Consider the following 57671-nt stretch of genomic DNA (forward strand, 5'->3'; position numbering starts at 1 on the left):
TGCGCGCCCTTTCCGTGTTGAGTGTGTGATCAGACACGCTCCCCATGCCTCTTGCTACTGGCAGGATTGCCAGCTATCGGCAGGATTATGCCAAACACCATCGGTCCATGTGTCGCAATTCTGGTCTATGACCGCCTGAGCCTGTTCGAGTTCAGTTGCGCGTTCGAAGTGTTCGGGCTGTCGCGCCCGGAGATGGGAGCAGACTGGTACCGCTGCATTCTTGTCGGGGCAGAAGCCGGGCCTTTACGGGCGACGCACGGGGTTACGGTAACACCGGAGAAAGACCTCTCCGGTCTTGATGACGCAGATATTATTGTCATTCCCGGCTGGCGGGGGGCGTCTGAAGAAGCGCCGGAAGAACTCCTTTCCGCGCTCCGTACGGCACATAAGGCGGGCAAGCGTCTTGTCTCGATCTGTGGCGCGGCGTTCGTTCTGGCGCAGGCAGGGCTTCTCGATGGGCGGCGCGCCACAACCCACTGGCATCATTCCGATATTCTGGCGGCCCGCTATCCGACGATCCATGTCGTGCCTGATGCACTCTATGTTGAAGATGGTTCTCTTCTCACATCGGCAGGAAGTGCCGCGGGGCTTGATCTCTGCATTCATGTTGTTCGGCAGGATTTTGGGGCCCGGGCCGCAAACATGGTTGCCCGGCGGCTGGTGGTTGCAGCGCATCGGGACGGTGGTCAGGCCCAGTTTATCGAGCGGGCCATTCCCCCTCCTTCGGGTGGGCGGCTTCCTGCGCTGCTTGATGCCATGCAGGGGCGGCTGGGTGAGCCGTGGGGCGCGCAGCGCATGGCGCGGGAAATGCGGGTCAGCCTGCGCAGCCTCCATCGCCATGTCCATGAGGCCACGGGCCTGAGTCCGGGTGTCTGGCTCATGCGGCAGCGCATTCTGCTGGCGCAGGAACTCCTGCAGGAAACGGATCTGTCTATCGAGGCGATAGCCCATGCCGCCGGGTTTGGGAGTGCGGCCAATTTCCGGCAGCATTTCCGGTCCGTTGTTGGTGTCGCCCCCACTGTTTTCCGGCGGACAGCCTGCCGCTGATGCCGCAGCTCAAAAAGGAGCCGCCCGGAAAAATCTGAATTTGATCGCAAGGTTCGGAGTGCCGGAGGCGTGGCGCACGGATACGATCAAAACAGATCATAACCCGTCCGGAGAGCATGATGCCATTCCATACCGCCAGCCCGGCTCCTGTCCGCCCCTTCTACGGCACGAGATATGTCGGGATGGGCGCCCGGACTGTCCGGCGCTATAGTGCCGACAGATGTCCCGGCCTTCCGGATCATGCCGCACAGCGCGGCAGCACAGGGGGCGAAGCTGGCCGGCTTTTGCAAGATATGCACCCGCCCGGACAGACCCAGCCCGTGCAGACATTGCCCCGGTCAAGTGATGCCAGAGGCGGGTATTATGCCACCTGTATTGTCCGGAAGCGGAGGAAGACGTCATGACACCGAAAAACGCTGCCTTACAAAAGGACTTTCACGCCGAAGCGTCTAATGCCACGGAGCATGACCCGCGGTGGGAGCGTATCCTCCGGCGTGACAGAACGGCAGATGGTCTGTTCTGGTATTCCGTTATCACCACAGGAATTTACTGTCGGCCGTCCTGCCCTTCACGCAGGCCGCATGCTGAGAACGCGTGCCTTCATGCCACCCTTGAAGAGGCACGGGCAACAGGCGCGCGCCCATGCCAGCGCTGTGACCCGGATGGAGCACATGCCGAGGCCAGTCATAACGGGCTGGTAGCGCGTGCGTGCCGATCCATTGAGGCCAGTGAAACATGTCCTACACTGGAGGTTCTGGCCAAAGAGGCGCAACTCAGCCCCACATATTTCCAGCGTGTTTTCAAGCGTATCGTCGGGCTTTCACCCCGCCAGTATGGCGAGGCCTGTCGTGCGGGGCGCGTGCGTGCCACCTTGCGCTCTTCTGCAACTGTGACGGAAGCCATCTATGCGGCGGGCTATGCGTCCAGCAGCCGTTTTTATGAACAGGCTGAGAGCCTGCTGGGCATGAAACCGCGTGCGCTGCACCGTGGTGCTCCGGCGGAACGCCTGCGTTTTGCCGTTGGGGAATGCTCTCTGGGGATGATCCTTGTCGCCTCGAGCGCGCGCGGGGTCGTGGCGATCCTTATGGGGGACGATGCGGATGCATTGGCCCGTGATCTGCAGGACCGCTTTCCCAACGCGGAGCTTGTGGGCGCGGACCCTGACTATGCGGAGCATGTCGCACAGGTCGTGGCGCTTGTCGAAACACCGGCTCTCGGGCTGGAACTGCCGCTTGATATCCGGGGGACAGCCTTCCAGCAGCGGGTATGGAATGCGCTCCGGGCGGTGCCTGTAGGCCAGAGGGTGACGTATACCGATATCGCCAAAGCAATCGGGCACCCGGAGTCCGTTCGGGCGGTTGCCAATGCCTGTGGGGCCAATGCTCTAGCGGTCGCAATTCCCTGCCATCGTGTTGTGCGCAGGGATGGTGCGTTGTCGGGCTATCGCTGGGGTGTTGAGCGCAAGACAGCATTGCTGGAACGGGAGAAAGGGTCATGAACCCGGAAACTCTTGCAGCACTGGACTGGCAGGATAACGCGCGCAGGCTGGATGAGGATGGCTGGGCCGTGATTCCCGGATTGCTGGATGAGGCGACGTGCCGGTCCCTCTCGGCGCTCTATGCGCAGGGCACCGGGTTTCGCAGCCGTGTCGTCATGGGGCGGCATGGGTTCGGGCGTGGAGAATACTGCTATTTTTCTTATCCACTTCCGCCTCTGGTCACGACTTTGCGTGAGAAAATTTATCCTTTTCTTGTCCCGACGGCGAACCGCTGGATGGAGCGTATGGGATTTCCGGTCCGTTTCCCTTCAGATCATCAAAGTTTTCTCGCCCGCTGCCATGCGGCGGGCCAGACGCGCCCCACACCGCTCCTACTGCGGTATGGGGCGGGTGATTATAACTGTCTGCATCAAGATCTTTACGGAGAGCATGTTTTTCCCATCCAGCTCGCCGTTCTGCTCTCCTGCCCGGAGAGGGATTTTACCGGGGGTGAGTTCGTGCTGACGGAACAGCGGCCCCGCATGCAATCCCGTGCGGATGTCGTGCCTCTCAGGATGGGAGATGCCGTGCTGTTTGCCGTCAGCCAGAGGCCGAAGGCTGGTGCGCGTGGAGACTATCGCGTGACACTGCGGCATGGTGTCAGCCGTGTCCGTAGCGGCCTTCGTCACACGCTGGGGCTTATTTTCCATGATGCAGCCTGACCTGTTCGGCACAGCGCGTCCTGATGTGCTCCTTTCCGCCGGAGCGCTCTTCCTTCCTGATTTTGCCAGGGCACAGGTGGGGAGGTTGCATGCTCATATCCAGAGCATTGCCGCCGGTTCGCCTTTTCGGCACATGCTCACTCCGGGCGGGCGGTGCATGTCCGTTGCCACGACCAGTTGCGGCAGCTTTGGCTGGACCAGCGGGCGCGGCGGATATCGTTACATGGCTTTCGATCCCGAGACCAGACAGGCGTGGCCACACATGCCCCCCATATTCCGCGAACTAGCGTATCAGGCCGCCGCCCGCGCAGGCTTTGCGGAGTTTCGCCCTGATACCTGCCTTGTCAACCGCTATGCACCGGGGGCGCGCTTGTCCCTGCATCAGGATCTGGATGAAGGGGATATGAACGCTCCGATTGTATCCGTCTCTCTGGGACTTCCGGCTGTCTTTCTCTGGGGAGGCGCGGAACGACGGGACCCCAGGCGGCGTATCACGCTGTGTGAAGGGGATGTGATGGTATGGGGAGGGGACTCACGCATGAATTTTCACGGGGTTGAACCTGTGCAGGCGGCTGCAGGCGCTGGTGAGCATGGCGCATGTCGCTACAATCTGACATTCCGCAAGGCCCGATGACCAATAACGGACACACGCGCTGCCTCTGGGCCAGAACGGATGCCCTGCTTCAGGCCTATCATGACACCGAATGGGGTGTGCCGGAGTATGAGTCCCGTGCTCTGTGGGAAAAGCTGATGCTTGATGGCTTTCAGGCTGGCCTGTCATGGCGGCTGATTCTGGCCAGGCGAGACGCTTTCCGGGCGGCCTTTGCCGGGTTCAGACCGGAAATCGTGGCCGGATATGGTGAGACCGAAATCAGCCAGCTACTAGGCAACCGGGAGATTATCCGCTCTCCCACCAAAGTCAGGGCGGTGATCCGCAATGCCCGCGCCTATCTGGCGATGCAGGACGCGGGCGAGGATTTTTCCGGTTTTGTGTGGGCCAGCGTGCAGGGGCAACCGGTGCCGGGGGATGGTTCGGGCACATCAACGCGTTCGGTGGTAGGGGATATGCTCTCCACCGCATTAAAGGCGCGGGGCTTCAGCTTTGTGGGGCCTGTGATTGTGCATGCATGGGCGCAGGCCTGCGGTCTTATCAATGATCATGAAACGAACTGTTTCTGCCGAAACAGGACGAGGAACGGACCGCTCGGCCAGTCTGAGGTCTCTCCTTATTCTGCGTAAGTTTTTGTTACGGCAGAAACAGGCAGAGGCGGCGCTTTCCCGTTCTTCCGGAAGTGCGCCCGTACGTCAGGATACGTCACGGGCAGTGCAGCTAAGCAGACTATCGAGTGCAATCAAAAAACAGAAAATTCTTTTTTTTGGAAAGAGTTTTCCGGTGGGCCTGTGCGCCTCTTTCCTCAGAAGGAAGTAAGGTCAGCCCCAAACATGAGCCCACACGGCTGATCTTCCTTTTTAGCGGCGGACACCTTCCATGCCACTGGTTACGTTGCTGGTGAATATGTCAGTCTTGCTGGGTGGCAGGAAGAGGGGCGGGCTATGTCGGGCATTGCAGATGATGGTGGTTTGAGATTTTTCTGGGGCAAGGCACGCCCTGTGCAACTGGCGCAAGACACCGGCTTTTTAATGCACCCGCTTATTGCCCACATGCTGGACGTGGCGGCGGTGGCAATCCTGTTGCCCGGCAGTGAGCGTCTGGGGCTGGATTATCGGCAACTGGGAATGCTGGTGGCGCTGCATGATATTGGCAAGCTGGTGCCGGGGTTTCAGGCCAAAGTTCCGGAATGCTGGCCGGAACAGGCGTTGGGGGCTTACCCGGAGAGAGCCACGTCATCACGCCATGATAGCGATGGTCTGGCTCTTCTGGACCATGTCTGTCAGGACGCACTGGCTCCCCTTTTTGGAGTGGATGCCGAAGGAAATTCCTGGCTGCCTGACGAAAAGAGCCGAGTAGGGCGCGCCATAGCCGGACACCATGGGGCACCGGTTTCCGCAATTGAAGACAGAGCGCGTAAAGCTGATATCAAGGTGATCGCGCCATATGCCCGTAAACTTGTCAGCCTTTTGTTTGATCTTTTCCGGCCGCCACCCATACCGCCTTATCTTGCGGCTGAGGCTCTGCTGCAACTGGAGTGGCGGCTTGCCGGGTTGACGGTACAGGCGGACTGGATCGGCTCCCGGCAGGAGTGGTTTCCATATGTCTCGCCGGATGATGTTGCAGATGCTTCCGGTTATTTCTGGAATCACGCGCTGCGGCATGCACAGGCGGCCATCGTGCGTGCAGGGCTTGCTCCTGTCAGCGCGTCACCCTTTCAGGGGATTGCGCATCTGTTCCCGCATATCAGGACGCCATCACCTGTTCAGGCTCTGATGGAAGTCGCGTCCCTACCGACCGGCCCGACGCTGGTTGTTATTGAGGACATGACGGGTTCAGGCAAGACGGAAGCGGCACTGGTGGCGGCGCATCGGTTGATGGCGGCGGGGCGGGCAAACGGCCTGTTTGTTGCGCTGCCAACCATGGCCACAGCCAATGCCATGTTTGATCGGCTGGCTATGGCGTACCGCAGCCTGTTCCAGCCTTCCTCTCACCCCTCTCTTGCGCTGGCGCACGGGCGTGCCTTGCTTGATGAGCGCTTTGTCTCGGTGCTGGCGCCTGAGGATGCTCTGGAGGGCGCAGCCTTGAAAACGGACCGTGCTGAGGCCGCCGAAGTGTGCTGTTCAGCGTGGCTGGGGAGTGAATCGCGCAGGGCACTGCTCGCGCAGGTGGGTGTCGGCACGATTGATCAGGCGTTGATGGCGGTCCTGCCGGTCCGGTTTGCCACCATGCGGCAGGCCGGGCTCGCCGGAAAGGTGCTGCTGGTGGATGAATGCCATGCTTATGATCCGTACATGCAGGAAGAAATGGCCGCCCTGCTGCGCTTTCATGCGGCCATGGGCGGTTCTGCCATTCTTCTTTCCGCAACGTTGACCCGTGCTGTACGCCAGAAGCTCGCAGCGGCTTTCAGAGAAGGCTTGCGTCAGGAAGACCCTGCGGAGCTGTCCAGCACGGCCTATCCGCTTGTGACCCTTGTGGGGCAGGTAGGGGCGGAAGAACTGCCCTGCGCTCCGCGGGCCGGGCTGGAACGGACCATTGCGGTAAGGCAGGTCTGTGACGAGGCGTCTGTTATGACGGAAATCGTGAGTGCGGCATGCAAGGGGGCTGCGGTCGCATGGGTGCGCAATACGGTGGATGATGTGATTGCCTCGGCAAAAGCCCTTAAGGAAAAAGGGATCGAGGCCATGGTCTTTCATGCCCGTTTTGCCATGGTGGATCGTCTGGCTATTGAGCGTTCGGTACTTGCCCGCTTCGGAAAGGACAGCACAGCGCCAGACCGGGCCGCAGTGCTGGTGGCCAGTCAGGTTATTGAACAGTCTCTGGATCTGGATTTTGATGTGCTCTGCACAGATCTCGCCCCCATGGATCTGATCATTCAGCGGGCTGGCAGGCTTCGTCGCCATAAGCGGGATGAGCGGCCTGTTGAGCGTGATGAAATCTGCCTTTTCTCACCTGATCCTGTTGAAGACCCAGATCCAAAATGGATCAGCCGGGTTCTGCCTGGCACCGCCGCTGTTTATCGTGATGCTGCCCTTTTATGGAGAACTGCAAGAGCCTTGAAGCGCGCAGGTGCCATACGAAGCCCTGACTCTGTGCGTACCTTAATTGAGGAAGCTGGTGAGACAATTGAGGAAGCTGGTGAGACGTCCGATGTGCCGGCTGGCCTGACGGGTGCCGCCAGGGATGTTGAAGGGAAAGGGCGTGCGGCCCGTGGTGCTGCTGCCCGAAATGTTCTGAATTACCTCACTGGATATGCTCCGGAGGGGGCTTTGTGGGAGCGCGACATACGAACACCCACACGGCTTGAAGAGCGCCCGTCTGTTACGGTGCGTCTCGGTGTCATGAGGGGCGGGGAGGTTGTGCCCTGGGCCGCGTTGAAGGACAGCACGCTTGCGGCACCACATGAGAAGAAGCGCGCCTGGGCACTTTCTGAGGTTTCCGTGGCGCGTCATACCCTTGCGGCGTGTCCTGTCTCGGAAGACCGGAAGGCTGCGGTCGCTGCGGCCCGGTCTGACTGGTCTCGCTGGGAGCGGGAGGCGGAAGACCTTTATCTGCTGTTGATTCTGGAAGAGGCAGGAGAGGGATGGGAAGGGGCGGGCTGTAGCGAGCAGGGGCGAGATATTGTGGTCAGATATGATCAGCAGTATGGTCTGCTCATCGTTCCCGCCTTGGCGGGATGAACCGTCTTGAGCCGTAGGCCGGTTTATGTTCCCTGCGTAAGCAGGGATTTAAAAAATAAGAAGTCTTGAGCCGTAGGCTTAATTAGGTTGATTCGGTTTGCGAATCGGTTTAAACAAAAACAGCCACCCCAAGCGAGCTTGAGGTGGCGGGAAGGAAAATTAAAGGGAGGAGCGTAACGTGCGATACACGTTTGCGAGAAGAGTATAAGGGGCAATTATGTCCCCTAAGACTAATAACCCTGCCTGTCAGATTGCAGCTGATAGGCAGGGCCATATTATATAATTATTTCAAATTAGGATGTCTAATTAAATGACGGCGTCTGAATTTTTCAATCTCATTACAGACGCATGGTTGCCAGTCCTCCATAAATCCGGCGCACGGAGCGTCATTCGCCCCGCCCAGATTGTAGAGGGATTGAAAGACGATCCGATTATCGGATTTTCCTGGCCGCGTGCGGACTTTCGGGTCGCCACCTTTGAATTTCTGATCGGCCTTGTGGCCACAGCGTGCCCGCCAACAGGCAACCGGGCGTGGTTGCAGGGGTGGAATACGCCGCCTTCTGTCGAAAAGCTGGATGAAGCCTTTGCGGCTGTTACCGATGCATTCTGGCTGGATGGCCCCGGCCCACGTTTTCTTCAGGATTTTGAAGATCTTCAGAGCGGACAGGAGCTTATCGAACGGCTGCTGATTGAGGCACCGGGGGAAAGCACTGTCAAACGCAATGCCGATCTTTTTGTCCATCGGGGGCAGGTGGAGCGTCTGGGGCGGGGTGCTGCGGCAATGGCGCTGTTCACCCTGCAATCTTGGGCGCCAAGTGGCGGCGCAGGGAATATGACAGGCCTGCGCGGTGGTGGTCCGCTGACTACTCTTGTGCTCCCCTCGGAAGAGGCCAGCGTGTGGGAGATTGTCTGGGCGAATGTTCCTGAAGGTCCCCCCGCAAAAGAGGGCGATATAAAAACAGTTTTCCCATGGATGGCCCCCACGGTGGTGTCGGGCAAAGAGGGAACGGATGTGCGGGCAACAGAGAACGCGCACCCGCTGCAATGCTGGTGGGGTATGCCAAGGCGCATCCGCCTCGATTTTGAGACTGTTGAAGAGGGTACCTGTGATCTGACAGGGCAACCGGATGACCGCTTGGTGTCGGGATGGCGCCAGCGGCCCTACGGCCCGAAATATGCCGACTGGATTGGCATGCCGTATGGAGCGGGCGGGACCATTCACCCCCTTACACCGCGCTACCGGCAAAAGGACGGAGCCGAATGGCTGGCCGTTCATCCGCAGCCGGGGGGGATTGGCTATCGGCACTGGACCGGCGTTGTGGTGGAAAGTGCTGATGGGAACAGGCTTCCGGCAAGCTGTGTTGTCAACTGGCGGGGGGCACGCGCGCTGAATACATGCCTTTCACAACAGCCCCGCCTGCTGGCGGCGGGATTTGATATGGATAACATGAAAGCCCGCGGCTTTGTGGAAAGCGAGATGCCGCTCCCCGGCGCTCAGAATGAGGAGCGCCAGAAGGATCTGAACGCATTGGCGTGCCTCTGCGTAAGCGTTGCAACGCAGATTGCTGATATCCTGCGCGGGAGTGTGCGTGAGGCCCTGTTTGGGAAAGGCACTGTTTCTGTCGATGTAACGCTGCTCTCCAACGTGCGTGAGCGCTTCTGGGCAGAAACAGAAGGGCCGTTTTTCACCCTGATGCAGAAAGCTTCGGGTGTTGAAGATGAAAGCAATGATGAGACATTCAAGGCATCATGGCTCCGCACCCTCGCACAGGCCGCAATGCGGGAGTTTGATAGCACTGTCATTCTGGAAGCCGATACGGGCATGACAGAAGCCAGGCGTTCCGCACTGGCGCGCAGGCGGCTGGGGGCTGCCGTATCAGGAGGGGGGAAAGAAGGAGAAAAGATTATGTCGAGTCTGGGTCTTTCTCAGCTTGTCAAAAAGAAATCACGCACAGCAGGGAAGGTGTCCTGATGTCTCTCAATGATAAGGAAAGCGTGCGCCAGATTGTGCTCTGGTGGCAGGGCTTGCAGCCTGACCCGGATAAAAAGCAACAGGGCAACCGTGGTGCACTGGCGCGCTTGCGGCGCTGTGCAAGCGTGACAGAAGCTCTGTTCGAACCGGAAACACAGGCGCTTGTACGGAACTGTGGTGGCAAGGGAGATTTCGAACTGTGCCGTCTGGCACTGGTGGCGGCTGTTCTGGCGCATGTGCGCAGGAACGCTCCGGGCCTGCCTGTGGCGCGGCAGATTGGCCCTGTTGATACGCATGATGATGCCGCAGCTCTGTGTAAACCTGTCCGGTTTCGCCGGGTGCTGGATGCCGAGACTTATGATGAGTGTCTGCGTGTTTTCCGGCGGCTTGTGGTTCTCGCCGGGAACGGTGTGGACATTGCCGATCTGGCGCGCGCGCTCCTGACGTGGCCGCGGGAAGAAGCCCGTGATGATGTGGTGAGGGATAAGATCCGGCGGCAGTGGGTTTACCATTACTGGAATGCAGGTTCTCCAGACACAGTTTCCGATACGACTGTTTGATTTAAAAGGAATATTGAAATGAGCCGTTTTCTTCAGCTTCATCTTTTGACGTTCTACCCGCCTTCCAACGTGAACCGTGATGACTCGGGTAACCCCAAAACCGCTACGGTAGGCGGCGTGACACGGCTGCGTATTTCCTCGCAGGCGCTCAAGCGGGCATGGCGTACCTCTGGTGTGTTTTCATCAGCTCTGGACGGCCATATGGGCCAGCGCACGACACGCCTGGGGGGCGAGGTTCTCGCGCATTTGCTTGAAAACAAGGTGGATGAGAAAAAAGCTGTTTCCATCGCACGCGAGATTGCAGGCGTTTATGGCAAGGTAAAGGGCGAGAAGGATGAGCATCCCACCCGCACCGAACAGCTTGTGTTTGTGTCCCCCTCTGAACGGGAGGCCGCCTTTGAGGTTGCTGATCGTCTGGCGGCAGGGGAAAAAATTGACCTGAAAAAAGAGCAGGATGCGCTGCTGCATCGTGCGGATTCTGCAGCAGATATTGCTCTGTTCGGCCGCATGCTGGCCAGTGCGCCCGCCTTCAACCGTGAAGCAGCGGTGCAGGTGGCCCATGCCATCACCACCCATCGGGTTACGGTTGAGGATGATTATTATACAGCCATTGATGATCTAAAGGATGACGCAGAGGATGCCGGTGCGGGCTTCCTTGGGGAGGCTGGTTTCGGATCAGGCGTATTTTACCTCTATCTCAGCATCAATCGTGACCTTCTGAAGAAAAACCTTGGTGGCGAGAGTGAAACCGGCGTGGCGGAAGCGGCTCTTGGCGCTCTGGCTGAAGCCGCGATGACAGTCTCCCCGTCCGGCAAGCAGAACAGTTACGCTGCTCTGGCTCGTGCGGGCTATGCGCTGGTGGAAAAGGGGAACGCCCAGCCCCGTACGCTGGCGGGTGCGTTCGCGCGGCCCGTGGGTGGGGCAGATCTGATGGCAGAGTCCATTAAAGCTCTTAAGGACTTCCGTGCAGAACTGACGCGTGTTTACGGAGCCGGTGCGGATGAGACATGTGAGCTGGCGCTGGGAGACAAGAAGAGTGCCACGCTGGCTGATATTGTCACCTTCTGCCGGACCTGAGCAGCATGGGGCATTTTCTGACATTTGCCATGGTCGCCCCTATGGCATCGTTCGGTACCCTCGCTGTTGGTGAGCGACGGGACGGAGCGGACCGGCCAGCACGCTCTGCCGTGCTGGGGCTGGTGGGGGCCTGTCTGGGCGTTGCGCGTGAAGATGAAGCAGACCAGAGCGCTCTGGCTGAGGGCTATGGCCTTGCGGTGCTGTGTCATGCGCACGGTCGTCTGCTGACGGATTATCATACGGCCCAGACAGCACCTTCGCGGCGGAACTGGCGCCCGGCAACGCGCGCGCAGGAACTGGCCGAGGCGCAGGGTGAACTGGCCACAATCCTTTCACGCCGGGATTACCGGACGGGAAGCTGGTATCTGGGGGCTTTGTGGATAAGGGGGGATGCACCGCGCTGGTCTCTTGAGGAGATACAGGGGGCGATGCGGGAGCCTGTTTTCACGCCATCGCTGGGGCGCAAATCCTGCCCTCTCGGGCTTCCGCTTGACCCGGATCTGGTGGAGGGAGAGAGCGCGACAGCCGTTCTTCTGGCGCGCCAGAAGAGTGGGCGGGAAGGCACTTTGCCTGCACGCTTCGGCCTGTTTCGGGATCAGTTAACAGGGCGGGACATGCGCACGGAGACGCTGGTTGTGCTGGATGCGGCAGATGTGGCCGAGCATGGCGCGGGGCATAGCGTTATGCGGCGTGAAATGCGGCGCGACCAGCCGCTTTCGCGCGCGCGGTGGCAATTCGGGCTGCGTGAGGAAGCCTTGCTTCTGTGCGCGAAAGGAGCGGAAGCATGAGTGCGGGTTTTCTGTCTCGTATAGCCCTGCGGCGTGATGCGTCCGTACAGGCCATTGCCCGGCTTCTGGTGCCGCAGGGGGAGGGGCTTCAATATGCTGCCGCGCATCATCTCCTCTGGTCCCTGTTTGGGGACGACCCTGACCGTGCACGTGATTTTCTGTGGCGGCAAACAGAGCCGGGGCATTTCATGGTGCTCTCTCACAGGGAACCTGCTGACAGCCACGGGCTGTTTGACATCGAAAGTCGGGAATTTGCACCGCGCCTGAAAGAGGGGAGCCGGCTACGCTTCCTTTTGCGCGCCAACGCGACGGTTGACCGGAAGACGCCGGGGCGTGTGCGCAGCCAACGGCATGATGTTGTGATGGATGCCTTGCACAAAATTCCATCGGATGATCGGGCTGCTGTGCGTGATGGGGTGGTGCTTACCGCCATGACAGCATGGCTGGAACGGCAGGGCCAACGCGCCGGTTTTGAACTGGACGCGGGGGCTCTGGGCATTGAGGGGTGTGACGTGTTGCGTATTCCGCGTGCGCGCGGGCAGGGGAAGGCAACCTTCGGTGTGGTGGATGCCACGGGTGTGCTGCGTGTGACAGATCCTGCCCTTTTTACGCCGGTTCTCATGCAGGGGTTTGGGCGCGCGCGTGCCTTTGGGTGTGGGTTGATGCTTATCCGTCCAGCCCACTGAAAGGATAAATCATGTCCCGCCCGATGCCGGGGCTGCCACCGCCCCGGCCTATACCGTTGAAAGAGCGTTCCTCAATTCTGTTCGTGGCAATGGGCCAGCTTGATGTGCTGGATGGTGCGTTTGTTCTGCTCGACCAGAACGGTGTGCGCACGCATATCCCTATAGGTGGGATTGCGTGCCTCATGCTGGAACCCGGTACACGCGTCAGCCACGCAGCGGCGGCCCTGGCCGCACGTGCTGGCACCTTGCTGATCTGGGTGGGGGAGGCGGGAGTGCGTCTGTACGCGTCGGGTCAACCGGGCGGCGCGCGGGCGGACAGGCTGCTTTTTCAGGCGCGGCTTGCGCTTGATGATACGGCGCGCCTGAATGTCGTGCGCAAGATGTATGCGCTGAGGTTTGGGGAAGATGCTCCGGAAAAGCGGTCTGTGGACCAGCTTCGCGGCATAGAAGGGGCACGTGTGCGCGAGACATATCGCCTGCTGGCCAGTTCTTACGGTACCGACTGGGATGGCCGCCGATACGATCCGCATGAATGGGATACAGCGAATGTGGTTAATCGCTGCCTTTCCGCCGCGACAGCGGCACTTTACGGCATCACGGAGGCCGCCATTCTGGCCGCGGGGTATGCACCGGCAATAGGTTTTCTGCACACCGGTAAACCGCAGAGTTTTGTTTACGATATTGCTGATATTGTAAAATTTGAAGGTGTGGTGCCTGAAGCATTTCGTGTGGCTGCGGCAGTGCAGAGGGACCGCCCGCTGGACGGCCAGAGGGTGACGGACCCGGTAGCGGCTGTGCGGCATCGGTGCCGGGACCAGTTCCGCAAGACAAATATTCTGGGGCGGCTCATTCCCATGATTGAGGAGGTCTTGGCGGCAGGCGGGTTAGAACCGCCCCCTGCGCAGAAAGAAGCAATGCCCATTGCGTTTGCAGATCCGAAAGGGCTGGGTGATGCTGGTCATCGTGGTTGAATGTGCTCCGCCGCGTTTGCGTGGGCGACTGGCCGTATGGCTGCTTGAGGTTCGTGCCGGGGTTTATATCGGCCAGTACGGGCGGCGTGTGCGTGAGATGATATGGGGGCAGGTTTGCGCGTATATTGAAGACGGCAATGCGGTTATTGCATGGGCAGCCCCCAATGATGCCGGGTTTGAATTTGATACCTGCGGGAAGAACCGCCGTGTTCCTGTGGATCTTGATGGCCTGCGCCTTGTAGCGTTCGGCCCTGAAGCGGCTCTCCCCACACAACCCGGCCCGGCGGCAATGACGCTTCCGCGCCGGCGCGGAAGAGGGTAAATAACACCTCTAGAGATTGGTAGATTCTTTGACAGTCAAATAATGATTTGAAATCAATGCGTTCCACGAAGAGCGTTCCCCGCACATGCGGGGATGAACCGGGAGAGGACGGCACAGAGGCCATTCAGAAGGCGCGTTCCCCGCACATGCGGGGATGAACCGCGCAGTTCTGCCGGGTGCGTCATTGCCCGGTGGCGTTCCCCGCACATGCGGGGATGAACCGGAGAGGGGGAGCAGTAGCGCCGCACCGCGAGCGCGTTCCCCGCACATGCGGGGATGAACCGGATATGGATACCGGCGGAAGGTTTTTGCAAAAGCGTTCCCCGCACATGCGGGGATGAACCGGGCAGGAGAGTGACGAGGAACTTGCTCTAACCGCGTTCCCCGCACATGCGGGGATGAACCGCAGTATCGCGGGCAACGGGCCGAAGTGCCGTTGCGTTCCCCGCACATGCGGGGATGAACCGAATCATGTCCTATGTAAACCCTGCCCTTGTCAGCGTTCCCCGCACATGCGGGGATGAACCGTCTGACAGCATTGGCTCTGATCTTGACCTTGGGCGTTCCCCGCACATGCGGGGATGAACCGTCCTCGGGATACTGGTCAGCCATTAGTAATCCGCGTTCCCCGCACATGCGGGGATGAACCGATGCACTCTTCGCCCATCTTGTCCGTGAGCGCGCGTTCCCCGCACATGCGGGGATGAACCGCCTTCTCTGCCTGATCGTGGAAAGGCGAATGAGCGTTCCCCGCACATGCGGGGATGAACCGGCCATTGACGCTCGGGTTCTGGCTGTCGAGCCGCGTTCCCCGCACATGCGGGGATGAACCGGCCGCGATCTGGCAGGGATTGGCTTTCGGCTGGCGTTCCCCGCACATGCGGGGATGAACCGACGCTGGCGACGTAATGGATTTTCTGGGGTATGCGTTCCCCGCACATGCGGGGATGAACCGTCGTCTCGGGCGCAGCAGATACTCGGCCCCGAGCGTTCCCCGCACATGCGGGGATGAACCGTCTCTCGGGCTTACCGACCAGAACGTAGGGGAGCGTTCCCCGCACATGCGGGGATGAACCGGACGAAACGCCATGAAATACGGATACGCCAGAGCGTTCCCCGCACATGCGGGGATGAACCGCCGCAGGCGCAGCAGGAGCGGGAGCCGCAGGCGCGTTCCCCGCACATGCGGGGATGAACCGATGGGCGCTGCGGGCGCGGCCACGAACATGATGCGTTCCCCGCACATGCGGGGATGAACCGGTCGTTATCTTTGGGCACCACCGCGAACCTATGCGTTCCCCGCACATGCGGGGATGAACCGCTGACCGTAAAAGCCTTTCTGCCCTCTGAACTGCGTTCCCCGCACATGCGGGGATGAACCGGACTAGCTATAGACCCGTTTATCGTCCAGATAGCGTTCCCCGCACATGCGGGGATGAACCGATTTGGTTTTCATCCGCACGGATCAGACCGCGGCGTTCCCCGCACATGCGGGGATGAACCGCCATTTGCTAAAGGGGCGCAAGTCTGTCCCGGGCGTTCCCCGCACATGCGGGGATGAACCGGCAGATAATCCTTATCTGCACGCCCGGCAGGAGCGTTCCCCGCACATGCGGGGATGAACCGTCATACGCTCACACAGGGCATTTCCACAACAAGCGTTCCCCGCACATGCGGGGATGAACCGCTACCCACCCCTTCACAGCCATCCAGATGTAAGCGTTCCCCGCACATGCGGGGATGAACCGGTAAATAATACCCGCCGTAACTTTCTAAAAGCGCGTTCCCCGCACATGCGGGGATGAACCGGAAACGCATAACGTCAGGGATAAACTGTGGGTGCGTTCCCCGCACATGCGGGGATGAACCGGTTGCCGCTAATGCTGCTGCCGGTCTGATTTCGCGTTCCCCGCACATGCGGGGATGAACCGGCTGAGGATCAGTTTGTGGTGCTGATCCCATAGCGTTCCCCGCACATGCGGGGATGAACCGTTGACAATTACGCCTGATTTAGCTGATTACATGCGTTCCCCGCACATGCGGGGATGAACCGGGCTTCATTTTACGCTGCTTGCGAACGGAATAGCGTTCCCCGCACATGCGGGGATGAACCGGTTGCTGTTAGCCGTAATGGCGCTTCATGCAAGCGTTCCCCGCACATGCGGGGATGAACCGGTGCGCTTTATATACAAGCTGCGCCGCTCCGAGCGTTCCCCGCACATGCGGGGATGAACCGGATACTGGGGATCGGGTCGTTTTCGTAAAAGAGCGTTCCCCGCACATGCGGGGATGAACCGTTCGTCTATTGTTGAACACTCTAGGTGTCGAAGCGTTCCCCGCACATGCGGGGATGAACCGAGGCTTGATTGCCTCTCTGAAAATAGATATACGCGTTCCCCGCACATGCGGGGATGAACCGGCAAACATTAGCGTTATTAGAATCCCATCTTAGCGTTCCCCGCACATGCGGGGATGAACCGGAACATGCTGTGGATATTGCAGATGGTAAATTGCGTTCCCCGCACATGCGGGGATGAACCGGTGTAGGTATCGGCGCGAAGTTCGTCCTCGCTGCGTTCCCCGCACATGCGGGGATGAACCGCAGGGAAACGCTTACTCGTTAATTCTGACTTAGCGTTCCCCGCACATGCGGGGATGAACCGTTAGACAATGGCGTCCCCGGTTCCGCTGGCGGGCGTTCCCCGCACATGCGGGGATGAACCGTTCTTGGCGCAGTTGCGTATGGGTTTTGGAGTGCGTTCCCCGCACATGCGGGGATGAACCGGTCACTAGACGGCGCACCAAAACGAGAGGGAGGCGTTCCCCGCACATGCGGGGATGAACCGGCATGAGAACGGGTTTCTTGCATCCTCTGGCGGCGTTCCCCGCACATGCGGGGATGAACCGCCGTTTCACCGTATCGGCTTTTTGTAATGCAAGCGTTCCCCGCACATGCGGGGATGAACCGCTGCTGAAACGGGCTGTTAATAAGCGGATGAGGCGTTCCCCGCACATGCGGGGATGAACCGCAGCGTTTGACAGCATCCTGACCAGTGCGCAGGCGTTCCCCGCACATGCGGGGATGAACCGCATCACTAGATTTCCAACCGGCGTCACAAATAGCGTTCCCCGCACATGCGGGGATGAACCGCCGTAGCTACGCGAGAAAACAGGTCTTGGTAAGCGTTCCCCGCACATGCGGGGATGAACCGACCTCGGACTGCTGTCTCCTTTGCGTGCTCCTGCGTTCCCCGCACATGCGGGGATGAACCGCCAAAATCCTTGGTAACATGGGTTAAAAATAAGCGTTCCCCGCACATGCGGGGATGAACCGGGTACAGTTCAGGGTTAGCGTATCGCCACCAAGCGTTCCCCGCACATGCGGGGATGAACCGCCAGCGCGATATGAATCCACGGCCACCCACAGGCGTTCCCCGCACATGCGGGGATGAACCGATATGGCAGGCATCCCACCAGAGGCCACGGAAGCGTTCCCCGCACATGCGGGGATGAACCGGCATAACGTCTCGCCATTCTCAAACCGCTTTAGCGTTCCCCGCACATGCGGGGATGAACCGCCGTCCGAATTTTCCCGGTGTTTGCAATTACCGCGTTCCCCGCACATGCGGGGATGAACCGCTAACAACATGATTGCTGAGTATTACGGAGAGGCGTTCCCCGCACATGCGGGGATGAACCGCTGCTTTACTAGGCGTTTACGGTGAACCATAAGCGTTCCCCGCACATGCGGGGATGAACCGCGGCTGGCGCAGATGCGGCCGGAGCTGGTGAAGCGTTCCCCGCACATGCGGGGATGAACCGGCTGAGCAGGTGCTTTCTGCTGCCCTTACTGCGCGTTCCCCGCACATGCGGGGATGAACCGCAAAAAACCGTTTTTCTTAAAAAAGTCCGGCGGCGTTCCCCGCACATGCGGGGATGAACCGGCGCATGTCCTTACGACCGTAATAGGAGCATGGCGTTCCCCGCACATGCGGGGATGAACCGAGAACGTCTATCATCTGATTGTTTCTTTCCCAGCGTTCCCCGCACATGCGGGGATGAACCGGAATACAGGACACCGTTACCGAGCCTAACCCAGCGTTCCCCGCACATGCGGGGATGAACCGATTTCCTGCTCGGTCTTGTCCATGCTGATTGCGCGTTCCCCGCACATGCGGGGATGAACCGCCCATGATGTAGGGCTAGGCGTTATGGCCTGGGCGTTCCCCGCACATGCGGGGATGAACCGGGGAACGGTTCCCTTCCCGGTGAGGTTCCGACGCGTTCCCCGCACATGCGGGGATGAACCGCACGTTCTATGGCTATTTCAGAGTTTCGCTATGCGTTCCCCGCACATGCGGGGATGAACCGGTGAGGAAAGACATGATTTTGCCCGCCTATCAGCGTTCCCCGCACATGCGGGGATGAACCGGCCGGAGCAATCTGGCAGGCGAGGGCAGGGGTGCGTTCCCCGCACATGCGGGGATGAACCGGCCGGATCAGGGGGAACCTGTGACGGTGCTGGGCGTTCCCCGCACATGCGGGGATGAACCGGTTGCGCGGGCGGTCTGCCAGTATCGCGGTGGGCGTTCCCCGCACATGCGGGGATGAACCGCCAAATAAGCGCGCTCATTTGTCAATCTTCGGGCGTTCCCCGCACATGCGGGGATGAACCGACGGCGACCGGCACCGTGACGGGCGAGACGGAGCGTTCCCCGCACATGCGGGGATGAACCGCAGCGTTGCTACTGAACCCGCCGGGACAGTTGGCGTTCCCCGCACATGCGGGGATGAACCCGCCCCTTCCAGCTCGTTCAGGCTTAACTGAAAGCGTTCCCCGCACATGCGGGGATGAACCGTCCGCAGTTTTAACGAGTGCCATTTCTTATTTGTGTTCCCCGCACATGCGGGGATGAACCGCTGCCCGGCGGCCTGACGCTCCGGCTGCCGGAGTGTTCCCCGCACATGCGGGGATGAACCGCAAACTCCCTCACGTCCTGCCCAATCTTCTCCGTGTTCCCCGCACATGCGGGGATGCACCGGTCGGGAGCCGGGTGGCCCCCTTGAATACAGGGCGTTCCCGCACACGCAGGGATGAACCGGGTCGGGAAACACATTGTCTTGCTGCAGTTGGTTCAGTTTGTGACCTGCGCCATTTGTGCATCCCAAGGCCCGTCTGCTCCTGCAATTACGGCAAGAGGGTGCCCCAAAAGGGAGGTGGCACAGGTGTCCACCTGCAGGAAGAACAGTTTTATACGCATGGAACCTATGATTTCGGGCCAACCCAGGGGTCGAGGGCATTGGCCTGCTGGCTCAATGTCGGGCTATGCAGGGCGGCTACCGTCCGGGCAAAACTTTCGCGGTGGCAGTCCGAGTGTTTGATCAGTTCCTGTGTCGGGATGGACAGGCCATTCATGTCCCCGCAGGCTTTCAGCGCAGCCCGGTCGATCCTCACCAGCAGGCGCCGCGCCCGGGCAGGGTCTGTCAGATCCTGATGAACATATGAGACAGGGACGGGCTCAGGGCTTTCTTCGGCTTCCTGTGCCAAGGCGGGGTGATGAATGGCCATGAGAGCCATCAGCCCCCCTACGAGAGCACAAATAAGCAGCAGGACTTCCGCCATTTCCCGGATCTGGCTGGACAGGCGGCCTTCATGCTGCAAAACCGCACTGTATTTGACGGGATGTGACATAAGACGATCCTTATTGTTATAGTACAATAGAGACGAATCGATTCGATTGTTATAAATTGACAGGTCCAATAAAGAGTTCAATCATTATATTGTCCTATTCCAATTGCACGCTCGGAGACGGTTATGTGGCAACCTGAACTGCACTCAAGCCCGTTGCCCATCTATGAGCGGCTTGTTCTGGCCATGGCGTCGGATATCCAGACCGGCGAACTCCCACCGGGAACAAAGCTGCCTCCTCAGCGTGATCTGGCCTTCAGGCTCGGGATCAGTGTGGGGAGCGTGACACGCGCCTATGCCGAGGCAGAGCGCCGAGGCCTGTTGCGTGCGCATGTCGGGCGCGGGTCTTTCGTGCGGGATGCGTTGCCAGCCATGCCGGATGTCATGGCACTCGAACAGGGAGCGCCGATGGTGCGCGCCAGAAGCGGGCCGATCGAGCCGCGGTTCGACTTGCGGTGCAACACGCCCCCCTCTGTGCCCTTGATGAACAATCTGAATACCGCATTGACCACATTGGTGGCGCGTGGGGTGCTGGAGCCAGCCGTGCACTACATTCAGGGGGCTGGGCTGCCGCATGTGCGGGCGGCAGGCGCGCAATGGCTTGCCCGCCATTACGGGCTGGAGTTTGACGTAGGCAACATCATCCAGTGCAACGGCGGCCAGCACGGCATTGCACTGGCGCTCTCGTCGTTCTGCGCGCCCGGCGATACCATCCTTTGTGAATCCTCCACCTTTTACGGTGCACGAATGGCAGCCGAGCATCTCGGCCTGAAGCTGCGTGGTTTGCCGATGGATGAAAACGGCGTGTTGCCAGAGGCTGTTGATCGCGCCGCCGCCGAGACCGGAAGCCGTCTGCTCTTCACCCTGCCAACGCTGCACAACCCCACGACACGAACAATGTCGGAGCAGCGCCGGCAGGAGATCGCGGCTGTTGCGCGGGCGCGTGACATGCTCATTCTGGAAGACGATGCCTATTATGCGTATTCCAGCCGCCCGCGGCAGATTGTGTCTTACGCCCCAGAGCGGACGCTTTATCTTGCCAGCCTTTCCAAGGGCATTTGCCCGGGGCTTCGTCTGGCGTTTCTGGCGCTTCCGCCGGACATGCCACAAGAGCGGCTGATGCGGGGCATTCGCGCACTGGGGTATTGTCCGCCTGCGCTGGGCGGGCTGGTGTTCAGCCAGTGGGTGGCGGATGGCCGGATTGATGACATTGGGCACGCTGTTCAAGCTGAATCCAAGGTGCGGTGGGATATGGCTCAGGCTGAGCTGGGGGACCTTATTGCCCCAGCCGGTGCCACGCATTCCCCCCATGCCTGGCTGCCCATGCCATCGGCGCTGGATGCTGAACGGGTGACGGCACGGCTGCTGCGCGTCGGGGTTGAAATCATGCCGCCAGATGCCTCCTCGGTGTCCATGCAGGCTGATACAGGCCTGAGGCTTTGCCTGGGAGGGCCGGAGGAGCGGGACGATCTTGCCCGGGCACTCGTGGCTATTCGGGATGTGATTATGGATCACGGGCGCGCGGACCGGGACGGACTTATCTGAAATACCGCCCGCATCGCCATGTGCTGGTGCGTGTTACTCCGGATAGGCGCGATACGGCACAACACCGCGCGCATCACTCCCCGTGTCCAGCAGTCTGCCTGAAAGAGGAAGGGAGCGGTGACTACAGTTATCACGGCTACAGGCCCGACACCCGGGACCAATCGGAATAACAAGACTATGGTCACTCAGGTTCAGGCCGTCAGCATAGACCGTCTGGGCCGCATCTTTGATGTGGCACCCCAGCACAATGGCGCTCTGGCGCGGTCTATCCGTATAAGTGCGGCCTTCATGTGAGACTGTGCGGGCAACATTCAGGTAAATCGTCTCATCTGTTGTTTGCGAAAGCTGCACCTGAACCTGCCCGGGCGTTGCAAATGCGCGGAAAATATTCCAGAGCGGGCAGGGGCCGCCAAAGCGCGCCTGTGAAAAACGGTTGGCGGAGAAACTTTTCAGAATATTTCCGGCAATATCAAGTTTCAGGAAATAAAAGGGGATTCCTTCGGAACCGGGGCGCTGCAACGTGCTTAACCGGTGGCTGACCTGCTCAAAACTCACACCGAAATGGCGGCGGATGCATTCCACATCATAGCGCGTGGTCTGAGCTGTCTTTAAAACCCTTTCATACGGCAGCAGAAGGGCTCCGGCGAAGTAATTACCCAGATAAACCCGGGCAAGCTGAAACGAATTTTTGTCTTTTGGTGCTGAACGTTTCAGAATTCTGGTCATGAGCTTGTCGTAATTAAGCTGCCCGATAATCTGGGCAAGGTAGAACAGGCGGCTTTCCTGCGGTTGGTTGTAAGGCAGCACAATCGCGTTGCGTTGCTTGTCAATGCGCCAGACAAGTCCTTGCTGTTCCATTTCCAGATCATGCGTTATGGCTAATCCGTGCTGTTCCAGAAGGAAGGCTGTCAAGGCAGGTTCCAGCCCATCCTTGTGTTCGGGAAGTTTTTCGTAAAAAGCCTCGGCTGCGCAATCAAGTTCATGAAAATAATTGTTTTTTTCCTGAACCCAGTTCCCCACAACATCGTAAGGCTCCAGCGGAGAGCCGTCCGGCGGGCTGAACGGTGCGCGCTGCTGCTCGAACGTATAGGCCCGATACAGGGTGAGAAACGCATCGCATAATGCGGGAGACTGCCGCGCTGCATCGGCCATATGTGCCAGTGTCAGCGGGCCATCCTTGAACACCGGATCTGCCATGGTTTCGCGCAGGGCCTGAACCCTGTGGGCTTCGCGCGTATCATTAAACCACGCAGGCGTCAGGCCGTAATGCTCACAGATAAGGTGCAGCAGGCGGTCGGGCAGGGGGCGGTGGTTGCGCTCAAGCTGGTTGAGGTAACTGGGCGAGATGCCCAGCCGCAATGCGAGAGCCTGTTGGGTCAGGTCATCGCGCTTGCGCAATTCCCGCAGGCGCTGCCCGGCAAAGAGCTTGGAGCGACTTACCGGCATGGCAAAACTTTGCAAACTTCGCAAATTTGCAAAATTCCTTCGCTTCTTTCCACTCTTATCCCTCTCCTGATTTTTGGTTTTGTTTGTCAGACTGCTTGCAGCTTCTTAGCAAGATCAGGAATTAAAATATGCAATACCATGATGTCCGTGTTCACCCGGAAACAGCGCGTCTGCCCCGTTCCGAGCAACTCGCATGGAAGATTGCACAGGTTGCGGCCGATCCCGTGCCTGTTGACTCTGCCGTGACAGAAATGGTTGTCAACCGGCTCATTGATAATGCATCCGTTGCGGTAGCCTCTGTCAATCGTCACTCCGTGATGAGTGCGCGGGCGGAAGCACTGGCGCACAGGCGGGACAATGGTGCCACGCTGTATGGCATGGGCCCGGATGTTCGGGTGCATGCGGAATGGGCCGCGTGGGCCAACGGAACAGCCGTGCGCGAACTGGACTATCATGACACATTCCTGGCTGCGGAATATTCACACCCCGGTGATAATCTGCCCGGCATTCTGGCCGTAGCACAGCAATGCCACCGGAGTGGGGCGGATTTCATACGGGGTGCGGCAACGGGCTATGAAATCCAGATTGATCTGGCCCGCTCCATCTGCCTCCACAAGCACAAGATTGATCATGTGGCGCATCTCGGGCCGTCAGTCGCAGCGGGTATTGGCACCCTGCTGCGTTTGCCGGCCACGGTCATCTATCAGGCCATAGGGCAGGCGTTGCATGTCACCACAGCCACGCGGCAGAGCCGCAAGGGCGAGATTTCCTCCTGGAAAGCCTACGCCCCTGCTCACGCCGGAAAAATGGCTATTGAAGCGGTTGACCGCGCCATGATGGGCGAAACCGCACCGGCTCCGATCTATGAAGGCGAAGATGGCGTCATAGCCTGGATGCTGGGGGGGAAAGACGCAATTTACAAAGTGCCGCTGCCCGCACAGGGAGAGGCAAAGCGTGCCATTCTTTCCTCCTTCACCAAGGAGCATTCAGCGGAGTATCAGAGTCAGGCCCTGATTGATCTGGCCTTTAAAATGGGCCGGAAAATCCCGGACTGGGATGCGGTGGAAGACATTCTGATCGAAACCAGCCACCATACGCATTACGTGATTGGCACAGGCTCGAACGACCCGCAGAAGTTTGACCCACATGCCTCGCGTGAGACGCTGGATCATTCCATCATGTATATCGTGGCCGTAGCCCTGCAGGATGGCGCATGGCACCATGAACGGTCTTACGCTCCGGAGCGGGCGCGGCGGGAAGATACCGTGCGGCTGTGGCGTAAAATCCGCACGGTGGAAAAACCGGAATGGACCGAACGGTACCATGATTCCAACCCGGATCGTAAAGCCTTTGGCGGGCGCATTATCATCCGGATGAAGGATGGTTCGGTGCTGGAGGATGAACTGGCTGTAGCCAATGCCCACACGCTGGGGGCAACGCCGTGGCAGCGTGTGGACTATATTCGCAAATTTCGCACTCTGGCCGATGGCATCGTGCCGAAGGAAGAAGTCACCCGCTTTCTTGAAGTGGTGCAGCGTTTGCCAGCCTTGAAGGCGGGGGAGCTCCACTCTCTGGAAATCCGTCTCCCGGCACCCAGCCTGCTTCAGAACAAGGCTGAAGGCATCTTCAATTTCGGGCAGGTCAGACCGGAAAATGAAAGTGTGAAGCCATCCGCCATTCTGGCTTCTTAAGGCCCTTCGTCATCCATAGTTTTTACGGAACAGGATAAGAACGATGACAACACACCTGCACAGAAAACCCAAGAAATCTGTGGCCCTGTCAGGAACGGTTGCAGGCAATACAGCCCTGAGCACAGTCGGCCATAGCGGCAATGACCTGCATTATCGCGGCTACGATATCAAGGATCTTGCCAGAAACTGTACGTTTGAAGAAGTCGCGCATCTTCTGATTCACGGTTATCTGCCGAACTCTCATGAACTGAGCGCCTACAGGCAGCATCTGGTGCGGCTGCGGGAAATTCCGGCGCTGGTGAAGAAGGGGCTGGAATGCCTGCCAGCGGCAACCCACCCGATGGATGTCATGCGCACGGCTGTATCCTTACTGGGCTGCGCGCTGCCCGAACGGAGTGACTGCCCTGTTGCAGGCACGCGGGAGATTGCGGACAGGCTCGTGGCCTCTCTCGGCTCCATGCTGCTTTACTGGTACCATTTCTCCACGCATGGCCGCAGGATAGAGACCTTCACGCAGGACGAGACGGTTGGGGCGCATTTTCTGCACCTTCTGCATGGAACAGCCCCACCGGATGCGTGGGTGCGAGCCATGCACACCTCTCTCATTCTGTACGCCGAGCATGAATTCAACGCATCGACGTTTACGGCCCGTGTTGTCGCTGGCACGGGGTCGGATGTCTATTCCGCCGTTGGTGGCGCGATAGGGGCCTTGCGCGGCCCCAAACATGGGGGGGCCAATGAGGTCGCTCTCGATATCCAGCAGCGTTACCACACGCCGGATGAGGCAGAGGCCGATATTTGCAGCCGCCTTGAAAACCGGGAGGTTATCATCGGGTTCGGCCACCCTGTCTATACCATTGCGGACCCGCGGAACGAGATCATCAAGGAGACGGCGCATCGGCTGTCACGCCATAATGGCACCATGCGGCTTTACCATGTTGCCGAGCGTATCGAGCGCATCATGGCAGAAAAAAAGAGCATGTTCCCCAATCTCGACTGGTTCAGTGCCGTTTCCTACCAGGCGATGGGTGTCCCGACAGCCATGTTCACGCCCCTGTTCGTGATCTCTCGTGTAACCGGGTGGTGCGCACATATCATCGAACAGCGTGAAGATGGAAAAATCATCCGTCCTTCCGCCAACTATACAGGCCCGGATAATCGTCCGTTTGTTCCACTGCGTGAGCGTGACGGGCTGGAGAATGCAGCATGACATATCTTTCAGGGCATGATGTGCCGGTGGTTCCAGCAGGCATGCGCTTTCGCGCCCTTCTGGAAAAGAAGGGAATTATGAAAATTCCCGGTGCCCATAACGGACAGGCGGCATTGCAGGCCAAAGATGCCGGGTTTGAGGCGCTCTATCTCTCAGGTGCGGCCATGTCCGCCAGCATGGGTCTGCCGGACCTTGGCATCATAACAATAGAGGATGTCTGTTTCTTCATTCGCCAGATAGCGCGTGCGTCCGGCCTGCCGCTGCTTGTTGATGGAGACACGGGATATGGCGAGACCTTGAATGTCATGCACATGGTGCGGGCGTTTGAGGATGCCGGGGCGGCAGCCGTGCATATTGAAGATCAAATCCTGCCCAAAAAATGCGGTCACCTGAATGACAAGAAGCTGGTTGCACCCGAGGATATGGCCCATAAAATTGCCGCCGCGGTGAAGGCCCGCCGCACGATGGTTGTGGTTGCCCGCACGGATGCCGCAGGCTCCGAAGGGCTGGAGGGGGCTGTTGCCCGTGCCAGACTGTACAGAGAGGCCGGGGCAGATGCTATTTTCCCCGAAGCCCTGACATCGGAAGAGATGTTCCGCGAGTTTGCCCGCCGCCTGCCTGATGTGCCTTTGCTGGCCAATATGACCGAATTTGGCCGCTCACCATTTTTCACGGCCAACCAGTTCCAGGCAATGGGATACAGTATGGTGATCTGGCCGGTGAGTTCCCTGCGTGTCGCCAATAAAGCGCAGTCCGACCTCTACCGCACCCTTGCGCTGAGGGGCAGCACGGAAGACATGCTGCCGCAGATGCAAACCCGCGAGGAACTCTACAAAACCATACGGTACTATGACTATGAAGCGCTGGATGCGAGCATTGTCGCAACAGTGCTCCCGAAAGCTGATGACGAAGAGAGACGCAGTAACGCTGCCTGACCTCTTTTTCCATTTTCTGAACAAAAGCAAGAACAGAGCGGAAGATATGTCACACACGTCATCCATCCCGGCAAGCGCTTACCACAAGCATCCGCTCCTCATGAGCGCCGAGCGCTTGCAGGTTATGCGGGATTATGCGCGTCAGGACCCCGAGGCGTTCTGGCTTGAGCAGGCGCAGCGGATCCATTGGCACCGCAAGCCAACCAAGGCTTTTCGGGGTTCATTTGATGGCGATGTCTCCATCAAATGGTATGAAGACGGCCTGTTGAATGCATCCGTTTGCTGCATAGACCGCCATCTGACGGCACGAGGGGATCAGGTAGCGCTGATCAGCCACCGGGAAGGGCGTGAGAATGCAGAAAAGCTCACCTATTGCATGCTGCATGAAAGGGTCTGCCGTCTTGCCAATGCGCTGACAGATCTGGGGGTGGAGAAAGGCCAACGGGTTGCAATCTGCCTGCCCATGATTTCTGAATCTGTTGTCGCGATGCTGGCCTGCGCCCGTGTGGGGGCGATTCATGTTGTTCTCTTCGGCGGTTTTTCTGCCGAAGGAATTGCTGATCGGCTTCATGATAGCGGTGCCGTGCTGGTTATCACTGCAAGTGAGGCAAAGCGGGGGAGCAAATCCGTTCCCTTCAAGCAGACGATGGATGAGGCCTTGCTCAAAGCGGGCAAAGACAGCACCGTGCATTCTGTTCTGGTTGTCCGGACCTCAGAGGCCGCCGTGCCTATGCTGCCCGGCCGTGATTATGATTTTCATGATTTTGTTGATTCGTTCGAGCCTGATTTCATACCCGTTGTCATGCCGGCCGAAGCACCCCTCTTCATGCTGTATACATCCGGCAGCCCGGGCAAGCCGAAGGCGGTGGTCCATACCACAGGCGGATATATGGCATGGGCGGCCTATACCATGGGCATGGTGTATACACAGCACCCCGGTGATGTGCTGTGGTGCACGGCTGATGTGGCATGGATTACAGGCCATACGTCTGTTGTTTATGGTCCTCTGGCCAATGGCGGCACAACCATGATTTCGGACAGCCTTCCCAATGCGCCCCATCCCGGTCGGTGGCTGGATCTGGTTGACGAGTATAAGGTGACAATGCTGTTCACCTCTCCCACTGCTGTAAGAGCCATGATGGCGGATGGTGATGAGGTGGCGGCAGCGCACAGCCTTGAATCACTGCGGCTGCTGGGGGTGGCGGGGGAACCTATCAGTTCGGATGTCTGGCTGTGGTATCACGATACCATCGGCCGCAAGCGGTGCCCGGTTGCGGATACCTGGTGGCAGACTGAAACCGCAGGTATTGTTCTGGGGCCAGTACCTGGCGCGCAGGCCCTCAAGCCCGGCTCCGCCAGCACACCACTGCCGGGACTTGAACTGGTGATTGCTGATCAGAAAGGGCAGATCCAGCAGAACATGGCTGAGGGGAGCCTGTGTATTGCGCGCTCCTGGCCGGGGCAGGCGCGAACCATCTGGCGTGACCATGACCGCTTTTGCAAAACCTATTTCTCCATGGTTCCGGGCTTCTATTTCACGGGGGATGGCGCGAGAAGAGACGAGGACGGCTATTACTGGATTACCGGACGGATGGATGATGTCATCAACGTTGCAGGCCACAGGCTTGGCACCGCCGAGGTGGAAGATGCCCTGGCGACGGATCATCGTCTGGTAGAAAGTGCGGCTGTTGGGGTTCCACATCCTGTCAAGGGGCAGGCGCTGGTTGTTTTTGTCATTTCACGCAAAGATGCCGTAACCCAGTTGACAGAAGCCGGTATCAAGACGCTGGTTTCTGATACGCTTGGCCGTTACGCGACACCTGAGGACGTCTATATCGTGCCGGATCTGCCCCGGACGCGCTCCGGGAAAATTGTAAGGCGACTGCTGCGCAAAATCGCGAGTGGAGAAGTCGATAACTTCGGTGATCTTTCAACCCTGACTGATCAGGATATCGTGCGGACCATTTGCAACTTTGTGCAGGATAAGAAAAAGGCGAATGCTGGCGCTTCAAAACGCCACCCGGCACATCAGGTGCGCGCCTGAAGGGGGAAGGTTATGGCGATGCGGGGGACTGACGTTTAACAGCTCTTGTGTCGCCACCTCCTCACGAAGGGTGTGACGGACGTTGTCTGGCGTTGCGACACCGGATGGTGGAGGCAGCCAGACGCGCACGAGATTAATGAAAACTGTTGATATCCCGGGAAGCATGAGTGCCTGAAGATGCGGGGCTTTTTACCTGCCTCCCGAGCAATATTTTGCCCTGCGCTCGGGGGAGGGCAGGGCAAAAGGACAGAGGTTAGGGAGCCTGTGTCAGCGGATCAGGAGAAAGACCAGCTTTTTCCACAGCGCATTCCTGCTGATTTGCCGGAGCGGAGGATGCCGCAGGCAGAGCAGCGATTTCGTCACGGGCTTCTTTCAGCACCTGAGCGTTGGCAGGGTTGCTGCTGAACTGGGTGTAGACTTCACCGCCCAGCAGGAAGCCCGTCCACACATCCGAGGCCCAATGCACGCCGCAGACAACACGGCTTTCGCCATATTCGCGCCCGCGTGCAAAAATCTGTGTTGCGTGATCCGGAAACAGGGACGCAAGCAGCAACGCGCTGGACCAGCCTGTTGTGGCGTGACCAGACGGATAAGCATAGCCCGAAGCAGCGTTTGCCGGCCTTACAGTGCAAACCGGGGCATCATTCCCGACAAAAGGACGTACTCTTTTGGTGATGTTCTTCTGTACCTTGACTGTGTCATGCACCTGATCACGGAGCGCTGAAATCAGCTTGAAGAGAGCCGGATTGCCCTCTTTCGTCAATGAGCGCCCGATGGCACAGGAAAAATCGCGCAGGAGCGCTTCAGGTTTGGAATCCGCGTCTGCATGGGCCAGAGCCCACCGCGGTGTATCTTTGAGCTTGCGCGTCTGTTCGAAAACCGTCTTGTCATAAGCCTCCATGGGGGAGCCCGCAGAGGGGACAACCGGCACCAGCAATTCTGTGCTCTCGGGAGCTGACTTGGCATATGTGGGATCTGCCCACAGACCCATGCATGTGCCGGAAAGCGTGAAAACCAGGAAGGTCCATTTGGATATCGTGGGTCGAAACATGAGTTCTGTCTCCTGGAAAGGGAATGATTGTGACGCGCTCTAAGCTCAAAAGCAGAGATTAACCCGTGATAAGGTTGATCAAATAATGACAGGAACAAAAATGCACCAAAAGGCACATTCCAGAGTGTAGACTCCTATAGACCTCTCGCTTCTCTGTTTTGCCAATCCTGTCTTTCACTCAATCTGACATTGTGGGCTCTGTAGCGTTAACTACAATCGCAACGCCAGATATCATGGTTGAGGGCTCCGGGTTCGTGACATAATTATGAATTGGTGCACCCGGAGACCGTTATGCATGGCATGATGATGCAAACCCTGAATTATCAGGAGGCTACGAGGAAAGGAGTGTGTCCATCTCTTAATGTATTACAAAAAATACAAGACATAGAAGAATCTATGAGAACCATCGCATAGGACGCGACTCCTGATCCGGAAGAGATCTGATGTCCGGGATACTATCCGGGTCTTTGTCACGAGATCAGTTCAGAACGGCTTGAGTGTCGTTCTGATCCATGCATGACCAACGGAAATCTTTATAAATTTTAAGAGGGAATCCTTTTATTATTCCCAAAGGGGATGCCTCCTGCCGGCGTCGCACCAAAAAAGAGTTCTTGACGCCATTTTGAACGTCACCCGAACCAATCTGATCGTTCTTTTGGGGTGTGGGAAGAACGCACTTTTTGCCCCGCATGCGGACTGATGGCAAAAAATATCTTATTTTCCCGGAACAAAACACTTCGTGGGATCCTTTGTTCTGTATTTCAGGAAAAATTCCGCGATGACATTTAACTGACATAAAATGAAAACAATAACGTCACGAAACCTTTCTGATCACCGTGATAAAGGCCACGCTGTTGTGATCGCTACGGAAGGGCCGGGCGGCCGACACTTGTCTGGAGAGCCCTTTGATGCATCCCGTTTTTCACGTTACCAACCGCGCTGTTATGCGCCCGAACGCACGACGTGTGACCCTGAAGTGGTCCCTGCTGGCCTGCGTCGGGATGGCTTTCGGAGGCGCGCAGGCGATGGCCGCTTCTGTTGATACGGCACCGCGTAATGTGACGAGCAAGTCGAGCAAAACGACGAAGACGAAGACGTTCAAACCGACCAGAATGAAGAAAGCTGCGCATGTCCGAAGCGCGGCGGCAACTTCGGTCGCGGCCCCGGTTACGGAACACGCCATGCAGGCCGGTGCGCAAAGCGCTCCAACCCGTAAGGGCACGAATGAAGCGATCCTGGTGGCGGGCCACTATCGCACTGACTCCGCGCCTTATCAGGCGCCGACAAAAGCGCCGTTGTCGGCCTTTCAGCCGACATCTGTCATCAGCCAGCATTTTATCGAGAACAATATTCCACCCTCAGGCAGTTATGACACGATGGTAGCGCTTTCACCCAGCGTTGTTACCATTGGGTCAAACGGGCCGGGGCTGGCGGAAAACAATGTGTCAGTCCGCGGGTTTTCGGATGGGCAGTATAACGTTCTGTTTGACGGTATTCCCTTCGCGGATGGGAATAACTTCACCCATCACACCACGGCTTATTATACCGCGCATGATCTGGGCGATATCAGCGTGGATCGTGGGCCGGGTGATGCCTCCACCATGGGGTATGCAACCTTTGGCGGCACGATTGATGTGAACGGCAAGGCCCCTTCCGACCAGCGGATGGTGCAGGCCTATGGCAGCATGGGCTCCTGGAACACCTATACCTATGGTGGAGAACTCAATAGTGGCCGCATGAAGAAGCTGAACAATGCCTCTTTCGTGTTTGATGGCGGTGGCGTGCAAAGTAACGGCTACCAGACTTACTCCCGGCAGCAGCGTTATAATTTCTATGGAAAATGGGTCCAGCCGCTTAACGACCATACAACGCTGACGTTCATGGGGCTGTATAACAATCTTGTTCAGTCCCCGCCGCCCGGCGTGACAAAGGACCAGATTGCCAAGTATGGCCCTGATTATGGCCTGTCCAACAATCCGAATTCGCAAAACTACTATAAATACAATGTTGATACCATTCAGACGGACATGGCCTATATCGGCCTGAACTCTGATATTGGTGGTGGATGGACCATCGATAACAAGGTCTATACTTACGCGTATTACCATCATGGCCATAACGAAAATGACGTGAACGGGACCACTCAGGCACAGTATCTTGCATCCGCACCGGTATGGAAAGGCAAGACAGTGGCGTGCGGTGGAACGTATGGTGCCAACAAACTGACGTATAACTCAGGTCCGGGGTGCGAGTTTGGTCAGGCGATGCGCCAGGATTATCGGGCCTGGGGAGACACGTTCGCTGTCAATCGTGACTTTGGTCTGGCGAAGCTGAAGCTGGGCTTTTGGCTGGAACATCAGACCGATACCCGCCAGCAGGGGAGTGTTAACTGGGCAGACGGCGGTACGTTCACCAATCCGGCAATGCCTCTCAATCGCCTTATGACGCTTGAGAACTTCAGTGCGCAGCCTTACGTGCAGCTTACGTTCCGGCCGCTGCCGAACCTGGAAATCTCACCGGGTTTCAAATATGCGCTCATGGTGCGGCAGATTAACGCACCGGTTAACCAGAAGACAGGCACACCGCTGACGTATGACCAGACTTACGGCGCGCCGATGCCCTCTCTGAACGTGCATTATATGGTCAACCCGCACTGGTCAGCCTATCTGCAGGTCGCACGCGGGTTCCTTGCGCCGGATGCCGCCTATTTTTACACGCCTAATCCGGCGGCCAACAAGGTCAGCCCGGAAAACACAATGAACTACCAGATCGGCACAGCGTGGCAGAGCCGCCGCTTCACCCTTTCTGCTGACGTCTATTACATCAACTTCAGCAATTTTGTGACCAGCAACAAGCAGAACATTCCGGGTTACGGCCCGATGACCGTCTATTACAATCAGGGCGGCATTAATTATTACGGAATTGAAGGTGAGGCCTCCTATTATCTGGGGTCAGGCTTCACAGCGTTTGCGAATGGCAGCCTCAACCAGTCCAAAACCCAGGGCACGGGTGCGCCGATCGCCAATGCGCCGGATGCTACCGCAGCCGGGGGGATGATCTATGAGCATAACGGCCTTTATGCGTCCGTGATTGATAAATGGGTTGGTTCACGCGCGGGTTCCATAACCTCTGCGGGGAAGGCTGCGAATGGACTTGATCCCTTCAATCAGCTTGATATTTCGATTGGCTATACGATCCACAGCAAGGATCATTTTGTCCCGCCAGTCAAATTCCAGCTCAGCATGACCAATCTGGCGGATAGCAAGAAGATCTTCGCTTATTCCGGAACAACGGCTGATGGTGTGTCACAGTGGAACACACAGCCCGGCCGTGGCTTCTTCGGGTCGGTTTCTGTTCCTATCGGGTTCTAAAAAGACAGACAAAGTGCGTTGCGGTGGATGTCGCCGCAGCGCACGTGTGTTAGAGGCAGCGTGACGTTTATCAAAACAGCAGTTGGAAAAGCCAAAGTGCCTCAGGAGCCCGGAATGTCTGGAACTTTGTCAATCGGTACCTCTTCGAGCACGGCAAGATATGACAGAGGAACAATCCTGTTCCATTGGGGCACGGCGGCCCTCGTGCTGTGCCTTGCTCTTACAGGAGAGCTTCTCAATACGTTTTCGCACCCGGTTCATCATGCTTTTGCCATAGCTCACATGACATGCGGTGTGGTGCTGAGTGTTGTAATGCTGGCCCGTATTGCCTGGCGCCTTCTGGCCGGACGCCATTTGCCTGTTAAGCAGTCCCGCTCTCTGCATCAGTTGGCCTTTGCCGTGGCAATGGGTCTTTATGCCCTGATTATCACAGAAGCCACCCTTGGTTTTCTCTGGCGCTGGGGGCATGGGCGGGCAATGGCTTTTTTCGCGTTTTCAATTCCTTCGCCACTTGCAGTGTTTCCCAAAAACACCACGTCTGCTCTTGGTTCAGCGCACTGGTGGCTCGCACTCGTGATTATTGCTGTTGTGCTGGGGCATGTTGCCGCGGCTGTCTGGCATTTACGGCGACGGGACGGGGTGTTCTCACGCATGCTGTGAGCGGCATTTTTCTGGCTTGCCATATCGGGGAATGATATCCCGGTCATATGTGATGCGTGCCTGTTTTTGTTGCCTATGGAAAGTGAAGTGGCTGCCTGACGATGGTTGTGTGGATTATCCTGTTTGTGGTGGCGACCCTGATGTTCGCCTTAAGCGCGGTTTCCGGCGGGGGAGCGGGGTTGATCCTCATGCCTGTGCTGGGCCTGCTGCTGCCCCCCGCAGGCGTTCCCGCAGCCCTTTCCATCGGAACCGCCGTCAGTTCAATGTCCCGCATTGCTCTGTTTTTTCAGAACATACGCTGGGCGGTTGTCTTGCGGTTTGTTCCTCTGGCGCTCCCTGCGGCCTGGGGTGGGGTGCTGCTGCTCAAGCAGGTGCAGCCGGTTTATCTTGATCTTCTGCTGGGCCTGTTCCTGCTGGGCAATTTGCCGCTTCTACTGCGCCGCTCCGGAAAAGAACAACAGGCTCAACCAAAAGCGGATCGTGTTGTCTGGTTGCCGGTTATCGGGGCGCTGGCGGGATTTATTTCCGGTTTTACCGGAGCGGTTGGGCTGCTTTTCAACCGGTTTTATCATCAGCTTGGCCTGAGCAAGCACCAGATTGTTGCAACGCGTGCAGCCAATGACGTTCTTCTGCATCTGGTAAAGGTTTTTCTCTACCTGCATTATGGCCTTATCACCCGCTCAGTCTTGACGGCGGGTCTTGTGGTGGCCTTGGCGGCACTCCTCTCGTCCGTCAGCATGAAGCGTGTTTTGCGCTATGTGCCAGATCATCTGTTCAGGCAGGTGGGGCATGGGTCAGCCGTACTGGCGGGGCTGGCAATGATGGGGATCGCGGGGAGTAATATCCTGACACAGGAGCAGGTTGCCTTGTATTATGTGCAGGGAGCCCGCGCGCAGGAAGATAGCAAACTGGTGCTTGACTGGCGGCAACACCGCCTGACATTCGAGGTGGAAAAGCCTGTCGAGTTGGAAATTCACGATCTGGCCCGATCACAGTGGCACTTGCCCGCAGCCTCCGAGTGCGCGCCGGAGGCCCCCTCCGTGATTTTGCACCTCTCGCCGGTAGACGGTGTCTACGTGACGCACAGGCAGAAGGGACAGCTAACCTGCCATACTGTGTCGTGATGCCGTAAGCCTGGAGCCTTAGGCTCAGGACTCATTCTTTGAGAAAGAAGATGAAGCTTGCTGCGATGTGGATTGCAGACATGAATGTATGAGCGCAGCGATCATATCTGGTTGCAACACGTCGCCAGTCTTTCAGCTTTGCGAACATGTTTTCGATCAGATGGCGCTTTTTATACAGATGCCAGTCATAAGGCGGCTTTGATTTCCGGTTCTTCTTCGGCGGAATACAGGCTGTGATATTCCGGTCTGCAAGCGATAACCTGATCCGGTTGCTGTCATAGCCTCTGTCCCCGATGACTTCTTCTGTCCCGTCGGGGAGATCTGCCAGCAGCACGTCTGCGCCTTTGAAGTCACTGACCTGACCTGCAGTCAGATGCAGGCGAACAGGCCGGCCCTGACCATCGCACACGGCATGGAGTTTTGAGTTCAGGCCGCCTTTTGTCCGTCCGATATGACGGGGAAAAGCCCCTTTTTGAGCAGGGACGCCGACGTCCGGTGCGCCTTGAGATGTGTTGCATCGATCATCAGGCGCTTTGAACGGCCAGCCTGTTCTGTCAGGGCGACAAATATCCTGTCAAACACACCCAGGCGGCTCCACCGGATAAAGCGGTTGTATAAAGTCTTGTACGGACCATACGCTTTCGGAGCGTCTTTCCACTGAAGACCGTTACGGATTACATAAACGATCCCGCTCAGAACACGCCGGTCATCCACACGCGGAACCCCGTGTGCCAGAGGAAAAAACGGCTCAATCCGCGTCATCTGGCGTTCAGACAGCAAAAATATCTGATTCACAGGCTCACCTCCATCGGTAAGCCTGTGAATCACAGCGTCTCGCTCAGTTCAAGAAATTAATAGGTCCTGAGCCTAGAGGGTGTTATGCACATTGGATCATCTGTGCGGCATGTTTGAGCATGTATCCGACGAATGCGATGACGTGGAAGCCTGCGAGCGTGGTCGCGTATCTTTCGTAGTCCTTGACCAGCCTGCGACAGCGCGTGGCCCAGGCAAAGGATCGCTCCACGACCCAGCGACGCGGCAGCAGGACAAAGCCGCGCTTGGCTTCTGGCAGTTTGACCACATGCAGGGCAATGCCTTCGGCGGCAGCGGCGTCGGCCGCGACTTCGCCGGTATAGCCCTGATCGACATAGGCGAGTGTGACGTTGTCGCCGGTCGCGTCCTGGATGTCGGCGGCGAGACGTGCCACGGCGGCGCGATCGCCGACATCGGCCGGCGTCACATGAAGAGCGAGCAAGTGCCCGAGCGTGTCCACCGCCATATGCACCTTCGAGCCGCGCTTGCGCTTGGCGCCGTCATAACCGGCACGGGTGCCGCTTTCCGGCGTGGAGCGCAGCGTACGGCTATCAATGATCGCGGCCGTGGGTTCTTCCGCCCGTCCAGAGGCGAGGCGCAGCAAAGCTCGCAGATCCTGTGCCAGGGCCTCGAAACAGCCCGACGCCAGCCAGCGCTGCGATTGTTGATACACCGCCGACCACGGCGGGAAGTCGTTCGGCATGGCGCGCCAGGCAATGCCATAACGGATCACGTAACGCAGGGCATTGAACAACTCGCGCAGGGAATGCTCTCGCTGCGGCGCAGCCTCAGTCATCAGAGTGAGATAAGGAACCACCAGCGACCACTCTTCGTCGCTGACGTCAGACGGATACGGCTTGCGAGGCAGAACAGGGCTCATCCAGTTCCATTAGACCCAAGCGCCGCAAAAGTACATAACACCCTCTAGAATTGCTCGATCTGGCTGCGGAAATCGTTCAACCGGCTCAATGTCAGCATGGTCTTTTCCCGCTGAACAGCAGAGAGACCAAAGGCAATGGCTTCAAGGAGCGCGACCGTGGCTGAATGGAGCGCAATATGCTCTTCCTTGCCGCGCATGGCTTTCACGATCACCGTTCCGGGCGGAACGGCTGTGGCGGGAATATGGTCTGTAATCAAAACTGTGGGCAGACCCAACCGCTTTGCCTCACGGAACAGGAGGGCGATTTCTCGGTACAGCGTACCATAGGCCATCACGATAACCCCATCACCTTCCCGAAGGGCGACAAGATCATCCGCAAACGCGCGGCCGGTCGCCCCGATCGGCAGGCTGGCACGCCCGTTACGTTTCAAAACGCGACTCATATAGTCTGCAAGACCATGAGACGGCCCGATGCCGAATACGGCAATACGCTCACAGGGGTGGAGCGCCTTGACGGCTTCAGCAAGACGCTGCTGCGTGCGCGGTTTGTGCAAAGCTGTGGCAATTTCAACATGTGTTTGCAGAATGCCGCTGATTGCCTTTTCAAGATCCGCCCCGATATCCTCAAGGGTGCGCGACATGGCGGTGGCGGGGTCACTCGGCTTCGTCAGGCTGGCAATCAGTACTTTCCGCAGGGCTGCCAGGCTTTCAAAACCCATTGCCTGAACGGCACGAATGACCGTAGCATCGGATGTTCCGATCTGTTCGGCCAGTTCGGCGGCTGAACTGGCAAGTGCGAGGGCGCGGTTGGCATGGATAAACTGTGCAACGCGCCTTGCTGTTGGGGTCAGGCCTGAATCGGGGTGCAGGCTTTCAAAAATCGGGTCTGCTGTCAAAACGAGCGAATCTCTTATGAAAATATTTTGTCTTTAATAGCATCGCGTACATGATTTCGTCGTCAAGTTTATAAAAATTTCGCTCTGCATGCTTATGCTGCCCTCGTGGTAAAAAATCTTTTTAATTGAAGGAAAAAACCAGATGACTGCAAAACGCACTCGGAACGGTGTCCATCTGCGGTGCGTCAGAGCATGAGCGGGCCAAATGACGCGCAGAGAGAAGGGCTGTGCATATCTGCTGCCTGATAATGTCTGTCAGGCATAACACCGCCCCACGCAATTCTGTGCTAACTCCCCTTTATCGTAGATGAAAGTTTTATGACAGGCGCACCAAAGGGTATTCTGAAGAAGCATTTTTTGATTTTTGAGACCGTTCATCATTCTGTTTTATAGTTTTATGCCTTACCTGAATTGGTTTACATGCCGTGACTGAAGTCCGCCCCTCTGAATTCGAAAATTCCGGCATCCTTGCCAGTGGTCTGTCCGTCCGTGCCTTGCGTAATCTCCATGCAGGCCCATGCACCTTCGATGTTCCGGCAGGAGACTGTCTGCTGATTACTGGGGCCTCCGGTTCCGGCAAATCAGTCCTGTTACGCATGATGGCCGATCTGGACCCGCATCAGGGTGATGTGGCGCTGGATGGGCAGTTCTGTTCCGCCATGCCAGCGCACCTCTGGCGGCAGGCGGTCTATTACATGTCAGCCGAGCCCGGCTGGTGGTCCGATGCCGTTCTGGATCATCTGCCAGATGACACCCTGACGCGGAGCCTCATGACCACGCTCGCCCTGAAGGACGATGTGTTGGTCAGGCCGCTGCATCGCCTGTCTACCGGGGAGCGGCAGCGCCTTGCCTTGATCCGGGGGCTGCACCATAAGCCTCGCGCCCTGCTGCTGGATGAACCCTGCTCAGCGCTGGATGAAGCCACAACTCTGAGGGTGGAGGCCCTGATCCACCAGATCATGTCAGAAGGGACGACAGTTGTTCTTGTCTCGCATGATCCGGCTCAGGCGGAACGGATGGGCACCAGACATCTTGAAATGGCCCACGGCCGTTTTGTAGAAGGGGCTCCATGACGCCTGTGCTTCTGGATACAGGGGATATGCTGCTTGCGGGCGGCCTGATCTTCGGGTGTGTTCTGCTCTCTGTGGTGCTGTCTCTTGGCATTCATCGCACACTTGCCATTTCCGCCCTGCGTATGGCGGCGCAACTCCTGCTGACAGGCAGCGTGTTGCTCTTCCTGTTCGGGCACTCGTCCGTCTGGCTGACGCTGCTGGTCATTGCCTTCATGCTCACCGCCGCGACGATCGAGGTCGGGTCCCGACAAACATCACGCCTTACACGCATCTGGCATTTTGGCATTGGTGGGTTCAGCACGGCAGCGGGAACCATTCTGGTTGCGCTGGTTGGGCTTTTCACGGCCCTGCATCCACATCCCTGGTATCAGGCCCGTACGGCCATTCCGATGACGGGCCTGCTGCTTGGCAATGTGATGAATGCCACCAGCCTTTCCATGAATACGCTGCTGTCCGCGGCGTCACGCGAGCGCACCGCTATCGAGGCGCGCCTTGTTCTGGGCGCAACCCGTTTCGAGGCCATGAACAGTCTTGTCCGACAAGCCATCCGCACGGCCTTGATCCCGACCCTGAACCAGATGGCGGCAGCAGGGGTCATTACACTGCCGGGGATCATGACAGGTCAGATTCTGGCTGGCATGAACCCGCTGGAAGCCTCCAAATACCAGATTGTGCTGATGAGCCTGATTGTAACAGGCAACATGGTCGGGGCCACGCTCTCGGCAATCCTTGTTTCAGCCCGCCTGTGTGACGCTCGCGGGCGCCTTCGGCTCGATCATCTGGCCTGAGCAGTCGGGAGCAGAAAATTACTTTCCCGGTAAATATCTGGCGAGCATGGGGGAGGGCTCAACCATGCTTTCCCAAGGGCAAGCGGAGGATACGGGAAGTGTAGAGGTGAGGGGCTTGTGCTGGCTTACCGGGCAACTCCAAGCCTCTGCGCAAGATAAAGCCTGTTCATGAACCGGAGTTCGTCCGGCGCTCCGGCGCTGGTCGGCGCGTCTTTCAAGGTCATTCCCACCATGGTTTTCATGTTGTTGAGCACGACAGCGGCGATGCTCTCAGCGTCTGCTTCTGTGCTGCCAAGATGGGGTGCACAGGCCACCAGTGCGGCTTTAACTCCGGCCAGAGCCTGAGCGCGGATCTGTAGGCGTGTCAGTGTAGACTCCGCACGAGAGTCCAGAAGGGCGGATAAGGCCCGAGTTTGCGCGTGCCGCGCGACCAGAAAATCAATCAGCAGATCAGAAAGCGCTTCCGGGGAGAGTGTCCGCGCCTGTGCCGCGATGGCCTCAAAGCCCTGCTGCAGGACCTCGGTGTAATGCTGCATCAGGGCATCGGCGAGGGCTTCCTTGTTGGGGAAGAACCGATACAGGGATCCGATATTGGCTTCGGCACGCGCCGCGATTTCCACCATTGTGGCGGCTTCGAACCCTCGTTCCTGAAAAACCAGTGCCGCCGCGCGCAGGAGTGCGGCCACACGCCGGCGACCAAGATCGCGCTTTGGTTCGAGTGCCGTGCGATTTCGGCTTGACGAAGTTGAGTCCATATTCAACTAATGCCTTTGTTAAGTCTCATCTCAACTAACTAGCATGCCCGCTGAAGACGTGAAACACGGCAGGCGCAGCGCATTCAAAAATCCGGAAAGGATCTCCCATGATCACACTGCCCGCAGCAACGACAGCGCTGGTTCTGATCGATTTGCAGAATGGCATCCTCGGGCGGCAGATCGCGCCTTATTCCGGCGCGGCTGTCCTGGAAAAAGGGAAGGAACTGGCCCAGCGCTTCCGGGCGGCAGGAGCCCCTGTCGTGCTTGTGAATGTCGGGTTCGCGCCGGATTTCAGGGACGCTCTGAAGGCCCCGGTTGACCGTCCGTTTCAGGCTCCTCCCGGCGGATTTCCGGAAGGATGGAGCGACCTTGCGGACGGGCTTGCCGAGCCCTCTGACATCCGCATCACCAAGCGCCAATGGGGGGCATTCTACGGCACGGAACTTGATCTGCAATTGCGCCGCCGGGGCGTGAAAACCATTGTTCTCGGTGGTATCGCGACGAACATGGGTGTTGAATCAACCGCCCGCGCGGCCCATGAGCACGGATATGAGGTTGTGCTGGCCGAAGACGCCACGACATCTCTTTCGGCTGAGATGCATGCATTTGCATACGATCATATTTTCCCGATGCTCGGCCGCGTGACAACTGTCTCTGCCATCGCCCTTCAAGAGTGAAGGGGCGTTCCCTGCGCCACCTGCCACCAGCCGGTCGATGGACCGTGCTGGTGGTGGCCTCAGTACTCGCGGCGGCTGCCCTGCAAGGGATAGGTTTGCCTGCGGGACTGATGCTCGGGCCGCTGGCCGCCGCCGCGCTGTTGCAAAGCCACGGGGGTGCCGTAAAAATTCCCGGTGGCCTGATGACGGCGGCACACGCTGTTATCGGCTGCCTTGTTGCACGGTCGATCACTCCGGCAATTCTCAGCGGCTTCGTGCATCACTGGCCGATCCTGCTGGGTGTGGTGGCGCTTTCTATCATGGCGAGTGCCTCGCTGGGCTGGCTTATGGCCCGCTTGCGCATTGTGTCGGGCACAACCGCAGTCTGGGGCATGATGCCGGGGGCCGCGCCAATGATGATCGTGATGGCGGAAGCCTGTGGTGCTGATTTCCGTCTGGTTGCCTTCATGCAGTATCTGCGCGTGGTCATGGTTGCGTCCTGTGCCTCGGTGGTAGCACTCCTGTTTGTGCATGGTAGCGGCAGCCGGTTTGCCAGCGGCTATTTCCCACCCGTCATGCTGCTGCATGTTATCGAAACAGTGGCCGTAGCCGGAGTAGGGGCGGCTCTTGGCCGGGTTTCCCGCATGCCGGCGGGAACGCTTCTCGGCCCGATGGCTCTAGGGGGCGTGCTGAATGCTCTGGGCGTGATCAGCATTGACCTGCCGCCTGTGGTGCTTATTGCCAGTTACGCGCTGATTGGCTGGAATACCGGCCAGCGCTTCACCCGCGAGGTTCTTGTCGCCGCAACACGGGCGCTGCCTCAGACGATCGGGGCCACAGCCGTGCTGATGGGATGCTGCGGGCTTCTGGCATGGATGCTGGTTGCGCTGTTCCATATCGACCCACTGACAGCCTATCTGGCCACCAGTCCGGGCGGTGTGGATGCAGCGGCAATCATTGCCGCATCGAGCCACGTCGATACGTCCTTTGTCATGGCCGTGCAGATTTTACGCGTAATCGTATTGCTGGGCATCGGGCCGCAAGTCGCACGATGGGTGGCCGGAACGCTCCGCCCCAGAGCATGACGGGCTACATGTGAAGGGAAGGGAGATTGACCCCGTCCATCTGGCCTTCGGCCAGTAAGGGCAGTCAGGCCACAGACCCATATTGATAGGAGCCTGTGGCCTGCCGCGTTCCCTTGAGGTTCAGGAACGCAAGGTGTGTGAACCTCAAGGGCGTGTTTTAGTGTGCTGCCACACCATCGGGCAGGGTGTAGGCAATAAGATAATCACCCACATCCGGGGAGTGGCTCATGCCACCGGCAGAAATAACCACATATTCCTTGCCCGTTTTGGGGGAGCGGAAAATGAGGGGGGCTGCCACGGCACCAACCGGCAGACGCTCACGCCAGACTTCCTTGCCTGTGGCGGAGTTAAGTGCGCGCAGGTAGTAGTCCTGCGTGCCTGCGAAGAACAGCAGGCCGGAGGCTGTTGTGGTCGGGCCACCAAGGGTGGGCATCCCCATGGGAACCGGCAGATGGGTCTTGATACCCATCGGGCCGAGATCCTGTGTGGTACCCATGGGAACCTGCCAGAGCAGCTTCTTCGTATGCAGATCAATGGCGCTCATGGTGCCGAAAGGCGGGGTGTTGCACGGAACCTGCAAGGGGGACTGCAGGATATCAATGCGCACACCGGCATAAGGCCCTGCCATCTGCGGGCGGATTGTTCCCATAAAGCCGGGGACTTCATCCGTGGAGACCTTGTATTTCTTGGCCTCTTCCTTGTTCACCAGCGTCATGCGCAGGGGCATGCGCATGTCATTGACGAACATGACACCGCGGCCTTCATCAATGGAAATACCGCCCCAGTTCATGCCACCCAGCAGGCTGGGCCATTCGATGTAAGGCTTCTCACCCGGCGGGGTAAAGGGACCTTCATAGATCGAATCCTTGAACATGATGCGGCAGTACAGCTGGTCAAACGTGCTGACACCCCACATGGAGCTTTCCGTCAGCGGGTCTGCGCCGATAACGGGCATCCCGACAGAGAAAGGCTGGGTGGGAGAGAGGTGCTCGTCCTGCGCTGCGGGTGTTGTGGGCACCTTGCGTTCCTGAACTTCCGTCACGGGCTGGCCGGTGCGGCGGTCAAGAACAAAGATATGGCCAGTTTTTGTTGTCTGGATCAGGGCCGGAACTTTTTCCCCCTGCGCGTTCGTGACATCAAACAGCACAGGCTGGGAAGGCAGATCATAATCCCAGACGTCATGATGGACCGTCTGGAAAACCCACCGGGTTTTGCCGGTTGCGGCATCAACGGCCACAACGGCGGCGCCGAACTTTTCCTTGGCTGCCGTGCGGTCTCCACCCCAATAGTCAGGCGGGCCGTTACCTGTGGGCAGGTAGACGAGGTTCAGATCCTTGTCATACGTAGGAATGGTCCAGACGTTGGGCGTCTCCAGCGTATAGGTCTGGCCTTCCGGCGGAGCCTGCGTGTTTTCAGGGTTCCCGACATCCCATGCCCACACCAGAGAGCCATCCCGCACGTCATAAGCGCGGACAACACCGGACGGTTCACCGTGGACGATATCACGCACCCAGCCGCCAATAACGGCCACATGCCCCATCACAACCGGAATGGAGGTGGGGTGATAACGCTTGCCGCCTTCAACCGGGCCCATCTGCTTTTTCAGATCGACACTGCCGTTATCGCCAAAGCCTGAGCACAGGGCGCCCGTATGCGCATCCAGCGCGATAAAGCGGGCATCAACAGTGGAAACAAGGATACGCTGGCGGCACATCGGGTTTGTGTCCGCCGCTTTCTGTTCCGCGGTCAGGCTTGCGTCTTTATCAACGTCATAATAGCCAACGCCACGGCACGTGACGTGCTCTGCGGTTCTGGCCTTGGCGTCATATTTCCACAGGGGCTTCCCGGTATCTGCATCAAGAGCAGTGACCAGATCTTCCGGCGTGCAGGAATACAGCACATTCCCGATCTGCTGCGGGGTGTTTTCATCAACCCCCACGCCAGCACCGTGCGTTCTTCTGCCGGTATGGTAAACCCAGGCAACCTGCAGCTTGCTGACATTTTCAGGCGTGATCTGCGTATAGGGCGCATAGCGCGTGCCCGCGGCGTTGCGGCCGTAAAATTCCCAGTCATCCGGGGCATCGATTTTCCCGGCCTGAGCAAGCTCGGGCTTTGCCGCCGCATCAGGATTGCTGATCTGGCCATGCGGAAAGAAGGCTTCAATCAGAGTGAGCACAAGGCAGCCCACAACGCCAAAGCTGGCGGCCAGACTGCCACGACGCACGGCCTTGCCAGTTGTCGGGAAAGTTGCCGTGGCCCACAGGCTGAGGGTGAGCAGAATAGCGGGAACAACCAGACGGGGCAGAAGAGCCCAGTAGCCAACTTCCGGTGTATCGCAGAAGGCCCATACACACGTTGCGAGAAACGTGACGACGGAGAACGCCAGTGCGAGGCGATGCTTCAGGAAAACCAGAACGGCCAGCGCACTATAGGCCAGCCCGGCCAGAAGGTAATAGGCTGAGCCACCCAGCATAAGGAGTTTGCTGCCGCCATAGGCAAGAACCAGCCCCACCGCGAGACTGATCAACGAAAATACGGCGCGGTAGGCTGCGCCTATGGGGGAATGCTGATCTACGGGTTGAACGCCACCCATGCTGTCACTCCAGTGTTTTCAAATACCGCCCGGACAGAGAGTGGTCAGGGCGAGGTTAAGACTAAATCCAGATACACTGGCTTTGAGCAGGAGAATGACGCACCACCGGATAGAGCCGACCCAGAGCCGAGCCTCCCCGATATCCTGCTGATTTTAACAAAAAGCATGAGTCTTTCCTGCCTGTAGCCACCGGAGGGGAGGCCTGAGCGGGGAGCCCTGAATTTTTGGCAAAACGCTATCTGGTGGCCGGAGTGGCTGTAACCTTCAACCGATGGGGCGACTCTCTTTCTCATTGTCCCAGAGGAACGGAAATGGCTCTGTGTCCAATTCACTCCGGGCTGTCAAGGAGAGGAGAGGGGCCGCAATGCAGGGAGAAGACACGCTATTCTTCAAAGGAATGTTTTTGTAGCGATATCACGTTATGGTGATGTGTGTGCGTGGCGGGTAATACTTGTTTTGGACAATAATGGTATGGTTCTGCCTGCTGTTTAATGCGTGGTTCGTGTTTGCTGTTAATGTACGCGCAAACGCGGTCAGCCTGCCTGACGCAGCGGGAGCACTCCAGCAGGAAGACCTGCATCACCGCCTGAGCAGGGTGGTTTCCCACTGTGTCACTCTCCATGCCCTGCACATGCCAATGGGGACAACCCGCCTCAGACACCACGGAAAACGTGTCATGAAAGGGTAACAATACAGACCGAATAATCTGACTTATGGGAAGGGTGGAATTTAATAACTCTTTGCCGTTGCCTGTTCAGGAAACATCGATGCCTCCCAGTTCAGTCCAGATCATGCCTTCTTCACATGCGGAGGGGCATTCAAGCTCTGCAAAAAGCTCTGACTGGCCGCAAAGCTCCAGCCAGACTGCGTCTGTAGGCTGATTTAAGGACAGAAAAGTGTTGAGTGCGACGGTCAGAAAACTTTCTGATTCAGTCTACAAGCGTAGACGGTTTGTTAAAATTGCCTATCTGAGTCTCACGGCTTTATCCGGGCTTGTTTACACTCAGCCTGGAGTGGCCCGCAGCACGGATGCCGGGCAGGTTGCCCAGGCGCACAGGGCAGAAACGATTCAGATAAGCGTGGGGGGAGGGCATATGCTCAGCCTTTCACGCGCTGCTGCAAGCGTCTTTGTGGCGGAGCCGCAAATTGCGGATGTTCAGATCCCCTCGGAAGACAAGATTTTCATCCTTGGGAAAAAGTCCGGAACCACAACGCTTTTTGCTCTGGATGAGAACGGTGATTCCATTGCTTCGTGGACAATCCGTGTTGAGGCTGATCAGACAGTCTTTACCCCGCGTGCCCAGACGGAATCAGAGAGCGCTTCCCTTCAGACATCTCCCAATGGCGCCGTCATGACCGGTTCGGTCGCGAATGCGGATCAGGCAGACCATCTGGCAACGGCAGCGCGCGGCGTGGAGGGCAAGGACCACCCTCTGGCAAACCAGATGGGGGTTACGCATCCTCTTCAGGTCAATCTGCGGATCAGAATTGCCGAGGTTTCGCGCAGTGTGGCGCAGCAGATCGGCTTTAACTGGTCTACCGTCATCAAGGCAGGAAGCTTTGCATTCGGCCTGCAATCCGCATCAATCGCGGAGAATGCGGCCGCATCCCTGTTCGGTGGGGCCAGCACCAGCCATGTCAATGCGCAGACGGTGCTGGACGCCATGGCGAACGAGCACCTTGTAACCTTGTTGGCGGAGCCTAACCTTACAGCCATCAGCGGCAGCACGGCCACTTTCCTTGCCGGGGGTGAGTTCCCTATTCCCGTACCGCAAGCTCTGGGTGTCATGTCCATCCAGTATATGCAGTATGGCGTGAGCCTTGCCTTTACCCCCACTGTGCTGGGGAGCGGGTTGATCCATCTTAAGGTTCGCCCGACTGTCAGCGCGTTATCGGGCTCGGGGAGTTATCAGCTTAATAACCTTTCCGTGCCAGCCCTGACCACGCGCCGCGCCGAGACTGAAGTGGAACTTGCCAGTGGCGAAAGCTTTGCCATTGCGGGCCTTTTGCGAAATGACGCGGATAATAATGTGCAAAAATTTCCCATTCTGGGGGATATTCCGGTGCTGGGGCAGTTGTTCCGTTCCTCACGCTTCCAGCGGGACCAGAGTGAGCTGGTGATTATTATCACGCCCTATCTGGTCAAGCCGGTTGACCCCCTCCATACGCCGGATGATCCACTCAGGCATGTTCATCAGCCCAGTGAATTGGAGCGTTTTTTCTACGGGCGAATGACAGATCAGCAGGATCTGGAGCGGATGCCGCATCTTCATGGCACGGGGTTTGTATTCGAGTGAACAAGACTGTTTTACTGGTGCTTCTGGCACTGTGTGGCTGTGAAGCGACGCAATCCGACCCTGAGAAAACGCTTCCTGTCGCCCTGCATACCGAACAGCGGACGGTTCCGCTCATGTATACCGGAGCATTCAAACCAGTATTGGTGCGGCAGGCAATGGCGGCACTTGGCGGCCAGACTGAAATCAGCACAGATATTGTGGGGCTGGAGGCCGGAAAAGCCGCGGCCCTTGTGCCGGACCTGATGGCGCTTGGGCTGGACCCGGACAGGATTCATATCGCACCTGTCACCGCGCGATACCCGTTTGTGCAGCCGCGCCTGATTTTAAGCCGCTCTCAGGTTGCCCTGCCGGACTGTTCAAAGGTGATCCGTTCTGGCTGGCTGGGTGACGTAACCCCCAGTATCGAGAATGTCGGGCGCTGCGTGCAGAACAATAATCTGGCACAGATGCTGGCAGACCCGAGCGATCTGTATCGTTCCCCGGCGTTTCATCCGTCCTCGGCAGAGCGTGCGGCTCTGGGGGTACGACGCCTGAACCAGGGGCAGCAGCCGGCTCTGCCATCAGATGCTCTGGGCACGGGGCTTTCCGGGAATGGGATGGCAGGAGGCGGGGTGACTGGTGGCGTAACGACGGACACACAGAGCCAGAACAGCCCTATTCCTTGAGTCAGGCCGCGTTAACCGCGCTCTCAGGGAGAGGGCGGAGCTTGTGCCGCCGTGTGCCGCACGGCGTCATAAAACGCCAGATTTTCCTGCGTCTGTTGCTCAGACAGGCGATGCCGCAAAATGGCGGAAGACATCGCGTGATCTCCCATCAGGCCATACACAAGCGCCAAAGCATTTTCCACGGCTGCGGCATGGGCGGTCTGGCCCGTGCCGGCAAGCTCACCGCGTAACGGCCGCAAAATTCCCAAAGCCTGAGGGTATGAACCGGAAAGGGCCAGGGAGAGAGCCATGTCAGTCCGCGCCGCGATATCATCGGGGTTCTGGGCCAGTGCCTGCTGATAATAGCCTTGAGCCGCCTGCTGGTTCCCCAAAGTGTCCAGTGTCACCCCAAGAGCGACAAGAATATGGATATCAGAAGGGGTCTGATGCTGCGCGGTTTGCAGAATATTCAGGGCTTCACGCGCCCGCCCGGCTTCAATCAACAGACGACCTGTGACAAGATAAAGCCGGGCGTTATCAGGATTTTTTGCCGCCAGAGGCATAAGAAGACCAAGAGCATCATTGGCTTTTCCGCTTGCGGTCAGGGCCTGAGCATAACCAATCTGAAGGTCAATACGGTCGGGGCGCAGCGTGACAGCGCGGCTGTAGAATGTGACAGCCGTAGTGACGTCACCCGTCTGAAGCGCCGTCTGGCCTATGCGGGCGAGAGCATCGGGGTTTTGTGCAGCCTGCATCATCAGGCGTGAGGTGTCCGGCGTTGAGGGCGGCGCCTGCACGCAGGCTGTCAGCAACAGGGCGGGAAGACAGAAGATCAGCGCGGGTCTGGAAAGCAGCATGGAAAGTCCACGAGAGAAGCAGGGAGAGAACAGGGGGTCAGGCTGCTTCAGAGGCAGCGGGAGAAGACGCCAGAATGGCTTCCGAGAGCGTTCCATAAAGCTTGACGGAGAATTCCGGAGCGACTTCATCATAGGATATCACAGGCACGCTTAATCCATAATGCCGCAGCAGCAGGGATGCCGGGCGGCGCAGGTCAGGTGCCACCAAAAGAACACCCTTACGGTCATGCAGCAGGCAGGGGGCCAGAAGGGTGCGGGATGTTTCAATCAGCCGTTGTGCGGAAACAGGGTCCAGGGCGATCTGTCTGCCCTGCGGCCCGTTTTGCAGCAGGGAACGCAAAGTATTTTCCAGAGGCGCATCAATACCGATTGCCGCAAGAACTTTGTCATTATTGGAAAACTGGTGACAAATCTGCCGCCGCAGCGCACGGCGCACACACGCAACAAGCCCGGACGTTGTCTGCTCTCGGGGTGCAGCCTCTGCAATGGTTTCAAAAATAGTTCTGACATTTCGCAAGGCCACACGTTCTTCCAGCAGGAGGCGGAGCACATCGGACATGCGCGGTAGAGGGCAGACTTTACCGACTTCACGCACCAGATCAGGCAGGAGTTTTTCTGTGCGGCGTATGAAAGTCTGCGTTTCCTGAATGCCGATCAACTGCCCGCCATGCGCAAGGAGCGTTGCTTCTGCCGTGCGGCAAATAAAGTCTGCAGGGGAGATATTCAGCAGACCAGCCTCCTGCAGGGCAGGGCGTGCGGAGGAGGAAACCGCAATGCTCTCTGGCCCGAACGGCCCCTGCGTGCGACAGAAATCAAGGCCCAGTTCCTGCATGACATCCGGCAGTTCCTCAACAAACACAAGGTCCGGATCAAGCGGTGCCAGAAGGGCCGGGACACCATCACTATCAATGCTGAAGCTGTTTGGCTCCTGCCGGGCATCAACAATCATCTGAATGGCGGGCAGGGTCAGGCCAAGCTGTTCAGAAAGCTGATGGATGCGGCTGGTGATCTGTTTCTGGAGTGCGTCATGCTGCGGGGCAAACGCCGTGCCCAGCCTGACCAGCACGTTCAGGCTGGTGGAAAGTGTGTGGTGCTGTGCTGCGGAGTTGGCAAAAGCCGTTGCCTGCTCGCGCTGGTGCCGTTTGAGCAGCACCCAGGACGCCCCGCCCAGAATAACGCCAAAGCACAGGAAAACCGCCGCTGGAAAACCGGGAACAAGCGCCAGAGCCCCCATAACAACAGCCGCAACCTGAAGAGAGAAGGGTTCCGCGCTGATCTGTTGAAGAATGTCCCTGCCAAGATTGCCGCCACCATCTTCATGCGTCACGCGTGTGACAACCACACCGGCCGTCAGGGAGATCAGCAGGGCAGGGATCTGGGCTATGAGACCATCCCCCACGGCCAGCAGGGAGTAGGTCTGCAGGGCTGTGGAAAACGTCATGCCCTTTTGCAGGCATCCGATGGCAATACCGCCAATCAGATTGACGACAATGATAATCAGGCTGGCAATGGCATCGCCCTTGACGAACTTCATGGCACCATCCATGGCGCCGTAAAGCTGGCTTTCCTTCTGGAGCCTGTTCCGCCTGCTTCGGGCTTCCTCCTGCGTGATGTCACCGTTCTTGAGGTCGGTATCAATGCTCATCTGGCGGCCGGGCAACGCATCAAGGCTGAAACGTGCGGCGACTTCCGCAACACGTTCGGACCCCTTGGTGATAACCAGAAACTGCACAATGGTGATGATGAGGTACACAACGATCCCCACCACGACATTCCCTGAAATCACAAATTCACCAAATGTGCGGATAATTTCCCCGGCATCGGCCTCTACCAGCACCATACGTGAGGTGGTGATGGAAAGAGCCAGCCTGAATGCTGTTGTGATCAGAATAATGACAGGCAGTGTGGAAAACATGACGGGGGAGCTGATATAGACAGCCACCATCATCAACACGGTGGAAATACTGATATTCAGCGCAATCAGGATATCTGCCAGCATGGTGGGCATCGGCAGAATCATCATGCCCACCGTGAGCACCAGCAAGGCGACCAGAAGCAGATCCTGCCTGCGGGAGAGGCGCATCAAAAAATGATGCAGCGGATGATTTTCAGTGTCTGTCTGTGCGGGCATTAAAAGTGTACCGTAAGATGTTCCGAGCCGCGATGCAGCAGAATGCTGTCAGGCAGGATCTGATCTATAATCCAGCCGTCTTCCACAACACTGCCGGGAGGAAGGCGCTGGCCACTCATATCAATAACGTAGGGGGCAGCCCCCAGAGCAACAGCGGCAATCTGCACGGGGGAGCGCGTGGCAACATGGGTGAAGGAGACATGGTCCAGAAGCAGGGCGTGGGTGCCATATGTCTCGTCAAACCAGAGTTTTGTGGCAGACCAGAGCGCGCGTTGTTCAGGCTGTGCTGACCCGCTGGCGATGACGGCACCATCAGTTGTGGCAGACACACGGACGGCGCTCAGATGCTGCGCTGCAAGTTTTTCCTGCAAGGCGTGCTGCATGCTGTGTGCAGCGTTTCCATCACCTTGCTGCGCAGAGGAGACCGAAGGAAGAGGGGATGTGGGCCGTGAAGAATGACGCGGGAAAACGCTGCTGAGGTAAGCAAAACCCAGCAGGACAACCAGAATCCCAGCAAGGCCATATGTTCTGGCGTTGATCCGCTTTGGAACGACAAGTTCAAAATTAGTGTTGCCCGCTGAAAATTCGAGACTTTTGCGTGAAAGAAAAGAAGAGTTTTTCGTTAGCACCTTACCGGATGGAAGCTGGAGAGATCCCTCCAGCGCAACGAGCTTTATTCCGAAAAATGTCTTCTGAATTTTGAAATGCTTGTCCGCAAGAGCCATATCAGCGATGACGGCGTCATTATCAAGCGATTTCCCAACACAAAGAGCTCCCGTTTGCAGAGCAAGGGAGCATCCGGCCTGAGGACCGCTTTTTATAACCAGCCATGGGGCGGAAAGAGTGGTAACTGTTTGTCCGGGCTTCATAGGGCAGGGAATGTGTTCCGGCCAGAGGCCGGAACACTTCGTTTTTCAGCCGATATTCGGGCGCTGCTGGGCTGCAGTTTCTTCAGCACCTTTTTCGGTTTTCACAACGGTGATTTTTTCGTTGGTTTCAATCGCCGTGTTGAATGCAGAGGTCATTTTATCGATTTCGCCATCGATGCTGGAGCTGGAAGCACCGGAAACGCCAGAAGTATCGCTCATGTGAATAGTCCTGTTTCTAAAACTTAAGCACAATGCTTAATGGTTTACTCCGGAATGGCGGAGCGGAGAGGTGCAGGCCGCAGAAGCAGCCTGCATCGGAAACTGATTACTGACCGTAACCGGTTTCGATCTTGAGATTGGCAACGGATGCTGCGGAGTATTCCGGCGCCGTGACACCCTGCGAACCATGCGCGGCCACAGTTGTGCCTGCCAGGATTGCGGCATCGAACGACTGCATCGGAACGCGCTGGTCGAGGAATGCCATAACACCACCACCATGATCATCCAGCGCGGTATTGCCTGAGGTCGGCAGGGAGGAGTTATCCGCGAAGCGCAGGTCGTTCAGTGAAGAACCGACATTCAGCACCGTATCGCTGTAAGAGTCGAACGTGTTGTTCAACTGAAAGGCATTGCCGGTCTGCGGGGCAGAGATTTGCACCTGAGCGGTGCCTGCATCGTTATAAAGACCGGTAATGAAAGAGGTCTTGTTGTCTTTGGTTACGGAAACAGCGTTAATGTGGGAAACACCGTTGTTTTCAGCGGTCGGCTGCACCTGCACCTGCGTTCCATCGGCCAGGTTGATCACAAGACCATCCTGCGTGAATTCACCGTGCGTTTCATTGCTGGTTTCAAGGTGCGGGTCACCAAAGACCTGAACATAGGTATTGGTCTGCTTGTCATAGATACGCACAAAACCATCATCAGCCGAGTGATAGTTGTAGGCTGCGCCTGCGGTATAGCTGTTGCTGGCGGTAATCAGATAACGGCCGGTATCAATGGTGTTGCCCGAAACCTGCAGATCTGTCACAGCGGGGGCTGGAGTGAAATCGTTGCCAACAGGAATCTTGCTAACAGCGAGATCGCTATTCCCGGAGTTATTGATGGAAACAGACATTGATTTTCCTCATCAGATTTAAAAAGTAGGGAAACTTTAGAACGGCTCGTCAGGATCGCTGGTGTTATCACTTATGGCGTCAGTCACATCTGACTGCAGCCCCTGAAAGAACATCAAGCCAGATTTCAGCAACATTTTCCCAAATTCAGAACCCAGCGCATCGCTGTCTCCATCAGTCTGGGTTCCAGCACTTGAGGGTGACACACCCTGAACACTCTCACTCATGGCAAAGGTCTTTCGTGTATCAATGAACAACAATATCGGAGACAGAAGACCCCCGAAAAAGCGTAAGGTGCCGCCCATTATCACTGGATCGCCTCACAGGGCGCGCTTCCGGCGATAAGGACTGAAGCGTCTGCTGGACCATCGCAATAAACCTTGGCGGGCCGGATATGACTGCCGTGTCATTGGCAGGACCGGCATTCAACTCAAATCGTTCATCAAAAAGCCCCAACCGCTGCATCTCCACCCTCAACTGAGAAAGAGAATGGTCGTGCAAAGGTACAATTTGTGTAGAGCGCTCCGATTTACTGCTGACATAAAGAGCCCCTCCATCATCATACCAATCAAAATCATAAAGACGGCTCATTTTCTGAAGGAAGTCTTCGGATGTTATATTGAGCCACCGACCACGAACCTGACCATGTATTTTTTCTGAAATATTTATAGAAAGGTCATTAATGTAAGAAAATTCCTTTAGAACAGAAGAAATATTTTGATCTACGGCAATATAAGAAAATGGGTTCTTCTCCCATTTTCTGTATGCAAGCGCCGCAGGTGAGGTGATAAGAAGGCCACCTAGAACAGCAAAACTGAAAACCTTCGATAAACAGTCAGTCATTCAAAGTATTTTCCAAACCACCCGTCCGGTGAGGCCTTTTAGAGCGCGTGATGCTCTCCGGTGCAATACAAAATTGGCCGGGCAATAAAACTGTCACACAACTGAAAAAAAACTGCTGCTATTGCAAAACGCAGACACGCTGATCTGATCCAAGAGACTGTATGAAACGCAATGTCTGTCACAACATTAACGGGTGGTTTTTCTGATGTCTGATGCTATTGGGGCTGTGTCTGGCCTGACAGGAGCGCAGGCCGGGGGCGCAGCCGCTCCGGATATGCAGGAAACCTCTGCAACACCCCAGATGTCTGACCAGCTGGGCGCGGAATTCCATCAGGCCATGCGGCAGGAAATTTCCTTTGTTCCTGATCAGACAGGCGGTGCAACGGCTATGGGGCAGGCGCTGAGCCAGAAGCTTGAAGGCATTTCAAGCTACCTCAACCAATGGGGGGCGCAGCCCGCCACGCAGGCGGAGCAAGCCCCCTCTGACCCGGCAAATGCCGCACAGCTTGTTGCCCAGATTCAGGCAACCTACACATTTGCGATCGAGACCACACTCGTCAGCAAAGGTTCAACGGAGACAACGAAAATTTTCAATACCCTTCTGAAGGGGCAATAATGCTGCTCCAGCGTTTTCGTGCGCTTAAAGCCGCGTTTTTCCTTATCCCCCTCCTGCTGCTTTGTGCCTGCAAAACAGAGCTGATGACCGGGCTTGTGGAGGATGATGCCAACATCATGCTGGCACTGCTGCTCCAGCATGGCGTGAGCGCTGATAAAATTCAGCAAAAGGACGGCAGTGATACGCTGCGTGTGGAGCAGGGGCAGTTTGCTCAGGCAGTGGCTTTGCTGCATGAGGCCGGGTATCCACGCCAGAGCTTTCAGAGCATGGGGGATGTCTTTCAGGCGTCCGGTCTGGTGTCCTCCCCCCAACAGGAACGTGCGCGTTTTTTGTGGGCTTTGGGGCAGGAACTGTCCCGCACGATTTCGGATATTGATGGGGTCCTGACGGCCCGTGTGCAGGTTGTGCTGCCCAATAATGACCTGCTTAACCGGGAGCCGACACCCTCATCCGCCTCAGTGTTTGTGCGTTATCGGGAGCAGAGCGCCGCGCAGCATCTGGTGCCCCAGATCAAGCAACTGGTGGCGGATAGCGTGGAAGGGCTGAGTTATGATCGTGTTTCCGTGGTCATGGTGCCCGTTGCGGAAAAAGATGTTCCGGTGCTCCCCACCTCGCCAGGAAGCCCGCTGCTGTGGGAAATCCTGGGGGTTCTGCCTGCTCTGGTGATCGTGCTTGGCGCGGGTATTCTGGTTAACCGGCGCTGGCCGGACCTGTTTGATCGCCTTCGGCTCCGGGGCAGGTAAATGATACAGGAAACGGAGCAACCGGCGGTGGATCGCCACATGGGAGATCGCGTTCTGGCAGCAGGGCTTTTGCATGTTTCTGAACAGGCCATTGAGCGGCTGGCGGCCAGCGTTTACACGCGAGCCCTTCTGGAAGGGTGCCTGAAAGAAAAATTGGGAGGTGAGCTGCCGCCTGATTTGACTCCCCCCCAGAAATATCTCCTCACACTGGAAGCGGGGCAGTTGGCCGTACTGGCGCTCAGGCTGGGGTGTGCGTGTTACGCCCGGGCAATTATGGCTGTGATAAACGGGGAGGCGCTCCGCAAGCTTGCAGACCAGACAACGCCACAGCTCATGCAGGATGCGGTCTGGGGCATGACGTATTTAGCAGGACACGGAAGCTCACAGAATACGGACCCGTTGGCACAGACCATTCGCGCCTCAGGCCTTGCCTGCCTGAGGGCATGGTGTGTGGCGCAACCGCGCCCTATTGCGGTACGCGTGCATCTCCTGCTGCCGACCCGAAGCGAGGATGAGGAAGCGCCTCTGCAACACCCGGAGCATCTGGTGGAAGCCTTTGTGATGGAGAGGCTTCATGACAACGCGTGATCCATCTTCACCATACGTTATCCGCTCCGCTCAATTTGAAGCGCTGACAGATGCGCGGGAGATCCGTGCACAGGCACAGGTAGAGGCTCAAGCCCGTCTGGAAGAAGCGCGCCGGGAGGCCGATGCCTTGCGGCAGGCAGCACAGGCAGAGTGCGAGGCACTGCGTGCAGAAGCCCGTGAGCATGCTCAGGCTGAGATAGCCGCGTATATGCAGAGTTGTGAAAACAGTCTTGCGGATCTCGCCTTCCTTATCGCGCGCCGCCTGATTGATGATCTCCCCCGGGACGAGAAAGTGATGCGGCTGGTCAGAACTGCTCTGACTGATCTGCCAGAACAGATGGGTTTGGTGGTAAAAGTGCCTGTTTCTGAAGGCAATTCCCTTAAAATGAGTCTACATCAGGACGATGGCGTTCTTGCAGGCCTGAGTGTTATGGAATGCGGAACCCTGAAACCGGGTGAGTGCCTCTTACAGCATGAACAGGGCCAGACCCGCCTGGATGTAACGGCCCAGTTACGGGCCTTATGGCAAGGTACGGCTGCGTGACGGATCTTGGCGCTTTTGCACAGCGGCTTCAGGCAGCCTCACCACGGCCGGTGTTGGGTCGGGTTTTGCGCGTTTCCGGCGGGTTGGTTTCCGCACGGGTGGATGGTGCGGGTTTGGGTGAATGCTGCCGTATTATTTTGCAGGATGCGGAGCTTCTGGCTGAAGTCGTCGGGTTTGAAGGGCCGGTTGTTCGGCTCGCACCTATTGGCAGCATGCAGGGCATTGTGCCCGGATGCCTTGTCTACCGGACAGGCGGGGCGCTGAAGGTGCCAGTGGGAGAGTGTTTGCTGGGGCAGGTTCTGGACGGCTTCGGCCACCCGCTTAACGGTGAAAGCCTGCCGGAGTGTGAGGAACGCCCGTGCGCGGAGGCACCGCCTTCCGCCCTGTTTCGGCACCGGGTGACCGAGCCTGTCGCAACGGGGCTGCGCGTGATTGATGGCCTGCTGACATGCGGCAAAGGTCAGCGTGTTGGTATTTTCGGTGAGGCAGGCGGCGGCAAATCCACGCTGCTCGGGCAGCTTGTGCGCGGAACCAGTGCGGATGTTGTCGTTGTGGCGCTGGTGGGTGAGCGTGGGCGTGAGGTGCGGGATTTTCTGGAACACCAGATGGACCCGCAGACACGGGCGCGCACGGTGCTTGTTGTCGCCACATCCGATCGCCCGCCGCTGGAGCGTGTGAGGGCCGCGATGAGCGCTACCACCATTGCCGAGTGGTTTCGGGATCAGGGCAACCATGTCCTGCTGGTGGTGGATAGCATGACCCGCCATGCCCGGGCTCTGCGCGAGGTGGGGCTGGCGGCGGGGGAAGTGCCGGGGCGGGGCGGCTTTCCGCCTTCCGTCATGGCGGAACTTCCACGCCTTCTGGAACGCGCCGGGCCGGGGGATGAGCGGAAAGGCCCCGGAATGATCACGGCTTTCTACACCGTTCTGGTGGAAGGGGAGGGAGACCCGGTTGCGGAAGAAATGCGCAGTATTCTGGACGGGCACATTCTTCTTTCTCCCACGCTGGCGGCCTCCGGGCATTATCCCGCCATTGATGTGATGACCAGCCGGAGCCGCCTGATGAATGTGGTGGCGGATGCTCTCCATTGCGAAAAAGCATCCCGGTTAAGGGCGCTGCTGCATCGGTATGAAGAAGTGCGTTTTCTGGTTGAGGTTGGAGAATACAAGTCAGGGAGTGACCCGCAGGCGGATGAAGCTTTGGCGAAAATGGGTGAAATCAGGACGTTTCTGAAACAGGACGAACGGGACATCACGCCGTTTGCCAGAGTGGTGACATGGCTGAATCAGATCGTTTGAGGCTCAGGCAGGTTACAGTGCTGGCCCGCATCCAGACATTCCGGGAAGAACAGGCCAGCCGTCAGGTTGCGGCGGCCCGTATGCAGGTCATGCAGGCGCGGCAGGATGTCACGAATGCGGCTGCCGCGTATGAACAGGATGTGCTTGAGCAGACCAGAGCCCGCCACCAGCGCTGGCAGGGGTGTGTGGGGCTGGAGCTGAGCGAGGCCACAGTGCGGACTTTGCGGGCAGAAGATCAGGCAGGACTTGCCTCTGTTGAAGACCACAGGGTGAATCAGAGCAAAGCGCAACAGGCCGCCCGGCAGGCGCAGGGCGCTTTGAAAAAGGCTGAGCAGGAAGCCGTTTCTGTCCGAAACGCCACGGCCCGCAGGGATGCGCTGAAACTCAGGCTGACGCGTGCGTATAAAAAACATGAGCGTTTGCGAGAGGACATGATGCGCGATCAGCAAGCGCACATGCTGTTTGTTCATCGCAACGTGGATGATCCGGTATGAAAGAGACAGCCGTGACGCGCTATGTGCCGGAAACCGTCAGCCGGGAGGAAAGCAGGCAGCAGACAGGCAGCAGAGCACCGCGTGTTTCCCTGCGGCTGGGAGAGGCGCTTGTTCTGCACGATCGCATCCAGCCATGGGAAGGGCCATGGGTCTGTTACGAGGGGCGCATGGGCAATGAGCCCTTCAGGATGTTCGCAGCACAACCGCTTCTGGCCGTTCTCGCTGCGCAGGAAGGAGGAACTGAAAGCAGCCTGACGCCTGAAATGCAGGCTCTTTTCAGTATTCTGGCTGTTGAGGCATGCTTTGCCCGGCTGGAGCGGGCGCTGGCCACCGAAATCCGGTTTCTCAGAATGGGGCAGGCCTTACCGCCCGGAGATGCCCGCTATGCCGTTCTGGAAGCCCACGGACAAAGCTGGCC

49 protein-coding genes and 1 CRISPR repeat array (1 of these 50 only partly in view) are annotated in these 57671 nt (G+C 57.9%); of the genes, 34 read left to right on the plus strand and 15 right to left on the minus strand.

Annotation, left to right across the window (positions count from 1 at the left end):
- Window positions 1-87: 87 nt before the first annotated feature.
- The 13 genes from GOB82_RS07270 to cas2e all read left to right on the plus strand — a co-directional run bounded on the left by GOB82_RS07270 (window position 88) and on the right by cas2e (window position 13912).
- On the plus strand, window positions 88-1047 hold the full coding sequence (locus GOB82_RS07270; protein ID WP_166121626.1) for a DJ-1/PfpI family protein: 960 nt from the start codon (window positions 88-90) through the stop codon (window positions 1045-1047).
- Between the two features lie 400 nt (window positions 1048-1447).
- Window positions 1448-2545 (plus strand): bifunctional DNA-binding transcriptional regulator/O6-methylguanine-DNA methyltransferase Ada, encoded by a 1098-nt coding sequence (gene ada, locus GOB82_RS07275; RefSeq protein WP_166121628.1) that lies wholly within the window; start codon window positions 1448-1450, stop codon window positions 2543-2545.
- Complete coding sequence (locus GOB82_RS07280; RefSeq protein ID WP_166121631.1) at window positions 2542-3246, plus strand: 2OG-Fe(II) oxygenase; 705 nt, start codon at window positions 2542-2544, stop codon at window positions 3244-3246. The genes ada and GOB82_RS07280 overlap by 4 nt, the downstream gene beginning before the upstream one ends.
- Window positions 3236-3880: a DNA oxidative demethylase AlkB gene (gene alkB / locus GOB82_RS07285; RefSeq protein WP_377792259.1), complete on the plus strand. Its 645-nt coding sequence runs from the start codon at window positions 3236-3238 to the stop codon at window positions 3878-3880. Before GOB82_RS07280 ends, alkB begins: the two co-directional genes overlap by 11 nt.
- The gene (locus GOB82_RS07290; protein ID WP_242007253.1) at window positions 3844-4485 is read left to right on the plus strand and encodes a DNA-3-methyladenine glycosylase I; all 642 of its coding nucleotides are present in this window, start codon (window positions 3844-3846) and stop codon (window positions 4483-4485) included. Before alkB ends, GOB82_RS07290 begins: the two co-directional genes overlap by 37 nt.
- A gap of 315 nt (window positions 4486-4800) precedes the next feature.
- The gene (gene cas3, locus GOB82_RS07295) at window positions 4801-7536 is read left to right on the plus strand and encodes a CRISPR-associated helicase Cas3' (RefSeq protein ID WP_166121635.1); all 2736 of its coding nucleotides are present in this window, start codon (window positions 4801-4803) and stop codon (window positions 7534-7536) included.
- Window positions 7537-7846: 310 nt separating this feature from the next.
- The gene (casA, locus tag GOB82_RS07300; RefSeq protein ID WP_166121637.1) at window positions 7847-9508 is read left to right on the plus strand and encodes a type I-E CRISPR-associated protein Cse1/CasA; all 1662 of its coding nucleotides are present in this window, start codon (window positions 7847-7849) and stop codon (window positions 9506-9508) included.
- The gene (gene casB / locus GOB82_RS07305; RefSeq protein WP_166121639.1) at window positions 9508-10068 is read left to right on the plus strand and encodes a type I-E CRISPR-associated protein Cse2/CasB; all 561 of its coding nucleotides are present in this window, start codon (window positions 9508-9510) and stop codon (window positions 10066-10068) included. Before casA ends, casB begins: the two co-directional genes overlap by 1 nt.
- 18 nt (window positions 10069-10086) lie before the next feature.
- Window positions 10087-11145 carry a type I-E CRISPR-associated protein Cas7/Cse4/CasC gene (gene cas7e / locus GOB82_RS07310; protein WP_166121641.1) on the plus strand — a complete coding sequence of 353 codons (1059 nt, stop codon included), beginning with the start codon at window positions 10087-10089 and terminating at the stop codon, window positions 11143-11145.
- Window positions 11146-11150: 5 nt separating this feature from the next.
- The gene (cas5e, locus tag GOB82_RS07315; RefSeq protein WP_166121643.1) at window positions 11151-11933 is read left to right on the plus strand and encodes a type I-E CRISPR-associated protein Cas5/CasD; all 783 of its coding nucleotides are present in this window, start codon (window positions 11151-11153) and stop codon (window positions 11931-11933) included.
- The gene (gene cas6e, locus GOB82_RS07320; protein ID WP_166121646.1) at window positions 11930-12619 is read left to right on the plus strand and encodes a type I-E CRISPR-associated protein Cas6/Cse3/CasE; all 690 of its coding nucleotides are present in this window, start codon (window positions 11930-11932) and stop codon (window positions 12617-12619) included. Before cas5e ends, cas6e begins: the two co-directional genes overlap by 4 nt.
- Before the next feature lie 11 nt (window positions 12620-12630).
- Entirely contained in the window at window positions 12631-13590 is a 960-nt protein-coding gene (cas1e, locus tag GOB82_RS07325; protein ID WP_166121648.1) for a type I-E CRISPR-associated endonuclease Cas1e, read from the plus strand.
- Window positions 13571-13912: a type I-E CRISPR-associated endoribonuclease Cas2e gene (gene cas2e, locus GOB82_RS07330; protein WP_166121650.1), complete on the plus strand. Its 342-nt coding sequence runs from the start codon at window positions 13571-13573 to the stop codon at window positions 13910-13912. The genes cas1e and cas2e overlap by 20 nt, the downstream gene beginning before the upstream one ends.
- A 72-nt stretch (window positions 13913-13984) precedes the next feature.
- Window positions 13985-18954: a CRISPR direct-repeat array (repeat unit 29 nt; unit sequence GCGTTCCCCGCACATGCGGGGATGAACCG).
- A 224-nt stretch (window positions 18955-19178) separates the two neighbouring features.
- Here cas2e and GOB82_RS07335 read toward each other — a convergent pair.
- Window positions 19179-19604: a UrcA family protein gene (locus tag GOB82_RS07335; RefSeq protein ID WP_166121652.1), complete on the minus strand. Its 426-nt coding sequence runs from the start codon at window positions 19602-19604 to the stop codon at window positions 19179-19181.
- Between the two features lie 123 nt (window positions 19605-19727).
- Between GOB82_RS07335 and GOB82_RS07340 the strand changes: the two genes are divergently transcribed.
- A complete protein-coding gene (locus GOB82_RS07340; protein WP_166121654.1) occupies window positions 19728-21146 on the plus strand; it encodes an aminotransferase-like domain-containing protein in 1419 nt (472 codons plus the stop codon).
- A gap of 33 nt (window positions 21147-21179) precedes the next feature.
- Here GOB82_RS07340 and GOB82_RS07345 read toward each other — a convergent pair whose 3' ends face one another.
- Window positions 21180-22592: a helix-turn-helix domain-containing protein gene (locus GOB82_RS07345; RefSeq protein ID WP_166121656.1), complete on the minus strand. Its 1413-nt coding sequence runs from the start codon at window positions 22590-22592 to the stop codon at window positions 21180-21182.
- Window positions 22593-22720: 128 nt separating this feature from the next.
- Here GOB82_RS07345 and GOB82_RS07350 point away from each other — a divergent pair, with 128 nt between their 5' ends.
- The 4 genes from GOB82_RS07350 to acs are packed head-to-tail and all read left to right on the plus strand — an operon-like array spanning window position 22721 to window position 28472.
- Window positions 22721-24283 (plus strand): MmgE/PrpD family protein, encoded by a 1563-nt coding sequence (locus GOB82_RS07350; RefSeq protein WP_166121658.1) that lies wholly within the window; start codon window positions 22721-22723, stop codon window positions 24281-24283.
- A gap of 43 nt (window positions 24284-24326) precedes the next feature.
- The gene (gene prpC, locus GOB82_RS07355; protein WP_166121660.1) at window positions 24327-25493 is read left to right on the plus strand and encodes a bifunctional 2-methylcitrate synthase/citrate synthase; all 1167 of its coding nucleotides are present in this window, start codon (window positions 24327-24329) and stop codon (window positions 25491-25493) included.
- Window positions 25490-26428: a methylisocitrate lyase gene (gene prpB / locus GOB82_RS07360; RefSeq protein ID WP_166121662.1), complete on the plus strand. Its 939-nt coding sequence runs from the start codon at window positions 25490-25492 to the stop codon at window positions 26426-26428. Before prpC ends, prpB begins: the two co-directional genes overlap by 4 nt.
- 46 nt (window positions 26429-26474) lie before the next feature.
- A complete protein-coding gene (gene acs, locus GOB82_RS07365; protein ID WP_166121664.1) occupies window positions 26475-28472 on the plus strand; it encodes an acetate--CoA ligase in 1998 nt (665 codons plus the stop codon).
- 253 nt (window positions 28473-28725) lie between these two features.
- Here acs and GOB82_RS07370 read toward each other — a convergent pair whose 3' ends face one another.
- The gene (locus tag GOB82_RS07370) at window positions 28726-29523 is read right to left on the minus strand and encodes an acid phosphatase (RefSeq protein WP_166121666.1); all 798 of its coding nucleotides are present in this window, start codon (window positions 29521-29523) and stop codon (window positions 28726-28728) included.
- 908 nt (window positions 29524-30431) lie between these two features.
- Between GOB82_RS07370 and GOB82_RS07375 the strand changes: the two genes are divergently transcribed.
- The 3 genes from GOB82_RS07375 (at window position 30432) to GOB82_RS07385 (ending at window position 34678) form a co-directional block, all read left to right on the plus strand.
- Window positions 30432-32894 (plus strand): TonB-dependent receptor, encoded by a 2463-nt coding sequence (locus GOB82_RS07375; protein WP_166121668.1) that lies wholly within the window; start codon window positions 30432-30434, stop codon window positions 32892-32894.
- Between the two features lie 114 nt (window positions 32895-33008).
- Entirely contained in the window at window positions 33009-33554 is a 546-nt protein-coding gene (locus GOB82_RS07380; protein ID WP_166121670.1) for a cytochrome b, read from the plus strand.
- A gap of 101 nt (window positions 33555-33655) precedes the next feature.
- The gene (locus tag GOB82_RS07385) at window positions 33656-34678 is read left to right on the plus strand and encodes a sulfite exporter TauE/SafE family protein (RefSeq protein WP_166121672.1); all 1023 of its coding nucleotides are present in this window, start codon (window positions 33656-33658) and stop codon (window positions 34676-34678) included.
- A gap of 31 nt (window positions 34679-34709) precedes the next feature.
- On the opposite strand, the gene GOB82_RS07390 is transcribed toward GOB82_RS07385, so the two are convergent.
- The 3 genes from GOB82_RS07390 to GOB82_RS07400 all read right to left on the minus strand — a co-directional run bounded on the left by GOB82_RS07390 (window position 34710) and on the right by GOB82_RS07400 (window position 37267).
- Window positions 34710-35473 (minus strand): IS5 family transposase gene (locus GOB82_RS07390; RefSeq protein WP_166121674.1). Its coding sequence is split into 2 segments (ribosomal slippage): window positions 34710-35140 and window positions 35140-35473, totalling 765 coding nucleotides; the frame shifts between segments, so codons are not numbered across the junction.
- Between the two features lie 82 nt (window positions 35474-35555).
- Entirely contained in the window at window positions 35556-36371 is an 816-nt protein-coding gene (locus GOB82_RS07395; protein ID WP_166121676.1) for an IS5 family transposase, read from the minus strand.
- A gap of 44 nt (window positions 36372-36415) precedes the next feature.
- Window positions 36416-37267, minus strand: coding sequence for a MurR/RpiR family transcriptional regulator (locus GOB82_RS07400; RefSeq protein ID WP_166121678.1), 852 nt, complete (start codon window positions 37265-37267; stop codon window positions 36416-36418).
- Between the two features lie 425 nt (window positions 37268-37692).
- On the opposite strand from GOB82_RS07400, the gene GOB82_RS07405 reads away from it, so the two are divergent.
- Complete coding sequence (locus GOB82_RS07405; RefSeq protein WP_265794445.1) at window positions 37693-38340, plus strand: ABC transporter ATP-binding protein; 648 nt, start codon at window positions 37693-37695, stop codon at window positions 38338-38340.
- Window positions 38337-39128: an ABC transporter permease gene (locus tag GOB82_RS07410; RefSeq protein ID WP_166121680.1), complete on the plus strand. Its 792-nt coding sequence runs from the start codon at window positions 38337-38339 to the stop codon at window positions 39126-39128. The genes GOB82_RS07405 and GOB82_RS07410 overlap by 4 nt, the downstream gene beginning before the upstream one ends.
- A gap of 125 nt (window positions 39129-39253) precedes the next feature.
- On the opposite strand, the gene GOB82_RS07415 is transcribed toward GOB82_RS07410, so the two are convergent.
- Complete coding sequence (locus GOB82_RS07415; protein ID WP_166121682.1) at window positions 39254-39883, minus strand: TetR/AcrR family transcriptional regulator; 630 nt, start codon at window positions 39881-39883, stop codon at window positions 39254-39256.
- 107 nt (window positions 39884-39990) lie between these two features.
- Between GOB82_RS07415 and GOB82_RS07420 the strand changes: the two genes are divergently transcribed.
- Both GOB82_RS07420 and GOB82_RS07425 read left to right on the plus strand, forming a co-directional pair.
- Window positions 39991-40560: a hydrolase gene (locus GOB82_RS07420; protein ID WP_166121684.1), complete on the plus strand. Its 570-nt coding sequence runs from the start codon at window positions 39991-39993 to the stop codon at window positions 40558-40560.
- Entirely contained in the window at window positions 40557-41624 is a 1068-nt protein-coding gene (locus GOB82_RS07425; protein WP_166121686.1) for an AbrB family transcriptional regulator, read from the plus strand. Before GOB82_RS07420 ends, GOB82_RS07425 begins: the two co-directional genes overlap by 4 nt.
- A gap of 157 nt (window positions 41625-41781) precedes the next feature.
- Here the strand turns inward: GOB82_RS07425 and GOB82_RS07430 are convergent, their stop codons facing one another.
- Window positions 41782-44217 (minus strand): membrane-bound PQQ-dependent dehydrogenase, glucose/quinate/shikimate family, encoded by a 2436-nt coding sequence (locus GOB82_RS07430; RefSeq protein ID WP_166121688.1) that lies wholly within the window; start codon window positions 44215-44217, stop codon window positions 41782-41784.
- Between the two features lie 1013 nt (window positions 44218-45230).
- Here GOB82_RS07430 and GOB82_RS07435 point away from each other — a divergent pair.
- Both GOB82_RS07435 and GOB82_RS13405 read left to right on the plus strand, forming a co-directional pair.
- The gene (locus GOB82_RS07435) at window positions 45231-46514 is read left to right on the plus strand and encodes a type II and III secretion system protein family protein (RefSeq protein ID WP_265794444.1); all 1284 of its coding nucleotides are present in this window, start codon (window positions 45231-45233) and stop codon (window positions 46512-46514) included.
- Window positions 46511-47179: a CpaD family pilus assembly lipoprotein gene (locus GOB82_RS13405; protein WP_166121692.1), complete on the plus strand. Its 669-nt coding sequence runs from the start codon at window positions 46511-46513 to the stop codon at window positions 47177-47179. The genes GOB82_RS07435 and GOB82_RS13405 overlap by 4 nt, the downstream gene beginning before the upstream one ends.
- Window positions 47180-47202: 23 nt before the next feature.
- Here the strand turns inward: GOB82_RS13405 and GOB82_RS07445 are convergent, their stop codons facing one another.
- The 7 genes from GOB82_RS07445 to GOB82_RS07475 all read right to left on the minus strand — a co-directional run bounded on the left by GOB82_RS07445 (window position 47203) and on the right by GOB82_RS07475 (window position 52970).
- A complete protein-coding gene (locus GOB82_RS07445) occupies window positions 47203-48015 on the minus strand; it encodes a tetratricopeptide repeat protein (protein WP_166121694.1) in 813 nt (270 codons plus the stop codon).
- Window positions 48016-48052: 37 nt separating this feature from the next.
- Window positions 48053-50146, minus strand: coding sequence for a type III secretion system export apparatus subunit SctV (gene sctV, locus GOB82_RS07450; RefSeq protein WP_166121696.1), 2094 nt, complete (start codon window positions 50144-50146; stop codon window positions 48053-48055).
- Window positions 50146-50529 (minus strand): SctD/MshK family protein, encoded by a 384-nt coding sequence (locus GOB82_RS07455; protein ID WP_166121698.1) that lies wholly within the window; start codon window positions 50527-50529, stop codon window positions 50146-50148. The genes sctV and GOB82_RS07455 overlap by 1 nt, the downstream gene beginning before the upstream one ends.
- A gap of 531 nt (window positions 50530-51060) precedes the next feature.
- Window positions 51061-51234 (minus strand): hypothetical protein, encoded by a 174-nt coding sequence (locus GOB82_RS07460; RefSeq protein ID WP_166121700.1) that lies wholly within the window; start codon window positions 51232-51234, stop codon window positions 51061-51063.
- A 106-nt stretch (window positions 51235-51340) separates the two neighbouring features.
- Window positions 51341-52129 carry a DUF1521 domain-containing protein gene (locus GOB82_RS07465; protein ID WP_166121702.1) on the minus strand — a complete coding sequence of 263 codons (789 nt, stop codon included), beginning with the start codon at window positions 52127-52129 and terminating at the stop codon, window positions 51341-51343.
- Between the two features lie 36 nt (window positions 52130-52165).
- On the minus strand, window positions 52166-52354 hold the full coding sequence (locus tag GOB82_RS07470; RefSeq protein WP_166121704.1) for a hypothetical protein: 189 nt from the start codon (window positions 52352-52354) through the stop codon (window positions 52166-52168).
- Window positions 52355-52373: 19 nt separating this feature from the next.
- Window positions 52374-52970: a hypothetical protein gene (locus GOB82_RS07475; protein ID WP_166121706.1), complete on the minus strand. Its 597-nt coding sequence runs from the start codon at window positions 52968-52970 to the stop codon at window positions 52374-52376.
- A gap of 205 nt (window positions 52971-53175) precedes the next feature.
- On the opposite strand from GOB82_RS07475, the gene GOB82_RS07480 reads away from it, so the two are divergent.
- The 7 genes in view from GOB82_RS07480 to sctQ are tightly spaced (each overlapping or abutting the next) and all read left to right on the plus strand, a layout consistent with a single transcriptional unit that may run on beyond the window.
- Window positions 53176-53586, plus strand: a complete 411-nt coding sequence (locus GOB82_RS07480) for a hypothetical protein (protein ID WP_166121708.1) — start codon at window positions 53176-53178, stop codon at window positions 53584-53586.
- Window positions 53586-54329 carry a type III secretion system inner membrane ring lipoprotein SctJ gene (gene sctJ / locus GOB82_RS07485; protein WP_166121710.1) on the plus strand — a complete coding sequence of 248 codons (744 nt, stop codon included), beginning with the start codon at window positions 53586-53588 and terminating at the stop codon, window positions 54327-54329. The genes GOB82_RS07480 and sctJ overlap by 1 nt, the downstream gene beginning before the upstream one ends.
- Window positions 54330-54917: a hypothetical protein gene (locus GOB82_RS07490; RefSeq protein WP_166121712.1), complete on the plus strand. Its 588-nt coding sequence runs from the start codon at window positions 54330-54332 to the stop codon at window positions 54915-54917.
- Window positions 54904-55461: a hypothetical protein gene (locus tag GOB82_RS07495; protein ID WP_166121714.1), complete on the plus strand. Its 558-nt coding sequence runs from the start codon at window positions 54904-54906 to the stop codon at window positions 55459-55461. Before GOB82_RS07490 ends, GOB82_RS07495 begins: the two co-directional genes overlap by 14 nt.
- On the plus strand, window positions 55458-56759 hold the full coding sequence (locus GOB82_RS07500; RefSeq protein ID WP_265794443.1) for a FliI/YscN family ATPase: 1302 nt from the start codon (window positions 55458-55460) through the stop codon (window positions 56757-56759). The genes GOB82_RS07495 and GOB82_RS07500 overlap by 4 nt, the downstream gene beginning before the upstream one ends.
- A complete protein-coding gene (locus GOB82_RS07505; RefSeq protein ID WP_166121719.1) occupies window positions 56738-57253 on the plus strand; it encodes a hypothetical protein in 516 nt (171 codons plus the stop codon). The genes GOB82_RS07500 and GOB82_RS07505 overlap by 22 nt, the downstream gene beginning before the upstream one ends.
- Window positions 57250-57671 carry the start of a type III secretion system cytoplasmic ring protein SctQ gene (gene sctQ / locus GOB82_RS07510; protein WP_166121721.1) on the plus strand. Its footprint extends 586 nt past the window's final position, so only the first 422 of its 1008 coding nucleotides appear in the window; its start codon is at window positions 57250-57252; its stop codon lies beyond the right edge, outside the window. The genes GOB82_RS07505 and sctQ overlap by 4 nt, the downstream gene beginning before the upstream one ends.

The sequence above is a fragment of the Acetobacter farinalis genome (assembly GCF_011516935.1).
Taxonomy (GTDB): domain Bacteria; phylum Pseudomonadota; class Alphaproteobacteria; order Acetobacterales; family Acetobacteraceae; genus Acetobacter; species Acetobacter farinalis.

Bases quoted from the DNA above. Each gene is read 5' to 3' on its own strand.
- GOB82_RS07270 (WP_166121626.1), top strand. From the start codon at position 88: ATGCCAAACACCATCGGTCCATGTGTCGCAATTCTGGTCTATGACCGC.
- ada (WP_166121628.1), top strand. From the start codon at position 1,448: ATGACACCGAAAAACGCTGCCTTACAAAAGGACTTTCACGCCGAAGCG.
- GOB82_RS07280 (WP_166121631.1), top strand. From the start codon at position 2,542: ATGAACCCGGAAACTCTTGCAGCACTGGACTGGCAGGATAACGCGCGC.
- alkB (WP_377792259.1), top strand. From the start codon at position 3,236: ATGCAGCCTGACCTGTTCGGCACAGCGCGTCCTGATGTGCTCCTTTCC.
- GOB82_RS07290 (WP_242007253.1), top strand. From the start codon at position 3,844: ATGTCGCTACAATCTGACATTCCGCAAGGCCCGATGACCAATAACGGA.
- cas3 (WP_166121635.1), top strand. From the start codon at position 4,801: ATGTCGGGCATTGCAGATGATGGTGGTTTGAGATTTTTCTGGGGCAAG.
- casA (WP_166121637.1), top strand. From the start codon at position 7,847: ATGACGGCGTCTGAATTTTTCAATCTCATTACAGACGCATGGTTGCCA.
- casB (WP_166121639.1), top strand. From the start codon at position 9,508: ATGTCTCTCAATGATAAGGAAAGCGTGCGCCAGATTGTGCTCTGGTGG.
- cas7e (WP_166121641.1), top strand. From the start codon at position 10,087: ATGAGCCGTTTTCTTCAGCTTCATCTTTTGACGTTCTACCCGCCTTCC.
- cas5e (WP_166121643.1), top strand. From the start codon at position 11,151: ATGGGGCATTTTCTGACATTTGCCATGGTCGCCCCTATGGCATCGTTC.
- cas6e (WP_166121646.1), top strand. From the start codon at position 11,930: ATGAGTGCGGGTTTTCTGTCTCGTATAGCCCTGCGGCGTGATGCGTCC.
- cas1e (WP_166121648.1), top strand. From the start codon at position 12,631: ATGTCCCGCCCGATGCCGGGGCTGCCACCGCCCCGGCCTATACCGTTG.
- cas2e (WP_166121650.1), top strand. From the start codon at position 13,571: ATGCTGGTCATCGTGGTTGAATGTGCTCCGCCGCGTTTGCGTGGGCGA.
- GOB82_RS07335 (WP_166121652.1), bottom strand. From the start codon at position 19,604: ATGTCACATCCCGTCAAATACAGTGCGGTTTTGCAGCATGAAGGCCGC.
- GOB82_RS07340 (WP_166121654.1), top strand. From the start codon at position 19,728: ATGTGGCAACCTGAACTGCACTCAAGCCCGTTGCCCATCTATGAGCGG.
- GOB82_RS07345 (WP_166121656.1), bottom strand. From the start codon at position 22,592: ATGCCGGTAAGTCGCTCCAAGCTCTTTGCCGGGCAGCGCCTGCGGGAA.
- GOB82_RS07350 (WP_166121658.1), top strand. From the start codon at position 22,721: ATGCAATACCATGATGTCCGTGTTCACCCGGAAACAGCGCGTCTGCCC.
- prpC (WP_166121660.1), top strand. From the start codon at position 24,327: ATGACAACACACCTGCACAGAAAACCCAAGAAATCTGTGGCCCTGTCA.
- prpB (WP_166121662.1), top strand. From the start codon at position 25,490: ATGACATATCTTTCAGGGCATGATGTGCCGGTGGTTCCAGCAGGCATG.
- acs (WP_166121664.1), top strand. From the start codon at position 26,475: ATGTCACACACGTCATCCATCCCGGCAAGCGCTTACCACAAGCATCCG.
- GOB82_RS07370 (WP_166121666.1), bottom strand. From the start codon at position 29,523: ATGTTTCGACCCACGATATCCAAATGGACCTTCCTGGTTTTCACGCTT.
- GOB82_RS07375 (WP_166121668.1), top strand. From the start codon at position 30,432: ATGCATCCCGTTTTTCACGTTACCAACCGCGCTGTTATGCGCCCGAAC.
- GOB82_RS07380 (WP_166121670.1), top strand. From the start codon at position 33,009: ATGTCTGGAACTTTGTCAATCGGTACCTCTTCGAGCACGGCAAGATAT.
- GOB82_RS07385 (WP_166121672.1), top strand. From the start codon at position 33,656: ATGGTTGTGTGGATTATCCTGTTTGTGGTGGCGACCCTGATGTTCGCC.
- GOB82_RS07395 (WP_166121676.1), bottom strand. From the start codon at position 36,371: ATGAGCCCTGTTCTGCCTCGCAAGCCGTATCCGTCTGACGTCAGCGAC.
- GOB82_RS07410 (WP_166121680.1), top strand. From the start codon at position 38,337: ATGACGCCTGTGCTTCTGGATACAGGGGATATGCTGCTTGCGGGCGGC.
- GOB82_RS07415 (WP_166121682.1), bottom strand. From the start codon at position 39,883: ATGGACTCAACTTCGTCAAGCCGAAATCGCACGGCACTCGAACCAAAG.
- GOB82_RS07420 (WP_166121684.1), top strand. From the start codon at position 39,991: ATGATCACACTGCCCGCAGCAACGACAGCGCTGGTTCTGATCGATTTG.
- GOB82_RS07430 (WP_166121688.1), bottom strand. From the start codon at position 44,217: ATGGGTGGCGTTCAACCCGTAGATCAGCATTCCCCCATAGGCGCAGCC.
- GOB82_RS07445 (WP_166121694.1), bottom strand. From the start codon at position 48,015: ATGCTGCTTTCCAGACCCGCGCTGATCTTCTGTCTTCCCGCCCTGTTG.
- sctV (WP_166121696.1), bottom strand. From the start codon at position 50,146: ATGCCCGCACAGACAGACACTGAAAATCATCCGCTGCATCATTTTTTG.
- GOB82_RS07455 (WP_166121698.1), bottom strand. From the start codon at position 50,529: ATGCAGCACGCCTTGCAGGAAAAACTTGCAGCGCAGCATCTGAGCGCC.
- GOB82_RS07460 (WP_166121700.1), bottom strand. From the start codon at position 51,234: ATGAGCGATACTTCTGGCGTTTCCGGTGCTTCCAGCTCCAGCATCGAT.
- GOB82_RS07465 (WP_166121702.1), bottom strand. From the start codon at position 52,129: ATGTCTGTTTCCATCAATAACTCCGGGAATAGCGATCTCGCTGTTAGC.
- GOB82_RS07470 (WP_166121704.1), bottom strand. From the start codon at position 52,354: ATGAGTGAGAGTGTTCAGGGTGTGTCACCCTCAAGTGCTGGAACCCAG.
- GOB82_RS07475 (WP_166121706.1), bottom strand. From the start codon at position 52,970: ATGACTGACTGTTTATCGAAGGTTTTCAGTTTTGCTGTTCTAGGTGGC.
- GOB82_RS07480 (WP_166121708.1), top strand. From the start codon at position 53,176: ATGTCTGATGCTATTGGGGCTGTGTCTGGCCTGACAGGAGCGCAGGCC.
- sctJ (WP_166121710.1), top strand. From the start codon at position 53,586: ATGCTGCTCCAGCGTTTTCGTGCGCTTAAAGCCGCGTTTTTCCTTATC.
- GOB82_RS07490 (WP_166121712.1), top strand. From the start codon at position 54,330: ATGATACAGGAAACGGAGCAACCGGCGGTGGATCGCCACATGGGAGAT.
- GOB82_RS07495 (WP_166121714.1), top strand. From the start codon at position 54,904: ATGACAACGCGTGATCCATCTTCACCATACGTTATCCGCTCCGCTCAA.
- GOB82_RS07505 (WP_166121719.1), top strand. From the start codon at position 56,738: ATGGCTGAATCAGATCGTTTGAGGCTCAGGCAGGTTACAGTGCTGGCC.